Origin of the sequence: Arthrobacter sp. NtRootA1, from assembly GCF_019976975.1 — a bacterium.
Classification (GTDB): domain Bacteria; phylum Actinomycetota; class Actinomycetes; order Actinomycetales; family Micrococcaceae; genus Arthrobacter; species Arthrobacter aromaticivorans.
This window is the reverse complement of record NZ_AP024630.1, coordinates 2,526,910-2,583,421: the sequence shown is the minus strand read 5'-3', so window position 1 is coordinate 2,583,421 and position 56,512 is coordinate 2,526,910. Positions and strand designations below refer to the sequence as shown.

General features: G+C 60.9%; 53 protein-coding genes and 1 pseudogene (2 of these 54 running past the window's edge). 18 read left to right on the top strand and 36 right to left on the bottom strand.

The genetic code is table 11. The annotated features are described in order from the left end of the window. Positions 1 to 210: the end of an SCO1664 family protein gene (locus LDN90_RS11550; RefSeq protein WP_223949162.1), read on the top strand. Its footprint begins 558 nt before the window's first position; the window shows 210 of its 768 coding nt (coding positions 559-768); the start codon falls outside the window, past its left edge; it ends in the stop codon at positions 208 to 210. Positions 211 to 363: 153 nt separating this feature from the next. Here LDN90_RS11550 and LDN90_RS11545 read toward each other — a convergent pair whose 3' ends face one another. Further along, positions 364 to 882, bottom strand: coding sequence for a cupin domain-containing protein (locus LDN90_RS11545; RefSeq protein ID WP_223949161.1), 519 nt, complete (start codon positions 880 to 882; stop codon positions 364 to 366). 192 nt (positions 883 to 1,074) lie between these two features. On the opposite strand from LDN90_RS11545, the gene LDN90_RS11540 reads away from it, so the two are divergent. Next, positions 1,075 to 1,620 (top strand): MarR family transcriptional regulator, encoded by a 546-nt coding sequence (locus tag LDN90_RS11540; protein ID WP_223949160.1) that lies wholly within the window; start codon positions 1,075 to 1,077, stop codon positions 1,618 to 1,620. An 86-nt stretch (positions 1,621 to 1,706) separates the two neighbouring features. Here LDN90_RS11540 and LDN90_RS11535 read toward each other — a convergent pair whose 3' ends face one another. The 12 genes from LDN90_RS11535 to LDN90_RS11480 form a co-directional block, all read right to left on the bottom strand. Next, entirely contained in the window at positions 1,707 to 2,507 is an 801-nt protein-coding gene (locus LDN90_RS11535) for an aspartate dehydrogenase domain-containing protein (protein WP_216923674.1), read from the bottom strand. Positions 2,508 to 2,710: 203 nt separating this feature from the next. Then, positions 2,711 to 3,799, bottom strand: coding sequence for a Rieske 2Fe-2S domain-containing protein (locus tag LDN90_RS11530; RefSeq protein WP_223949159.1), 1,089 nt, complete (start codon positions 3,797 to 3,799; stop codon positions 2,711 to 2,713). Positions 3,800 to 3,802: 3 nt separating this feature from the next. After that, positions 3,803 to 4,021 carry a recombinase-like helix-turn-helix domain-containing protein gene (locus LDN90_RS11525; protein WP_223949158.1) on the bottom strand — a complete coding sequence of 73 codons (219 nt, stop codon included), beginning with the start codon at positions 4,019 to 4,021 and terminating at the stop codon, positions 3,803 to 3,805. Then, complete coding sequence (locus LDN90_RS11520; RefSeq protein ID WP_223949157.1) at positions 4,014 to 4,637, bottom strand: alpha/beta hydrolase; 624 nt, start codon at positions 4,635 to 4,637, stop codon at positions 4,014 to 4,016. Before LDN90_RS11520 ends, LDN90_RS11525 begins: the two co-directional genes overlap by 8 nt. A gap of 15 nt (positions 4,638 to 4,652) precedes the next feature. Continuing rightward, positions 4,653 to 6,299, bottom strand: coding sequence for a thiamine pyrophosphate-binding protein (locus LDN90_RS11515; protein WP_223949156.1), 1,647 nt, complete (start codon positions 6,297 to 6,299; stop codon positions 4,653 to 4,655). A gap of 97 nt (positions 6,300 to 6,396) precedes the next feature. After that, positions 6,397 to 7,185, bottom strand: a complete 789-nt coding sequence (locus tag LDN90_RS11510; protein ID WP_216923669.1) for an SDR family oxidoreductase — start codon at positions 7,183 to 7,185, stop codon at positions 6,397 to 6,399. An 84-nt stretch (positions 7,186 to 7,269) separates the two neighbouring features. Then, positions 7,270 to 8,013, bottom strand: a complete 744-nt coding sequence (locus LDN90_RS11505) for an SDR family oxidoreductase (protein ID WP_223949155.1) — start codon at positions 8,011 to 8,013, stop codon at positions 7,270 to 7,272. Beyond that, complete coding sequence (locus tag LDN90_RS11500; RefSeq protein ID WP_223949154.1) at positions 8,010 to 8,825, bottom strand: alpha/beta hydrolase; 816 nt, start codon at positions 8,823 to 8,825, stop codon at positions 8,010 to 8,012. Before LDN90_RS11500 ends, LDN90_RS11505 begins: the two co-directional genes overlap by 4 nt. Further along, on the bottom strand, positions 8,809 to 9,804 hold the full coding sequence (locus tag LDN90_RS11495) for a VOC family protein (protein ID WP_346347008.1): 996 nt from the start codon (positions 9,802 to 9,804) through the stop codon (positions 8,809 to 8,811). The genes LDN90_RS11500 and LDN90_RS11495 overlap by 17 nt, the downstream gene beginning before the upstream one ends. A 26-nt stretch (positions 9,805 to 9,830) precedes the next feature. Further along, a complete protein-coding gene (locus LDN90_RS11490) occupies positions 9,831 to 10,865 on the bottom strand; it encodes a PDR/VanB family oxidoreductase (protein ID WP_223949152.1) in 1,035 nt (344 codons plus the stop codon). A 3-nt stretch (positions 10,866 to 10,868) separates the two neighbouring features. Further along, positions 10,869 to 11,216: a RidA family protein gene (locus LDN90_RS11485; RefSeq protein WP_223949151.1), complete on the bottom strand. Its 348-nt coding sequence runs from the start codon at positions 11,214 to 11,216 to the stop codon at positions 10,869 to 10,871. A gap of 44 nt (positions 11,217 to 11,260) precedes the next feature. After that, on the bottom strand, positions 11,261 to 12,823 hold the full coding sequence (locus LDN90_RS11480; RefSeq protein ID WP_346347009.1) for an aldehyde dehydrogenase: 1,563 nt from the start codon (positions 12,821 to 12,823) through the stop codon (positions 11,261 to 11,263). A 404-nt stretch (positions 12,824 to 13,227) separates the two neighbouring features. Between LDN90_RS11480 and LDN90_RS11475 the strand changes: the two genes are divergently transcribed. Beyond that, on the top strand, positions 13,228 to 14,511 hold the full coding sequence (locus tag LDN90_RS11475; protein ID WP_223949150.1) for an MFS transporter: 1,284 nt from the start codon (positions 13,228 to 13,230) through the stop codon (positions 14,509 to 14,511). 141 nt (positions 14,512 to 14,652) lie between these two features. On the opposite strand, the gene LDN90_RS11470 is transcribed toward LDN90_RS11475, so the two are convergent. From LDN90_RS11470 to LDN90_RS11440, 7 genes are all read right to left on the bottom strand, one after another. Beyond that, a complete protein-coding gene (locus LDN90_RS11470) occupies positions 14,653 to 15,873 on the bottom strand; it encodes an XdhC family protein (RefSeq protein ID WP_223949149.1) in 1,221 nt (406 codons plus the stop codon). A 17-nt stretch (positions 15,874 to 15,890) separates the two neighbouring features. Next, complete coding sequence (locus tag LDN90_RS11465) at positions 15,891 to 18,221, bottom strand: xanthine dehydrogenase family protein molybdopterin-binding subunit (RefSeq protein WP_223949148.1); 2,331 nt, start codon at positions 18,219 to 18,221, stop codon at positions 15,891 to 15,893. Then, the gene (locus tag LDN90_RS11460) at positions 18,218 to 18,760 is read right to left on the bottom strand and encodes a (2Fe-2S)-binding protein (RefSeq protein WP_223949147.1); all 543 of its coding nucleotides are present in this window, start codon (positions 18,758 to 18,760) and stop codon (positions 18,218 to 18,220) included. Before LDN90_RS11460 ends, LDN90_RS11465 begins: the two co-directional genes overlap by 4 nt. Positions 18,761 to 18,767: 7 nt before the next feature. Then, a complete protein-coding gene (locus LDN90_RS11455) occupies positions 18,768 to 19,634 on the bottom strand; it encodes an FAD binding domain-containing protein (RefSeq protein WP_223949146.1) in 867 nt (288 codons plus the stop codon). 226 nt (positions 19,635 to 19,860) lie between these two features. Then, positions 19,861 to 20,712, bottom strand: a complete 852-nt coding sequence (locus tag LDN90_RS11450) for a TauD/TfdA family dioxygenase (protein WP_223949145.1) — start codon at positions 20,710 to 20,712, stop codon at positions 19,861 to 19,863. A gap of 196 nt (positions 20,713 to 20,908) precedes the next feature. Further along, positions 20,909 to 22,264 carry an MFS transporter gene (locus LDN90_RS11445; RefSeq protein ID WP_216923655.1) on the bottom strand — a complete coding sequence of 452 codons (1,356 nt, stop codon included), beginning with the start codon at positions 22,262 to 22,264 and terminating at the stop codon, positions 20,909 to 20,911. A gap of 549 nt (positions 22,265 to 22,813) precedes the next feature. Then, positions 22,814 to 23,131 carry a DUF6457 domain-containing protein gene (locus LDN90_RS11440; protein WP_216923654.1) on the bottom strand — a complete coding sequence of 106 codons (318 nt, stop codon included), beginning with the start codon at positions 23,129 to 23,131 and terminating at the stop codon, positions 22,814 to 22,816. A gap of 177 nt (positions 23,132 to 23,308) precedes the next feature. Here LDN90_RS11440 and LDN90_RS11435 point away from each other — a divergent pair, with 177 nt between their 5' ends. Beyond that, positions 23,309 to 24,880, top strand: coding sequence for an ATP-dependent DNA ligase (locus LDN90_RS11435; RefSeq protein ID WP_223949144.1), 1,572 nt, complete (start codon positions 23,309 to 23,311; stop codon positions 24,878 to 24,880). Positions 24,881 to 24,911: 31 nt separating this feature from the next. Continuing rightward, positions 24,912 to 25,499, top strand: coding sequence for a TMEM175 family protein (locus tag LDN90_RS11430; protein ID WP_223949143.1), 588 nt, complete (start codon positions 24,912 to 24,914; stop codon positions 25,497 to 25,499). 20 nt (positions 25,500 to 25,519) lie between these two features. On the opposite strand, the gene LDN90_RS11425 is transcribed toward LDN90_RS11430, so the two are convergent. Beyond that, positions 25,520 to 26,131 carry a TetR/AcrR family transcriptional regulator C-terminal domain-containing protein gene (locus tag LDN90_RS11425; RefSeq protein ID WP_223949142.1) on the bottom strand — a complete coding sequence of 204 codons (612 nt, stop codon included), beginning with the start codon at positions 26,129 to 26,131 and terminating at the stop codon, positions 25,520 to 25,522. Between the two features lie 65 nt (positions 26,132 to 26,196). Between LDN90_RS11425 and LDN90_RS11420 the strand changes: the two genes are divergently transcribed. Next, positions 26,197 to 27,426, top strand: a complete 1,230-nt coding sequence (locus LDN90_RS11420; RefSeq protein ID WP_223949141.1) for a beta-ketoacyl-[acyl-carrier-protein] synthase family protein — start codon at positions 26,197 to 26,199, stop codon at positions 27,424 to 27,426. A 9-nt stretch (positions 27,427 to 27,435) separates the two neighbouring features. On the opposite strand, the gene LDN90_RS11415 is transcribed toward LDN90_RS11420, so the two are convergent. From LDN90_RS11415 to LDN90_RS11400, 4 genes and pseudogenes are all read right to left on the bottom strand, one after another. Beyond that, positions 27,436 to 27,594, bottom strand: coding sequence for a hypothetical protein (locus tag LDN90_RS11415; protein WP_216923649.1), 159 nt, complete (start codon positions 27,592 to 27,594; stop codon positions 27,436 to 27,438). A gap of 155 nt (positions 27,595 to 27,749) precedes the next feature. After that, positions 27,750 to 28,304, bottom strand: coding sequence for a hypothetical protein (locus LDN90_RS11410; RefSeq protein WP_223949140.1), 555 nt, complete (start codon positions 28,302 to 28,304; stop codon positions 27,750 to 27,752). 273 nt (positions 28,305 to 28,577) lie between these two features. Then, positions 28,578 to 29,632: pseudogene (locus LDN90_RS11405) on the bottom strand (phenylacetaldoxime dehydratase family protein). Positions 29,633 to 29,665: 33 nt separating this feature from the next. Then, complete coding sequence (locus LDN90_RS11400) at positions 29,666 to 30,700, bottom strand: carbon-nitrogen hydrolase family protein (RefSeq protein ID WP_223949139.1); 1,035 nt, start codon at positions 30,698 to 30,700, stop codon at positions 29,666 to 29,668. 185 nt (positions 30,701 to 30,885) lie between these two features. On the opposite strand from LDN90_RS11400, the gene LDN90_RS11395 reads away from it, so the two are divergent. Continuing rightward, positions 30,886 to 31,845 (top strand): helix-turn-helix domain-containing protein, encoded by a 960-nt coding sequence (locus LDN90_RS11395; RefSeq protein ID WP_223949138.1) that lies wholly within the window; start codon positions 30,886 to 30,888, stop codon positions 31,843 to 31,845. A gap of 176 nt (positions 31,846 to 32,021) precedes the next feature. Here the strand turns inward: LDN90_RS11395 and LDN90_RS11390 are convergent, their stop codons facing one another. Both LDN90_RS11390 and LDN90_RS11385 read right to left on the bottom strand, forming a co-directional pair. Next, positions 32,022 to 32,492 carry a hypothetical protein gene (locus LDN90_RS11390; RefSeq protein WP_223949137.1) on the bottom strand — a complete coding sequence of 157 codons (471 nt, stop codon included), beginning with the start codon at positions 32,490 to 32,492 and terminating at the stop codon, positions 32,022 to 32,024. A 166-nt stretch (positions 32,493 to 32,658) separates the two neighbouring features. Next, a complete protein-coding gene (locus tag LDN90_RS11385) occupies positions 32,659 to 33,114 on the bottom strand; it encodes a DUF1003 domain-containing protein (protein ID WP_216923645.1) in 456 nt (151 codons plus the stop codon). 127 nt (positions 33,115 to 33,241) lie between these two features. Here LDN90_RS11385 and LDN90_RS11380 point away from each other — a divergent pair, with 127 nt between their 5' ends. From LDN90_RS11380 to LDN90_RS11370, 3 genes are all read left to right on the top strand, one after another. Further along, positions 33,242 to 34,012, top strand: a complete 771-nt coding sequence (locus LDN90_RS11380) for an SDR family oxidoreductase (RefSeq protein ID WP_216923644.1) — start codon at positions 33,242 to 33,244, stop codon at positions 34,010 to 34,012. Positions 34,013 to 34,085: 73 nt separating this feature from the next. After that, on the top strand, positions 34,086 to 34,343 hold the full coding sequence (locus LDN90_RS11375; RefSeq protein WP_223949136.1) for an SHOCT domain-containing protein: 258 nt from the start codon (positions 34,086 to 34,088) through the stop codon (positions 34,341 to 34,343). Then, the gene (locus tag LDN90_RS11370) at positions 34,343 to 35,794 is read left to right on the top strand and encodes a multicopper oxidase family protein (protein ID WP_223949135.1); all 1,452 of its coding nucleotides are present in this window, start codon (positions 34,343 to 34,345) and stop codon (positions 35,792 to 35,794) included. Before LDN90_RS11375 ends, LDN90_RS11370 begins: the two co-directional genes overlap by 1 nt. Here LDN90_RS11370 and LDN90_RS11365 read toward each other — a convergent pair. Continuing rightward, positions 35,791 to 38,190 (bottom strand): phosphoketolase family protein, encoded by a 2,400-nt coding sequence (locus tag LDN90_RS11365; RefSeq protein ID WP_223949134.1) that lies wholly within the window; start codon positions 38,188 to 38,190, stop codon positions 35,791 to 35,793. The genes LDN90_RS11370 and LDN90_RS11365 overlap by 4 nt on opposite strands. Before the next feature lie 8 nt (positions 38,191 to 38,198). Beyond that, a complete protein-coding gene (locus LDN90_RS11360) occupies positions 38,199 to 39,371 on the bottom strand; it encodes an acetate/propionate family kinase (protein ID WP_223949133.1) in 1,173 nt (390 codons plus the stop codon). Positions 39,372 to 39,537: 166 nt separating this feature from the next. Here LDN90_RS11360 and LDN90_RS11355 point away from each other — a divergent pair, with 166 nt between their 5' ends. Then, entirely contained in the window at positions 39,538 to 40,350 is an 813-nt protein-coding gene (locus tag LDN90_RS11355; protein ID WP_216923639.1) for a universal stress protein, read from the top strand. Between the two features lie 49 nt (positions 40,351 to 40,399). On the opposite strand, the gene LDN90_RS11350 is transcribed toward LDN90_RS11355, so the two are convergent. Continuing rightward, positions 40,400 to 40,918, bottom strand: a complete 519-nt coding sequence (locus LDN90_RS11350; protein WP_216923638.1) for a pyridoxamine 5'-phosphate oxidase family protein — start codon at positions 40,916 to 40,918, stop codon at positions 40,400 to 40,402. A 136-nt stretch (positions 40,919 to 41,054) separates the two neighbouring features. Here LDN90_RS11350 and LDN90_RS11345 point away from each other — a divergent pair, with 136 nt between their 5' ends. Continuing rightward, the gene (locus LDN90_RS11345; protein ID WP_223949132.1) at positions 41,055 to 43,664 is read left to right on the top strand and encodes a cation-transporting P-type ATPase; all 2,610 of its coding nucleotides are present in this window, start codon (positions 41,055 to 41,057) and stop codon (positions 43,662 to 43,664) included. Between the two features lie 54 nt (positions 43,665 to 43,718). Further along, positions 43,719 to 44,177 carry a universal stress protein gene (locus LDN90_RS11340; RefSeq protein ID WP_216923636.1) on the top strand — a complete coding sequence of 153 codons (459 nt, stop codon included), beginning with the start codon at positions 43,719 to 43,721 and terminating at the stop codon, positions 44,175 to 44,177. Here the strand turns inward: LDN90_RS11340 and pta are convergent. After that, the gene (pta, locus tag LDN90_RS11335) at positions 44,174 to 46,249 is read right to left on the bottom strand and encodes a phosphate acetyltransferase (protein ID WP_223949131.1); all 2,076 of its coding nucleotides are present in this window, start codon (positions 46,247 to 46,249) and stop codon (positions 44,174 to 44,176) included. The genes LDN90_RS11340 and pta overlap by 4 nt on opposite strands. 205 nt (positions 46,250 to 46,454) lie before the next feature. On the opposite strand from pta, the gene LDN90_RS11330 reads away from it, so the two are divergent. Further along, positions 46,455 to 46,877 (top strand): pyridoxamine 5'-phosphate oxidase family protein, encoded by a 423-nt coding sequence (locus LDN90_RS11330; protein ID WP_216923634.1) that lies wholly within the window; start codon positions 46,455 to 46,457, stop codon positions 46,875 to 46,877. Here LDN90_RS11330 and LDN90_RS11325 read toward each other — a convergent pair. The 4 genes from LDN90_RS11325 to LDN90_RS11310 all read right to left on the bottom strand — a co-directional run bounded on the left by LDN90_RS11325 (position 46,816) and on the right by LDN90_RS11310 (position 50,930). Further along, positions 46,816 to 48,684: a heavy metal translocating P-type ATPase gene (locus LDN90_RS11325; RefSeq protein ID WP_223949282.1), complete on the bottom strand. Its 1,869-nt coding sequence runs from the start codon at positions 48,682 to 48,684 to the stop codon at positions 46,816 to 46,818. The genes LDN90_RS11330 and LDN90_RS11325 overlap by 62 nt on opposite strands. A 72-nt stretch (positions 48,685 to 48,756) precedes the next feature. Beyond that, positions 48,757 to 49,824: a zinc-dependent alcohol dehydrogenase family protein gene (locus LDN90_RS11320; protein WP_223949130.1), complete on the bottom strand. Its 1,068-nt coding sequence runs from the start codon at positions 49,822 to 49,824 to the stop codon at positions 48,757 to 48,759. Between the two features lie 84 nt (positions 49,825 to 49,908). Next, complete coding sequence (locus LDN90_RS11315; protein ID WP_223949129.1) at positions 49,909 to 50,373, bottom strand: pyridoxamine 5'-phosphate oxidase family protein; 465 nt, start codon at positions 50,371 to 50,373, stop codon at positions 49,909 to 49,911. A gap of 86 nt (positions 50,374 to 50,459) precedes the next feature. Then, complete coding sequence (locus LDN90_RS11310) at positions 50,460 to 50,930, bottom strand: pyridoxamine 5'-phosphate oxidase family protein (RefSeq protein ID WP_223949128.1); 471 nt, start codon at positions 50,928 to 50,930, stop codon at positions 50,460 to 50,462. Positions 50,931 to 51,082: 152 nt separating this feature from the next. Here LDN90_RS11310 and LDN90_RS11305 point away from each other — a divergent pair, with 152 nt between their 5' ends. Further along, the gene (locus LDN90_RS11305; RefSeq protein WP_216923630.1) at positions 51,083 to 52,792 is read left to right on the top strand and encodes a GAF domain-containing sensor histidine kinase; all 1,710 of its coding nucleotides are present in this window, start codon (positions 51,083 to 51,085) and stop codon (positions 52,790 to 52,792) included. A 21-nt stretch (positions 52,793 to 52,813) separates the two neighbouring features. On the opposite strand, the gene LDN90_RS11300 is transcribed toward LDN90_RS11305, so the two are convergent. Next, positions 52,814 to 53,503, bottom strand: coding sequence for a response regulator transcription factor (locus tag LDN90_RS11300; protein WP_216923629.1), 690 nt, complete (start codon positions 53,501 to 53,503; stop codon positions 52,814 to 52,816). Positions 53,504 to 53,732: 229 nt separating this feature from the next. Between LDN90_RS11300 and LDN90_RS11295 the strand changes: the two genes are divergently transcribed. The 3 genes from LDN90_RS11295 to LDN90_RS11285 all read left to right on the top strand — a co-directional run. Beyond that, positions 53,733 to 54,095: an SPW repeat protein gene (locus LDN90_RS11295; protein WP_216923628.1), complete on the top strand. Its 363-nt coding sequence runs from the start codon at positions 53,733 to 53,735 to the stop codon at positions 54,093 to 54,095. 96 nt (positions 54,096 to 54,191) lie between these two features. Next, positions 54,192 to 55,577 (top strand): MBL fold metallo-hydrolase, encoded by a 1,386-nt coding sequence (locus LDN90_RS11290; protein ID WP_223949127.1) that lies wholly within the window; start codon positions 54,192 to 54,194, stop codon positions 55,575 to 55,577. A 135-nt stretch (positions 55,578 to 55,712) separates the two neighbouring features. Further along, positions 55,713 to 56,512 carry the 5' portion of a universal stress protein gene (locus tag LDN90_RS11285; protein ID WP_216923626.1) on the top strand. It continues 64 nt past the right edge of the window, so the window shows 800 of its 864 coding nt (coding positions 1-800); its start codon is at positions 55,713 to 55,715; the stop codon falls past the right edge of the window.

The window sequence follows — 56,512 nt, the reverse complement described above, 5'->3', positions numbered from 1 at the left end:
TGGCTGGGAGAGCCTCTGACCGCGGAGGAACTCGACGGGGTTGATCGTGTCTCCGAAGGCCTGACGAGCGAGCTGGGCCGGAATCTGGCGGACCTGCTCACCGCCGAAGAAATCGCATCGCTCGCTTCGCGCTGCGGCCGGCTGAGGCTCACGGGACGATTCCCGGCCCCGAGCGGCGGGATGCCTGCGGTCCCCTGGCCGCTGTTCTAAGGGACCTGCGGATGCCGGCTTCAAGACTTTCGGCTACCGGCTTCGCGGGCTGAGTCCTCCAAGCTCGGGATCTGCGAATGCCGGGCAGCTGTAAAGCAAGAAGCGCGCGTATCAACTCCCCAGCTGACACGCGCGCTTCTCGGCAGAACGGTTCTAGCGGGTTACTCCGTGCATTTCGGAAGTCGGCGGGTAAAAAGGGATCTCCGGCTTTTTTGCCCCGATGATTACGCAGATCAGCGCATCTTCTTCGCTGACCGTGCGAAGGCTCCGGGGAACGCCGGCAGGAACACGAATGAGATCCCGGTAGCCCAGAACACGGCTGGCCTTCTTCGTGCCGTCCTGGACATCGTGAACGCTGAACTCCACCCGTCCCTCGAGAACAAAGAACACTTCTTCGACGTCGGGGTGAGTATGTTCCGGCCCAACGCACCCGGCCGGAAGAACCATGTTGGAGAACGTGAAGTGTTCGGCTTGGAGGATGTTGTTATCGTCCGAGTGGTCCCCGGTAGCTCCGGAGCCGATGTAGCGGACCTGGCCACGCCGGAATTTGTCTCCCATTTTGGTCTGGAACTTCAGAGTGTCAAAGTCAACGATCCTGCTCTCACGGGCCGCGATAGACGAATCGATGAGCTCTTCAAGATCTGTCTTGGGTGCACTTACGGTTTCGCTCATTGTTAAACCTCTCGGACGGGGCAATGTACCAACTGATAGCAAAGGCGAGTTGAATTCCCTTAGCTCTAAACATCTCAATACTAAGGGAAGCTAAATCAAGTAACAAGACCCTGAGTGAAACGAGACTCAGTTAATTGATTGACCAAAAGCTCAGTGTTAAGATGCACTAACTAACAGCTAAGGACGAGGGCCATGTCAGACACCACGAAAGATGCCGACGCCATAGACCGCATAGTTGCGGACTGGGAGCGCGAACGGCCCGACTTGGATCCGAGTTCAATTGGCGTCCTCGGGCGGCTCATGAGGCTGGCGAATCAGGTCCGCGCTGTTGAAAGTTCCTACTTTGATGAGAATGGGCTGACATTGGCGTCTTTTGATGTCTTGGCCAACTTGCGCCGCTCCGGGCCACCTCACAGGAAAACTGCCGGAGAACTGGCGACCTCCTCCATGCTGACGACCGGTGGGATCACTTTCCGATTGGACAGGATGGAAGAGCAGAACCTGATTGAGAGGGTTAGGACCCGCGAAGACCGGCGTGTTGTCTACGCCCAACTGACAGCTCATGGCAAGGCCGTAATCGACGAGGCATTCGGAAAGCATCTGGACAACCAACGTCAGATGTTGAACGGTCTAACGGAATCCGAACTCGACCAACTGGCAGCGCTGCTCAAGAAGGCAGAGGCATCAGTTGTCGCATTTGATGCAAAGGCAACGGACGCAGCCGGCCAGGCCTCCTGAGGCATTCCGCCTCCGGTGCATCATGTCTTGGCTGGTCCTTCAGTCATTGACGGCGCCGGCTGGTTCGTTAGCGGTGACTAGTGCCCTCATATCAGTCCACCTTGGGCGCCGATGACGGACTCCAATGATCGCAGAACAGCGAACGGCACTACACCGCTTGTCCTGGGATTGTCCTCGGATGGCTTGTTGCGGATTTCAAATCGATATTCGCCAAGGGTTCCGGAAGCTTCAATAACGTGGCTGGTAAGTTTCGCTGCGGGGTCTGCCCTGACCCTGACTGTCACAACGTCCCAGTCGTTGACAGCGATGGCAACGGCTGCGCCGGCGTTCATAGACTTGGGGAACAACTGGGCGGCTTCAGCAGCAGGTCCTTCATAGATGTCCAGTGGTCCGCGGGCACTGTGGATCTCCTCAATCAAAGCCTCATTCATCCAAGGCTGGATAAGGGACTCTGGCAACTTCGTCGTCGTAATCGTGACTCTGTCATAGCCCTCCACGCGGGCACCCGAGGACAAGAGGTCAAGGCCGCCAACTGCGCCAGCTGTCAGGAACAGCCGGCCCGGCCCTGCGGCGGCGAGCTGCTTAGAGAATTCTCCATCTGCCAGGGCACCAATGGACGTGACCAGCAGATCAACGCCCGCCAGGAGGATAGCCTCGCCATACTCAACCAGCGCTTCCTGCCCTGCACATTCAACCAGTAAGTCGCAGCGTTCCAAGGCTTCGGTCAAGTCCATCCGCTTCGCCGGAGCACCACTTAGGGGGCTGCGGGAAATGATCCCCTCCAGAGCAGCTCCCGGTACCCGTCCAGCTGCAATTTCAGCAACAACGGGCACTCCAATTGCGCCGTAGCCGATTACTCCGACCCGGCAGGTGCGTGATGACTTCATTGTGTCCTTAGAGTCTTGAGAATAGGTAGGTGGTTTCATTCGTCAGGCTGCACCCCGGTCCGCCATCCAGCTCGACGGCGACGCTAGTCAACCGCCGAGCCGAAGGCGAAGCTTGATTATTTGTCACACGCCCTTTGCGACGACCGTGCAACGGTCTGGCGGGCTTCCGGCAGGAAGCCCGCCAGCAACACGGAGTCATCCAGTTACAGGCTTTCCCCTCTTAGGATTGCTGCCTGTTTTTCCGCATCGGCCTCGTAGACGCGCCGGATTCGAGCGACACCTAGATCGTGCTGGTAGAGGTGTTCATCTTTGTCAGCGTCGCCGGCGAGGGCTTCCAGCACTTCGCGGTCCTGTTCCAGAACAACCCAGTGTTTTTCTTCAAGGACGGTCTTGTACATGAACCGCCAGACATCGCGCTCCCAGTCGGAGACGGTGCGGGTGCGCCAGTGGAAAATAGCCGAGTTATTTGCGTCAATCGGCGTAGACATCCCGACGATGCCGAATGTCCCGCCAGGTCCTGCAGACTGGGCATAGGGTATTTCCAGGTCAACGTAATCCATCGCTTCGCGGCAGTATTCCACCCAGTCGAAGTTCACGCCTCGTTGGTCCGTCTTCTCAAAGAAAAAGCCACGCTCAGTTTCGCGGATGCGGAAGCGGGCGCTGGTGTCTCCACCAAACATTGAGTGCGAGTCGCGATGGAGGAAAGCGCCATGCATCGGATCAAGGACGTTGTCCATGTAGAAGCGCCAAGGCCCCTTCCATTCCGCGAAGTTCGAGAACCAGGAAACTTCGGGATTGGCCAGTCGGTCCGGCAGCTTGAACTCCGTTATCTGGGAGTCCGCCGTCAGGGGCATGAACGCGAAAATCGTATCCGCCGCTTCCGCGACTGCCAGGGACGTGGTTACCGTTCGACCTTCGAGGGCACATCCGGGCATCCCGGGTACAGAGATGACGGTGCCGTTTCCGTCGACTTGCACTCCGTGATACTTGCAGGCCACGCGGTCTCCGAGGTGCTGCCCGACTGAGAGCGGGGCGCTGCGGTGGGGGCAGCGGTCCTCGAGCATGCGAATGCGGCCGGTGGCGTCGCGGAACAGTAGCCAATCCACGCCGAGGCGCTTCACCTTGACCATGTCCCCCGGCTTGACGAAGCGGGAGGGATATATGGGGTACCAACGGTCCCGCAAGCCCATGGCCGCCAATTCCTTAGCATCGACTTCGTGGCGGACCCCGACGACGCTTTTCGTGGTGCTCTTGCCGCCGGTGGAGCGTGCGGTCTGTGTTGTTGTTGTCATTGCCTATTCTCCCAGTCGTCGCATTTCGGCGCGGAAACGGGCTATGTCCCACGCGTTGCCATCCGGAGCATTCAGACCGAGGCCATTCAAACCCGCAACTACTCCAGGTAGATCATGTGTGCCGCCGGCGAAGATCTCACTGAGCGCTCCTGCGAGCTTCTTCTCATACGGGGTTGCAGGCACTGTACGGGCCTGATTCGGTTCCAGGTACTGTTCAGGCATGGAATTCCTCCTTGGAATCGGCGAAGGTGTGCAGGCCTTCGGCGATGTTCATAAATGATGTTGCCCATTCGTTGAAAGAATCGGACTTTGTCCGGTGTGCGGGGACGGCGGTATCTTCGATGATCACGAAGACGCCATTGTCGATGCCGCCTGCGATGCTTTGCGGCCCGGCGATGTCGCTGTCTGTCCGCGGAGCAGCAGCGACAACCAGCGAAGGGGCCTGAACCAGCTGCAGCGCAAGGGTATATCCGTCGATGGAGGTGTCGACCTCGGGGTCACCTAAAATCATGCTTTTGACCAGTTCGGGATAGCGGCCCGCAAGCACGATCGTGCCGTAGGCCGCAGAGCCGGAAGCCATCAAGTGCACCGGGGCGGATCCGCCGTCCCGCAGCGCTGCCGCCGCAGCTGAGACCCACTCCTTAAGCTGGCCTTCTGACATGGTGGAGCCGGGCAAAGGATCATCACCGTCTTCCCAGGTTTGGGCATCGTAGGCAGCAACCTGCCACGTGTACCACGCGCCGGCTCCGGTGCCCTTATGGAGACAAACAACGCGGTGCCGGAGTTGCTCTGTGGAAGGTTGGGGATTGTCCAATATCAGTGGTTCTTTCGGTGCCATTTTTCCTCCTCGTCCCTAGTGGTTCCTGCTCGGGATATGCACCGGCGGAACAAACGCTCCCGGCGCCGGCTGGAGCGCCGCGACATCAATCTCGATGACCGCCGGTCCCCGGACCGCCAACGCCTCTGCCAGGGCTTGGTCGAACCGCCCTGGGCCGGCGACCCGCCAGAAGGGCAGCTGCAGCGATCCAGCCAACATTTCAAAGTCCGGTGTATAAAGGTTCACGCCGGCTTCGGCGAAGCCGTTGGCTTTCTGCATGTTCCGTAGAACCCCGTAGCCGTTGTCATTAAAGACCAGGACTACGCACCAGGCAGCGGAACCGCCCAGTGAGGCGAGTTCACCGAGATGGACAGCCAGTCCGCCGTCGCCGACGATCACCGCCGTCGGGATCCCGGGACGGGCGCAGGCGGCCCCGATACCCATGGCAAGACCCTGACCGATGCCGCCTCCAAGCGGGAAGATGTTTGTTTCCCGCGAGTAGATTTCCAGCAGCCGGTTGCCCCATTGGCTTGAAGGAATCGTCACGTCGCGGGCGATCACCGATTCACGGTCCAGCCTGCGGCGAAGACTTTCGCAGATCTCGGCGTAACCGCCGATGTAGTCAGTCAGTGCATCACGGACGCTGCGGCGGGTAGCACGGACGCGTTCGGTCCAGCCGGGCTCGACGCTGGAGGCGGTGAGTTGCCCCAGAATCTCCTCGAGCAGGATACGGGAATCCCCCGCCAGTCCTACGTCCGCAGGATAGACACGGCCCAACGCTGCAGGATCAATATCAAGCTGGATGTGGGGCCGCGGCAAGGTCATGGAGTAGTGCTTTGTTTCGTTGGAGCGGAAATGTGTTCCGACACTAAGCAGCAGGTCCGAGTCCGCAATGAGTGCGGCAGCCTCAGGGGTGGTGGCGAAGTTTCCGAGCACGTGGTCATCGTCCTCCGGCACCACGCCTCTGCCGGAGTTGCTGGTCAACAGCCCGGCGCCCAGACGGTGAACCAGCTCCGTCAGGGCTGACCCTGCACCGGCTGCACCGCCACCTGCCCAGATGAGGGGCCTTTTGGCCTGGGAAAGCAGCTTGACCGCTTCGGTCACAGCATCCTGATCGATGGCAGCACTAGGCTGGCTAGCCATGTCTGCGGGACGCTGATCATCCGGGAGGGCCAGGTACTGCAGATCTATTGGCCATTCGAGGCTGGCCGGCGTGTGCGGGACGGAAAGCAGGTGGGCAATGGCTTCCTCAAGATCCGCTTCGGCATCCTTGGCGTTGAAGATGGTCCGCGCGTAGCCGGAAACTGCATGAAGCATCTGGAGTTGCCTCGGGACTTCATGGATCACGCCGCGATTGCTGCCGAGGTATTCACTGTCAATCTGGCCGGTAATGTGCAAAACCCGGCTACCGGCTGTAAGGGCCTCCACCATTGATCCGGCCGCATTGCCGGCGCCGGTTCCGGTGCTGGTCAAAGCCACCCCAAACCTTCCTGAAGCACGCGCGTAGGCGTCCGCAGCGTTTACTGCGGCGGCCTCATGGCGGACTGCGACAAAGTTCAGTTCCCGGTCCACGGCTTCGATTAGGGGAAGGTTGTGGATGCTGATCACCCCGAACGCGGTGTCAATTCCGTGCCTGCGCATAACCCGGACGAGGATGTCACCACCGGTGGGATTCTGGGGCATATCTGTTCCTGCTTCCATTGACATGTCTTATCTCTTTCTTTGATCAGGGTGGTGACCGCCGGGCCAGCAAGGCGCCCTCTCAGTAGAAGCAGTCGGATTAGACATAGCGGCCCACTCCGCCGCCAACATCGATGGTGGCTCCCGTCGTATAGCCGCTGAGCGGCGATAAGAGGGTGAGGATGTGAAAAGCGACCTCATCGGCTGTGCCGAAGCGGCCCAGTTTTATCCCCCGGTCTTTGGTGATCGTGGCGCTCCAGTCCGCGAAGTCCAGATCGGTTCCGGATTGCTCGAACCGCCGTCGCCACTGGCCGGTGTCTATGAGTCCAAGCAACACCGAGTTGACACGGATACCGTCACCGGCGAGATCCTCGGACAAAGAGTGGCTAAGGTTCAACAACGCCGCACGTGCAGAGGAAGTGGCTGCCAGGCGCAACTCAGGCTGTCGGGACAGGATGGCATTGACGTTCACCACCGAGCCGTGTTCCGACGCCGCAAGTGCTGCACGCGCCGATCGCACGATGTTCAGCACGCCGAATATCTTCAGGTCGAATTCCTCGCGGAACTGATCATCCGTCGTCTCATCCAAGGTGGCCATGAGGGACCGGCCGGCGTTGCAGACCAGCCCATCAACCGTGCCAAAGTTCTCCAGCGTCCCTGCCACGAACGCATCGGTGGCTTTGCGGTCCGTCACATCACAGGAGGCAAGGTAGATGGAATTCTTGTCGGCCCAGCCGAACTCTTCGAAAGCCGCCGCCAGGCGTCCGGCGTCACGGGCGCACGCGGCTACCCTCGCGCCCTCCGCGAGCAGGTAGCGGGCGGCCGCCAAGCCGACGCCGGAACTCGCCCCCGTCACAACAACGGTGCGGTCCTTCAGCTGCAGGTCCATCTGTAGATCTCCTTGGTTGGTAGCCGGCCGCCCGGCATCGTGGGTAATTCTCGGAAAAGGGAAGTTCAAGCCTGCGAAGTCACCTCAGTGCCCCATGACGAAGCCGCCGTCCACAACGACGTTCTGACCCGTGATAAACGCCGAGGCGTCCGAGAGCAGGAACTGAACAACGCCAGAGACATCCTCGGGCACCTGGTCCCGCTCAAGCACCCTGTTCTGCTCATAAAGCCGGTAGCGCGAGGACGGAACGGATTCAGTTGCCTCAACCCTGGTCAGGCCCGGAGAGACTGCATTCACGCGGACCCCGGCTGCCCCCGCATCCCGGGCCATGGTCCGGGTCATCGCAAGAACAGCGCCTTTGGAGCCGACGTAGTGGACCAGGCGCGGAGAACCGTAGAGTGCAGCATCCGACGCGACGTTCACGATGGCGCCCGATCCCTTTTGTGCCAACTGGGGATAGAGGTACTTGCTCACCAGCCACGTACCGAAGGCATTGACTGTCATGACCCTGCGGAAGAAATCCTCATCAAGGTCCCAGAACGTATCCCCACCGACCCCGTCAGCGAGGGCGGCATTGTTGACCAGGCCATCTGCCCCGCCCATTTCCCCGACGGCCGTGGCCAAGTTTGTAACAGACTCCCTGTCCGCGATGTCGGTAATGATGGCCGTGGCATCAAATCCGCGCCCCTGCAGCGTGGTGACGGCCTTCTCGGCGAGTTCGGCGTCCTTCTCGGCGATGACCACCCGATCACCCGCTGCCGCCAGACGCTCTGCGATGTTGAACCCCAATCCGCGGCCGGAGCCAGTGACAACTATCAACCGGGTCATGAAAGCCCCTTCCAGAACTCGAGAATCGACGACGCTATGGCTGCTGGTTTTTCCTGTACGGCGGCATGACCTGCACCGGGAATGATTTCGAACGACGCGTTCGTGATGGACTCAGCGAGAATCCTGGCCTCATCGACGCCCGTGACCACATCGTCTTCACCAACCAGGACGAATGACGGGACCTGCAAGGACGGCAGCAGATCTGTGGTGTCGCTGGCTGCCATCATGGCTGCCGCTGCCGAATATCCGGCCAATCGAACCGCGGCCATCCCGGACCTGACGGCTGCAGCCTGTGAAGCATCAGCCGACGGCGAAACCAACCGTGGAGCCCGCCTGTCAGCAAATGCTGCCGGCCCAAGATCAACCAGTTCCGCGACGCGTGCCAGCATCCGTTCGGCCGCATCCGCGCTGACAGCTGAGCCGCGGGTACTGTCCGCGAGAACCAAAGAGCGGACGGCTTCAGGTGCCTGCGCCGCCGCTTGGGTGGCAATGACGCCGCCCCATGAGGTCCCGATCAGGTGGGCGGGCCCCAAACCGAGAGTCGCCAGAATCTGCAGGACGAGGCCTGGATGGTCCACCGGACCATGTGGATCTGCGGATTCGCCGTAGCCCGGTGCATCCCAGCAAAACGTGCGGTAGCCAGACTTGCTGAGAAGGTGCGCCAAGGCTCCACAGGATGAGGCATTTCCCCCAATTCCGTGCATCAGGAAGACGGGATCCCCGTTGCCGCGGACTTCCAGCGATACTCCGCGGAGGGAGATGCGGCTGCCCGGGTTACTGGTGTCAGAAGCTATGTCAGTGGTTGGCAGCATGATTCGCGACATTTGCCGAGGGAACGGTGAAGTAATCGGAGCTGCCGGGAACCACCAGCGAGCGGTAGCCTTCATCGGGGATTCCAGCCATGGCCGTACGAACATTGACAGTTGGCGGCCCCGCAGTCCCCCACTGGTCAGACAACTCAGGGGTCCGCTTCCATGTCCGGCACAGCCAACTGTCTTCATCAACCTGTGCCACTTCCGAGGTGTACTCGCAAACAAGGCCCGAGGGGTCAGTGAAGTAGGAGAAGGTGTTGTCGCCGGGGCCGTGGCGGCCGGGGCCCCACTGCGGGGCAATCCCGTGGGTCTTGAGGGACCCAATGCCCCGCATGAAATGGTCGATGCTCTGCATTTCGTAGGCCACGTGGTTGACAGCCGTCCACGGGGCCTGATTGAAGGCGATGACGTGGTGCTCTGTATTGCAGCGCAGGAAGGACATCTGATGCTCCGACCAGTCCGAGACCCGCATGCCGAGGACTTGGGTGTAGAACGCTGTAGCCCGGTCAATGTCAACGGTGTTCAGTACGACGTGGGCAATCTTGCGCGGAATTGCACGCCGCCCGCCGGGTTCTTGGCTGACGACGGCATGAACGTCCGCGGAGAGCTCGATGAGCCTGCCCTCCGGGTCCACCAGCTGAAGCCCGTATCCCCCTGCAGCATCATCCAATGGGCCCGGTTCACGGAAGAGGGGAATACCTAAAGCGGCCAGCTTAACCGCGGCTTGGTCCACTTCCTGGGGCGTGGCGAGGGCGAAGGCCACGCCACCGAGGGCGTTCTGCTGGCCCTTTTCCAACTTCAGGATGTGGTGCTCCGAACCAGTTCCGCGGAGCCAGAAACGATCGCTGTCCTCCTCGACGGTGGAAAGGCCCCAGACCTCGTGGTAGAAATCTTTGGCTCGCGCCGTTTCGGGTACTTTCAAGGACACCGACCGAAGAGATCGCAACTTACAGACAGGCTCGGCTGCAAAGAAATTCATGAGCTACCTTCTTACATTTCGAGGATTTAGAGATCTAGGACCAGTTCGGCCGAACGACAACGCGAAACGCACACGAACATGCTTTTATTCGCCGCCTGCTCAGCCTTGCTGAGGAGAAAATCACGGTGCTCCACGTCGCCGCTGATGACGCGTGTTTCGCAGGTTCCGCAGATTCCTTCCGCGCAGGAGCTGGGAACGTCGATACCGGCGTTATTGAGGGCATCAAGCACAGACACATCTGGGGCCACGGGTATCCGTTGGCCGGTGCTGTTGCACACCACGTCAAACGCCGACTCGCTCTGCGCCGGGACGGCAACTTTTTCTGGTGCCTTGAACCGCTCGATCCGAAGCTGCGTTTCGTCCTTCATGGCGCCGGCAACAGCCTTCAGCAGCGGTTCCGGTCCGCACGCATAGACCAGCGCATCCGTGCTCAGGTCTCCTACAGCGGCCGCCAAGTCAGGGTAGCGGCCGTTGGCTTCGTCGTCGGCGTGGATGGTAATCCGGTCCTGGGCCAGGGCCACGATCTCGGGAAGAAAGGCCATCGTGGCGCGGGACCGGCCGGTGTAGAGCAGCGACCAGTCTGCGCCTGCTGCGTGGAGTTGGCGCGCCATGGAGATGATCGGGGTGATGCCGATCCCGCCCGCGACGAGCACGTAGCGTCCGGCGTCTTCGAGCGCGAAGTTGTTACGCGGGCCTTCAACCTTGAGGAGTGCTCCCACCGGTAGACCCTCATGGACGTGTTGGCTGCCTCCGCGTGAATCTGGGGTCCGGAGCACAGCTACCGTCCAGCTGTTCGAGTCCAGTGGATCCGAGCAAAGCGAGTACTCGCGTATGAGCCCATTGGGCAGGTGAAGACTCAGGTGGGAACCAGGTTGCCATTGGGGCAGCTGCGCTCCGGTCGGGTCAGCGAAGGTCACGCTGGTTACCCCGTCCGATTCCCACGTCTTTTGCTGGACCCTTAGGGTTCGTGCGGTGGGCTCCCCCTCCCCTGCCCGGTCAGTAATCGGATTCTGCTGGGGTGACTCTTCCGGTCCCCGTGTGTGCAAAGTGACGGTAGTCATGGTTCACTCCTGGCCTCGGTGGGCGATGGCTTCGATTTCCACCGTGGCACCGTACGGCAGAGCAGAAACCTCCACGAAGGTCCTTGCCGGGCGGGGAGCGCTGAAGAACTGCTCATAGTGACTGTTCGCTTCTTCGCGCAAGGTCAGGTCCGTGACGAAGTACGTGGTCTTGACGATGTCCTGCATAGACATGCCGATGGTCGCCAACCGTTCGGCGAGCCTGGTTGCGGCGGCCTCGATGGCCTCGGCTCGGCCACTTACGGGAATATAGTTCTCGTCAACAGACAACGCCCCGGATACAAAGCCGAAACCTCCGGCCTGATATGCCGGACTATAGGGATGAGCGCTCACTGACTTGCCTTTCATCGGAGTTTGTTTGGAATATGCCGGGGATTTCATGCGCTGGCCCATGGCAACGGGGCACCGGAAAGATCCACATAGATACTCTTTTGGCGCATGTAGGACCGGATACCGTCACGACCCTTTTCTGTGCCGAGTCCGCTTTCCTTGATCCCGCTAAAAGGGGTGGCAATGCTGAACTGTTTGTACGTGTTGATCCAGACAGTTCCGGCAGCAACGGCACGCGCAACGCGCCAAGCCCGCCGGTAGTCCGCCGTCCAGATGCCGCAAGCCAGGCCAAAAACGCTGTCGTTGGCTTGCGCAAGCAGATCGGCTTCGTCCTCAAAGGGAAGAACGACGGCCACTGGACCGAAGATCTCCTCCTGGCAGATCAGGTCTGAGTTGGCGACACCGGCAATGATGGTGGGTAGGTAGTACGCGCCCTGCTGCAGTTCCAGCTCTAGCGGCCGTGCTCCGCCACACAGGATGTCTGCACCGGCCCTGCGTGCGTCGTCAACCATCTTTTCGACGGAGTCTCTATGGGCGTGGGCAACAAGCGGTGCAACCTGAGTTCCGGCGTCGGTTCCCGGACCCAACCGCAGCGCTTTTGCCCCTTCGACCAGGCGTGCCAGGACTGCGTCATAGATGTCGCGCTGGATAAATACCCGGGATCCGGCGATGCAGCTCTGGCCGCTGGAGGAAAAGATCCCGTACAGCACACCGGCAACGGCTTGATCGAGGTCCGCATCCGAAAAAACGATGGTTGGAGATTTTCCTCCAAGTTCCAGCGTGATCGGCATGATTTTATCGGCCGCGATGCGACCCAACTGCCGGCCCGTCGAGGTGCCACCGGTGAAGGAGACCTTGCCGACATCCCTGTGGCGTGCCAGCGCATCCCCCACAGTCCGTCCCGGGCCCGGGAGCACCGATAGCAGACCCGCAGGCAATCCTGCCTCGTTACAGATCCTCGCCAGCAGCAGTGACACCCACGGAGCCCAGACCGGCGGTTTGATCACGACGGCGTTCCCGGCGGCAAGTGCCGGGGCAACCTTTTGCGCGTCGCTGGCAATCGGTGAATTCCATGGCGTTATCGCAGCCACCACGCCGATAGGTTCGTATGTGGAGATGCTCAGATAGTCACCCCGCGGCGGGGTTAGCGTGTCCTCCATCGTTTCAAGGGCTGACGCGGTGAATCGGAAGGTGGCAGCAGCGCTCATCGCCAAAGCACGTGTTTCCTTCAGGGTCTTACCGGTGTCCTGGGTCTGAAGAGTCGCGATGCGGTCGGCATTGGCTTCGATTGTGGCGCCAATCCTATACAGAACAGCGGCGCGTTCGTGCGGTAGTTTACGTGCCCAGCCAGACTCTTCTATGGCCGCCAGTCCGGCGGCGACCGCCACGTCTACATCCTCAACGGTGGCACCATGCAGTGTCGCGAAGACCTCAGAGGTTGCCGGATTGACTGACTCGATCAGCGCACCAGCGCCTTGGGCCCAGACCCCACCGACACAGATCTCATCGAGCGTGTCCACGCCCACGGCAAAGGCGTGGGAGGAGGCGAAACCCTCGGAATCCGCCCCTACGGGCAGGAGCAAATTGTCCGCATCGGCCTGTGTTGTCATGCTCACGGTCCACCAATCTTTATAGTCACTCAGGTTGCCGTCGGCGTGACGAGCGGCTTGCCCCGAGGTCGTGGGAGCGACCTGGAATGTGAACTAGGTCATGCCAAAATAATATCAGTACTAAGATACTTTGTGTCAAGGCACTCAGGGCTTGACCTTTAAGTGCTAAGGAGATAGAACTAACGCTGTGCCATGATCTTCACCACATTCAGGCACTCGGTCACCGCACGAAAGCGCGGCCAACGGCGAGCCAGCCCACGACCTGCGGTCAATGAAGAAGCAGCATGAACCTCGCCGACGACGCGTACGCCTCGTCCGAGGCCTGGGCCGGCAAGCCGCAAATGACGGTGGCGTGCCCCCGTATCAGGACTGAATTCGAAGCCCTCACAACCTAAGGATGTTCGATGGAGACGATGAGTGAACCCAAGAAGCAGGAAGAGACCAGAACGCATTGGTGGGTACTCTGTCTCGCATGCGCCGCTGTAGTGCTCGACGGCTACGACACGGTCGCGTTGGGCGTATCAATACCGGCGATAGCCAAGGATTGGGCTGTTGCACCCTCGAGCTTCACCCCTGCCTTATCACTAACCAGCGCTGGAGTGGCCTTGGGGTATCTCGCGGTCGGGCGCCTTGTGGCCAGGCTGGGAACGCGAAACGTCATTTTCGCAGCGGTCGTGGTGTTCACCGTCGGTTCGCTGTTGACAGCATGGTCGACTTCGATTGTTGAACTGACGATCCTGCGTTTCGTGACCGGCCTGGGACTGGGTGCCGTGCTGCCAGCCGCCGTGTCGCATGCAACCGCTGTCAATCCTGTTCGTTTGCGTCAGTCGATTGCAGTGGCCGTGATGACGGGCATCTCGCTCGGAGCCCTTATCGCAGGGTTGTCCGGTAGCAGTATCGTGGGATCCCTCGGATGGGAATGGGTGTTCATTATCGGCGCTATCGCGTCAGCTGTTCTTCTGCCGTTCCTTTGGTTCGGGCTGTCCAACCGCCAAGTCCCGGGAATGCCCATCGACGCTGCTGAGGCCAAGCACCACGCTTCCGTAGCGCGCCTTTTCGATGCGTCCGTACGAAGCAGAACGCTTCTCCTGTGGGCCTTTTCGTTCCTTATCTTTGCCGTCTACTACGTGTTCTCATCATGGTTGCCTACCCTGCTCACCAGCTACGGCTTCAGCACGGGCCTGGCACCGCTGGGGTCCGCGGCACTGGGGATTGGAAGCATCATCGGTGCCTGTCTTCTCATTCTCGGATCGCGTCGATACCGGATGACGTCAGTCCTGGCCGGAACCTCGGCAGCGGCGATCGTGTTCCTTGTTATCTCTGCATTCCTGGGCCCGGACAAAGCACTGCTGCTGCTGGTCTTCGGCGGCGTTGGCCTCGGCCTTCAGGCGGGCATGATCGGCCAAGCCGCGGTGGCAGTGTCGCTGTACCCGGAAGCAACAGTGACTGCCGGCGTCGGCTGGGCGGCTTCACTGGGCCGACTCGGATCGGTGATCGGACCTATCTTCGGCGGCGTCCTCATCGGACTCGGCGTGGATACGAGCATCATCGTTCTCTCTGTGTGCGTGCCCGTGATCATCGCCTTGGTGTTGGTGCTGGCTCTAGGGCGGATTACAGCTGCAAAATCCCGGACGCAAATGTCAGCACCTTCGACAAAAATGTCTCTCCCCACGCCGCCTCGGACCTAGCGCTAGCTGCCCGGCCACTGCCCCTCTCACCGAGCCAAGGGCAGTGGCCGGCGTCGTCGGAAGGGCTCGCCGACCTTGGACTGCTTAGGTGCAGTCACGTCCTCCATGCCCGGGTTCCTTCACTGTTGCAGGCAGTGTTATTCAAGGACACATGCCGTCCGCACCCAGGACACTCAGCCAGGCAGTCGGCCGAGCGTCAGGTTCCGCTGGGCCGTCCGGTTGCGATTGGTACTCTCCGTCAAGAGTCGGAGCACCTTTGTGTATTGGCTGGTTGGTTTGGCTGAGAGGTAAGCCAGACGCCCGGTTCTTACTTGCGATAATCTCCGCCATGATGGAGACCGCCGTTTCTGCCGAGGTAGCAGCGGAAAGGTCTAAACCGATTGGCGAACGGAGCGGCGCCAGAGTCTCCTCTGTGTGGCCCGCAAGGATTAGCCTGTCCCGGCGATCACGTGCCGTTCGGCGGGATCCCATTGCACCGATATAAGCAAAGCCGTGCCTGAGCGCTTCATCAAGGACCGGAACGTCGAACTTGGCATCATGGGTCAGAACGCATATCGCGGAGTCCCGTGCGATCCTTCCCAGTGCAATTTCCCGCCGAAGGTAGCGCCCTGGCTGATCAACGACGATTTCGTGGGCAGCAGGGATTCGCTCGGCTGTCGCGAAAACGGCCCGTGCGTCGCAGACAGTGACGCGAAATCCAAGAAATGCCCCAAGCTCCGCCAGCGAAGCGGAGAAATCGATGGCACCGACGATCAGCAACCTGCGCGGCGGGCGGTAGACATCGATCAGCAACGACAACGGCAATCCTGCACCAACCACCGCCGGGAGAGTGAATGGCATCGTTATTCCGGAGGCCATAGCATCCTGGATGGCGACCGCAGCCGCGCTGACTAGATCGGGCGGAAGTTCTCCTGCGCCGAACAGCTCTCTGAATTCTCCGCCTTCAAGCACCAGTTCCGAGTTGCCTACAAGCTCAGGAGGTCCGTCGAAGATGGTTACCATGGCGCACGGTAGATTCTCCCGAAGTGCCAGCCGCAGGGCAGCATAATGAGGGCACGAATCCGGCGTGAATGGTTGGATGAAAATCTCGATGGTACCGCCACAAGTCAGTCCTATGGCGAAACTGTCATCGTCAGAGATGCCAAAGCGGTGCAGCTCTGGTTTTCCGGTGGCCAGGACATCACGCGCGGCTTCGAGCACGCTTGCCTCTACGCAACCGCCGGAAACGGAGCCGAAGAGTGCTCCATCGTCACTTACCACCATTGACGTTCCAACCACCCGGGGCGCGGAGCCTTCAGTGCGCACCACTGTCGCCAGTGCGACCCTCCGGCCGCGTCGCGACGCCTGTTCCAGTACCTCCATGACCTCGCGCATCCTCGTCAGCCCCGCCCCTTGGTCGCTTGCGCATCACGGATGGCGTTGTAGACGCGTTGTGGGGTCATGGGTAACGAAGTTAACTGAGCCCCGGTGGCGTCGGCAATCGCTTGGGCAATCGCGGGAGCAATCGGCAGCATGCCTCCTTCGCCCATCCCTTTTGCTCCGAAAGGACCAGCGCCATGGCCCTGCTCCTGGGTTATGGACCAAAATCGGCGCGGGATGTCTTCCGCCAGAGGCACACGATAGAGAAGGGCCTCCGCATTAAGCAGTTCGCCGTTGTCATAGCGAAGTTCCTCGAAGAGCGCCTGCGCCAGTCCGAAGACTGCGGCTCCCTCATCCTGACCGCGGCAACCGAGCTTGTTGACAACCTTGCCAGCGTCGCCGCTTACCACTAGCTGAAGCAGTTCCACCTTGCCGGTTTCCGGATCAACGGCCACTTCGGCAGCTGCCCAGCCAATCTCCCAGAAAATACAGGGGGCCTCCAACGGTGCCCGCCGCGACGAACGGGCCTTGTAGAAGCCATCGCCGGTGAACTCGAAGCCCGTTCCGCCAAAACCATTCATGATCAGGGGCGCAAGTTCATAGGAACTGCCTTCAGCGTCAATCACTTGCCAGTTCGCCAGGCTTATCGATTCGCGCTCAAGTTCCAGATGTTCGGCCGCGAAATCCAGCACAGCGGACCTCACACGTTCGGCGGCTTGAAGGACGGCCCGACCCATGACTGCGATGCCTGAGGACGCATTGGTTCCCTGATCAAAAGGGTTGGAGTCAGTGTCAACCCGAGCAAACTTGACCCGTTGCGGGTCACAGGCAAGCACCTCCGCGACAATCTGGCAGAGGGCTGAGTGCCCACCCTGGCCCATTTCGATAAGGGCACAGTTGAGAAAGACATCCCCGCTCGTAGTCACCTTCACGCGGGCCTGGGCGGGCTTATTGACACCGCCACCGTCTTTCAGGCCGATTGCAACACCCATGCCCCGGTTACCGGAACGATTACGGTCACGATACCCAATAGCGTCCGCCACAAGGTTCAGCCCGTGTTTTAAGTCTGAATCGATAGGGGTTTCCCCGGGAACGAAGTCCTCGCCAAGGTCCTTCATGTTCTTCAGCCGAAGATCAAAGGGATCCAATCCCAGCCGTTCTGCGATGAGGTCCACCTGACGCTCACTTGCCCAAGTCGCTTGGGTCGCACCGAAGCCGCGGAAGGCGCCGGCTGGCACGGTGTTGGTGATTACGGCCTGGCAGACCGAATCGATGCGTTTCCATCGGTAGGCTCCGGGCATCCGGTATCCGGCCTTTTCGGCAACAAGCGGGCTGGCATCGGCGTAGGCGCCACCATTTAACAGAACCCGTGACTGGCGCGCGACAAACTCCCCATCAGCCTTGAGCCCGGATTTCACTGTGAGAACGGCATCATGCTGGCTCAGTGTCAGGAAAACTTCCTCAGTGGTCATGCAGTAGCGAACCGGCCGGCCGGCCGAAAGCTGTGAGAGTCGGATGGCTATGGTTTCGGTCTTTGGTCCGTTCTTAGCCCCGAAGGCGCCACCCAGAAGCGGGACATTGACCCGGATCCGGTTTTCCGGCAACCCAAAGACGTAGGCCAGTTCTTTGCGCATTGGGAACGGACTTTGCGTGGAAGTCCACACTTCTATTTCGTCCGCCGTTGCCTCGGCGACGGTTACAAACGGCTCAAGATGCATGTGGTTCATGCGGGAAAATGCGAAGGTGTCCTCGAAGACGTGGTCGCATTCGTCCCACGCGTCTTCAGGGCCCGTCTGATATCGGAATTCGTAGCTCACATTGTGCGCGCTCCGGGCATTCCCTGAGGCACCATCCCCGTATTCGGGAAACGCTGCGAAAGGTTCTGCGGGGAAAATCAAGGGAGCGGAGGGGTCCAACGCTGCTTCCGGGTCGAAGACGGCTTCGAGCTGTTCGTATTCGACGGTGATCAAATCCAATGCCGCAAAAGCGGTGTGCTCATCTATGGCCGCCACAGCGGCCACAACGTCACCAACGTAACGGACTAAATCAGTGGCTACGATTGGCTGATCTTTGACGTAAGTGCCATAGCAGTTCAGGCCCTTGATTTCGTCGCGGGTTAGAACAGCGGTGACTCCTTCCAAGCGTCGGGCGGCTTCGGCGTCGATACTTAGGACCCTGGCATGGGCATAGGGACTGCGCAGCACCTTGGCGTGCAGCATTCCGGGCCTGTCGATATCCACGGTGTAAACGGCGCGGCCCGTGACTTTTGCGGTGGCGTCGAGCCGAGGGAGGTTGCGGCCGACGATCGGCGCATCCTGCGCGGCTGTGAAGGGGCTGGGAGTTTTTGTCACTGGGGCTCCCCATTCGCCTGCGGGGTACGCCCCAGTTGGGCGGCACGTTCCACGGATTCCAGAATCATCTCGTAACCCGTGCAGCGGCACGTGTTCGAACTAATCCATTCCCGGATTTCCTCCCGGTCTGGCTCTGGATTTTCCCGTAGCAAGGCGGTTGTCATCATCAGCATGCCGGACGTACAGAAGCCACATTGAAAGCCCCCGCACTCCCTGAACGCCTGCTGCTGAGCGCTCAAGGTACCGTCTTTGGCAGCCAAACCCTCCACCGTTTCAACACGGGTGCCATCGATTTCGAAGGCAAACGTGGAGCAGGCAGCCACAGGAACGTCATCAATGAGCACCGTGCAGGCGCCGCAAACACTGCGCTCACATGAACCGCGGACGCCCCGTTTACCGCAGTTGTTTCGAAGCAGGTCCAGGACCGTCGTGCTGGTCGGAACGCTGTGCCTTTCCGGGCTTCCGTTCAGGTCAAATTCAAGATCCACAGTGAGCTTTTCATCCCCGACTGATGGGGAATCTTGTGCGTCGGGAGTCACCCGGTCCTCATTTCTGCTGGTAGCCGGCGGCGCGGGCAAGAAGTCGGCTGGAGAGTACGCCCACCAGATGGCGGCGATATTCGGCTGTTCCGGTGAAGTCGCCAGCTGCGTCCGGAAGCTGCGAGGCCAGGACGGCGCCCACTGCCACCGGGTCCAAATCGCTGATGGCAGTTGCGGCCGCAGTGTGTGAAAGAACGAAAGGTTGTCGGTATTCGCTGCCGCAGACGGCTGTAACGGTAATGCCGGCACCTGCCTGCCTGCGCACAGCGAGAGCCACAGTACTCACGGGGCGCATGGAGCGCTCGTAGCCGTACCACAGCAAAGAGCCGGTCTCGACAGTCACCCCGGTGAGAATGCCTGGACTCCTGGCGTCCCGGTCCCAAAGGGAAGACACGGGCAGGGTGGTGACGTCGCTGGCCTGAAAATGCATTTGCCCATTCAGGGCTGAGAGGATGACCGGAAGTTCGTACCGGAATCGCCGCGCCATAAGGTTGCCGCCGAGCGTACCGCGATAGCGGATTCGTACGGTCGCAATCGATCCCCAGGCCGTAGCCAGAGCGGGCATGAACGCACGAATGTCGGGACTGGTGCTGCCAGCATGGTGAGTCACCATGGAGCCAATACTTAAGACTCCGTCTTCGTGGGAAATGGAGCGCAATTCATTGACGTGTTGTAAGGAAATCACAACCTCGGGCTCGTATCCCTCGCGAATTTGCGCTACAAGGTCTGAACAACCCGCGGCCATCACGGCCTCCGGATGCTGTTCATTGAGGTCCACGGCCTCGGGCAGCGATGTTGGACGGTACAGGATGAACGGCGGCAGGGCTGACTGGTTCTGGGCTATCAGCCCTGCCCCTAACTTTTGGCCACGCAATGGTCCGACTTCCTTCGCTTTGGCTGGAGAGGGCTGCCCGCGACACGGCGGCCAATGCCAGCCACTCTTCCCTACTGAAAATGTGCAGTTTAGATCAAGACCAATTGTCTGAATACTCGTGAGTATTCAGCAATGGCTGGCTCCCACCTGAACGTGCGTTGACGTGATGGAACACCGGAAGGATGCTGGGCGGCCCTCAAACAGGGGCCGCCCAGCGTCGAAGGCGCTAGGCCGGGCGATCTCCCTTGAGAGTTACCCGGTGCATTAGCCTGTAGTGCGGGTGGTAGTCACCAACTGCGTAGTGCTGTGTAGACCGGTTGTCCCAAATGACAACGGAGTTTGGCTCCCAGCGGAATCGGACCTGGTATTCCGGGGTCTTGGCCAGGCCGGTGAGCATGGTTCGAAGCGAGTCGCCCAGTTGAGTGGGGACCCCCGAAATGCGGGTGGTGAACAACTCGTTCACGTAGACAAGCTTGCGGCCGGTTTCTGGATGCTTACGCACCACAGGGTGGGTCATTGGCGGAAATTTCCGACGGGTTTCTTCATAACGGGCTTCACCATTCTCGCCCTGGCGGACAACACCCGTCAGCTCCTTTTCCCAGTCATGCACTGCTTCGAGGCCGTCGATGAGCTCCTTCATTGTTTCAGGCAGGGCGTCATATGCGGCAGTCATGCTGGCCCAGAGAGTATCGCCGCCACAGGGTGGGATTTGCTGAGCATGGAGGCAGGTAGCGGAATTAGGATTCCCCTGCCAGGTCAAGTCCGAATGCCAGACGTCGGTTCCGGCGGCGCGCCCGCGAGACTCCAGGACCTCTATGAAGGGGTTGCCAGGGAGCGAGGGAAAGAAGGCACTGACTTCCTGGGGGTCACCGAAAATCTTCGCGAACCTAATCTGATCGTCAGGGCCGATCTGCTGGTCGCGGAGAAACAGTACCTCGTGCTTGAGGAAAGCGCTGCGCAGCTCGTCCTGGCATTCCGGGCTGATCTCTTCGCGCAGATCCAGTCCGTGGATAAAGGCGCCGATGGTAGGTGTTGCCCGTTCCAGGGTGAATGTCTTGAACTCAGGTTCGTTGGTCATGGTAATTCCTTTCTTGTAAGCGAGAAATCTAGAGCTTGTTTGTCAGGATTGGATTCCCCGGCCTGTGGCCGGCCACTGGCCGAACCATTCGGATTCGCGTTCGAAGTGGAGAACTCCGTGGTCTTGGGGATGTCCGGGTCGGGACCAGCCTTCAGCTCGATGGCTCTGCACCGATACCGGCACTCGCAGCCGCACATCACTCTGAAAAGGTTGGAGTAGGGAGACCGTCAACCCCGGCCGATTCGTTCCTGATACCGCCCGCCTGCGCTTTCCTCCGATTCGACCGCCCGAGCACAATGGCGCACGCGAACGATATGGCTCCGGCGACGAAAACATACAGCGAAGTGGAGAGAGAGGAGTTCGTTGCGCTGAGTAATGTTCCAGCGACGAGGGGGGCGATGGCGCTGCCGAAGAGGTTGCCCAGCGTGGTGGCCAGGGAAAGACCGCTATAGCGGACTCTCGCATCAAAGGCATCGGAGAAGTATGCGGGCTGAAGTGCCCACGGGGTGTATACGGCTACTGTTGCAGCGACATATCCCACGGCTATAAAGCCGTACATGCCCGCGTCCAGCGCCCAGTAAAGCGGGAAGGCCACAACACTAATGAGCGCAAGCCCCAGAAGGTAGATCCGTTGGCGACCGAATTTGTCGGAGAGTGCGCCCGCCATCGGAGTCACCACGAATCCAACCGCTGAAGTGGCAATGACCAAAATCAGCATGGAGCTTTCGCTCAAGCCCCCGGAGTTTTGGGTGTACACAAAGTTGTAGACGGTGATCAGGTAGAAGAAGATGCCCGGCGAGAGACTAGCCCCTGCGACCAGCAGCACCTGCTTCGGATGCGTGCGAAGAACCTCGATGATGGGAAGGCGCACCACAGCGTGCGCTTCCTTGACACGATCGAACTCCGGACTCTCGGCGACCCGCTTTCGAATGACCAATCCAGTGATGACAAGCACCAAGCTGAGCAGGAACGGAAGACGCCATCCCCAGGCCATGAATTCGTCCGTTGCCATTGCATCCAGGGGCAGGTAGACAGTCATAGCCAGGATCAGGCCAATAGCCACCCCAGCCTGCGGCCAGCTACTGAAGAATCCCCGCCGCCCCTCTGGCGAATGTTCCGTTGCCATGAGTACGGCACCGCCCCATTCCCCGCCAAGTGCGAATCCTTGCGTCAATCGCAGGATCACCAGCAGAACAGGTGCAAGGGCGCCGATCGCGGCATACGTCGGCAATAGCCCAATAGATACAGTGGCGACGCCCATGATCAGGATCGTGATGACCATCATTGGCTTTCGTCCCAATCTGTCCCCGAAGTGACCGAACACGATTGCCCCGATGGGACGGGCGACGAAGCCTGCGGCGAAGGTGGAGAAGGCAAGCAAGGTTCCGGTAGCGGGGTCGAAACCGGGGAAGAAATGATGATTGAAGACAAGCACAGCGGCGGTGCTGTAAATGAAGAAGTCGTACCATTCGATGGTTGTGCCGATCATGCTCGCAATAGCGACCTTTTTCGGCGAACCAGCGCCCGCTTGTTGGGCGACCGGAACTTTCATATTGTGCCTCCCGGCAATTGGCAAACAAGGGCCACGCGGTGCGCGACCTTGGCGAAGCGGGTGCTCTTGGGACACGCCGCTTTCTGGGAAAGTGCTGCAATCTGGAGGTCTGAAGTACTTCAGTAGTCATTATCTTACGACTGAGATGTTATGTGTGCAAGATCTCATTTTTAGATTTACGGAACTTGGTTGGACCCCCAGCACCAAGCCCTTCCCAGGGCATGGACCCAGCTGTCCTTGGAGTCTGAATGGGATTTGGGACAGTCACCGACGGCCCGACTTTTCACTTCGCGGGAGGCTCACCCGAAGGAGGCGGCCGAAGAGGAAACAGACTTCACCCGTGGGCACGCCTTGCCTATAAATTCCCGGGACATGGCGATACCCATGCGCAGCTATCGTCCGGTCATCATGCTCGCGACAGTTGCCGTAGGTCCCGTGCTGACCGGCTGTATGACGATCGACCCAGGCATGGGTCAGCGCGACTCAACAGCTCAGACCGGTCATCGAAGCTTTGGCGCGGCGGTGCACCTGAAAGAGGAGTCCTCGACTTTACGACTGATTTGTCGGCTCCGAGCCCTTTCCTTCCGCCCTCTCAGAACAAAGCTTGAAGGCGACGTCTGCCGCCCTGTTGGTCGCCACGGCAGGTGAAACGTCCGAACCCTGGCTTCCTTTCCCGGCTTCAAGGCCGGCGGCATAGCCGACCATGAAAGCCGTCACCGGCGCTGCTGCATGGATCACGGAGTCCGCAGATTTCCTGGCCAGATCAAGGACCAGTTCCTGGTCCACGTCGAGATCCAGGATTTGCAGCGCCCTCGCCAGTTCCTCACTCCATTGGGACAGAACCTGTGCTTCGTCGTCGCTGGGCATGATTTCTCCTTGCCGAAACTCTCGAGTGGTCGGAGGTGGTGCCACGAGAATACAAGGCATTCCCCCACAAGTCAGTGGGTTAACGGCAAATTGGCTGGCCCTGATCATTCCCACGAGCCGTTTCTGGAACGGGGCCTAATCGCTGTCCACGGACAGCAGGCGTGACAGACTGGTGCCATGCTGCTCGATGAGCTGGTGAAGACCTCGGAAGCCGTAGCGGCAACCCGCTCGCGGGTCGCCAAGATCAATGAACTGGCAGACCTGCTGCTCCGGCTCGACCCCGCGGACATCCCGACGGCGATCGGCTTGCTCACCGCCAAGCCTCGCCAGGGCCGAGTCGGCATCGGCTGGAGCGGCATCAGGGCTGCCAAGGGCGAGCCCGCTCCGGAGCCAAATCTCACTATCGCCCGCCTCGACGCAGCGTTGGACCGGCTACTGGCAGCCGGTGGCGCTGGCTCGAGCGTGGAGCGCGCCGCCACCCTTCGGTCGCTGATGACCGAAGCCACCGAACGAGAGCAGGCCTTCATCGCCGGCGTACTGCTCGGCGAACTTCGTACCGGTGCTCTTGAGGGCGTACTGACGGATGCGGTAGCTCGAGCTGCCGGTCGGCCGGTCGAGGCCGTACGCCGCGCAGCGATGCTCTCCGGCGATCTGGGCGCGACCGCACTGCTGGCGCTCACAGGCACCGCAGCCCAGCTTGACGCAGTCGGCCTCGTCGTCGGACGTCCCGTGCAGCCCATGCTCGCCGCAACCGCGGCGGGTACCGGCGAGGCGCTGGAAGCGACAGGGGAAGCGTCCGTGGAATACAAGCTCGACGGCGCTCGCATCCAGGTGCACCGTGCCGGCGCCGACGTGCACATCTACACCCGCACCCTGGCCGAAGTGACCCATCGGCTGCCCGAGGTGGTGGAGGTGGTGCGCGGACTGCCCGTGCACGATGTGATCCTCGATGGCGAGACCCTAGCTCTGGACGAGGACGGTGGGCCCCGGCCGTTCCAGGAGACCATGTCCCGGTTCGGGGCGAACGCGGCGCGTACCACGCTGCTGCATCCCTGGTTTTTCGACGTGCTGCACGTCGACGGGCGCGACCTCCTCGACGAACCGCTGGCCACACGCATCGACGTGCTCGAACGGATCGCCCCCGGTCACCGCATCCCGGGGAAAATCACTGCGGATGCGGCTGTTGCCGAGAGTGTGTCCCGCGATGCGCTGGATGCAGGCCATGAGGGTGTAGTGGTGAAGGCGCTGGGCTCGGCCTACGCCGCAGGGCGGCGGGGTTCGAACTGGATCAAGGTGAAGCCGGTGCTCACCTACGACCTGGTGGTGCTCGCATGCGAATGGGGGTCAGGACGGAGGGCCGGGCTGTTGTCGAACCTGCATCTCGGAGCCCTGGACCCTGTTGGCGAGTTCGGCGAACCCGGCGGTTACGTGATGGTCGGCAAGACCTTCAAAGGCCTCACCGACGCTCTGCTGCGGTGGCAGACTGAAAAGTTCCAGGAGTTGGAGGTGCGGCGTACGGCGGGCACGGTGTGGACTGAGCCGGTGACCGTCGTCGAGATCGCCATCGACGGCGTTCAGCAATCCCCCCGCTATCCGGGCGGAATCGCCCTTCGGTTCGCACGCGTCAAACGCTACCGTGATGACAAGACTGCCGCGGAGGCTGACACCATCCAGACGTTGCGCGCTCTGCTCCGTCCATCAGGCAGGACAAAGGTATCGCCCGCGCCAGCGGAGCCGGATTCGGAATGACTAGGATGTTGGTTTTCATGGAGGGAGGCCGGTGAACAAGAACCGTCTGGAAGCGTTCAGTGATGGTGTGCTTGCCATCATCATCACAATCATGGTGCTGGAACTCCATGTGCCGGACGAACCGACCTGGCTTGGCTTGAGGTCCGTCCTGCCTACGGTCCTCAGCTATCTGCTCAGCTTCGTCTACGTTGGAATTTACTGGAATAATCACCACCACATGATCCATCTGGCAAGCAGGGTCAACGGCGCGATCCTCTGGGCCAACCTGCACTTGTTGTTCTGGCTTTCACTGGTCCCGTTCACCACGCGCTGGATGGATGAGTCCGGCTTCGTGCAGATCCCGGTGCTGACGTACGGGATCAACTTGCTGTGCGCCGCGATCGCCTACTTCATCCTGGAACGGGCACTGATCCGCCAACAGGGCCGGGATGGCCCCCTTGCGCAGGCAATCGGCTGGGACTGGAAAGGCAAAACGTCGCCGCTGATTTACCTCGCTGGCCTTGGACTCACCGCCGTCCAGCCCCTGCTTGGAGTTGCGGCCTACACCATCGTGGCCCTGATCTGGCTAATTCCTGACCGCCGGGTTGAGCACTTCGTCACCCGGGCTCACCAGAACTGACCGCCCAGGACTGCCTATAGTCATTGGCTCCCATCTCGAACCGTCAACGTGCCGGACAGGTCCACGTCGCTCCCCGATCCCATAGCACCGGCCTGCGACAGGAGGCTGGCTCCGAAGGCTGCGCTCCAGAACGTCCTGGTTTCCACCGGCATGGGACGTTGCACTTCCCAGCACCGTCGCTTCACAAGACGGGCAAGATAGCGTTCGGACTGGCGGAACAGCAGATTCAGATGCTGATCCACCACGGCGGCGAGGGCGGGCCGGGATGTTCCCACTGCCAAGGCGCGCACCACCAACGGCATGGACGGGAGCATCAGGACCGTTCGGGCCATGTTCCTTCGAAACGACTCGGGACTCGCTGCACTGTCGCCGATCGCCTCAACGCGTTCCGCATCGTGGAGCAATGCCAGAAAGGCAGCATGGATGAAGAGCGAGTCTTTGGAACCGAAGTAGTAGGTCACCTGGTTGGGAAACACGGCGGCATCGGCAGCGATCGCTGCCACGCTCACCTCACCCGAGGTGTTCGCCAGGTAAAGTTTCACCGCGCTGTCCAGGATTCGGCCCCTGGTCGAGTGACCACGAGCCTGCGAGGGACCACCCGGTAGACGTTTCCCCTTGCGTTGTGTGCCCATGCAGAAAATTGTACTTCATACAATTATCCGTATATCTTGTATGTCATACAAGAAAAGGAGTTGCCATGAGGGCACGAGACATTGCTGTGACAGGAATAGGCGCCACAACGCCTTTGGGTGGCACGGTCGATACGACCTGGGCCGGCCTCCTTGAGGGCTGTTCAGGCGTGCGGGATGTCGGGCCGGATATGTTGCAGGGCAGCGGACTGTCCGTAACCATCGCCGCATCCATGGCCACCGACCCAGCGACCAGACTTGACGCCGTCGAAGCCAAAAGACTGGACCGGGTTCAGCAAGCCGCCCTGGTTGCCGCGGCAGAAGCTTGGGCAGATGCCGGTTCGCCCGAGGTTGACGGCACCCGCCTGGCTGTGGCGGTGGGAACAGGCGTGGGCGGAATCGGCACGCTCCTCCGGGAAGACGACACCTTGGAGAACCGCGGCCAGCGCCGTATCTCCCCCCGGGCAGTACCAATGCTCATGGCCAACGGACCCGCCGCGGCTGTCAGCATCCGCTACGGTGCCAAGGCGGGTTCATACACTCCCGTCTCGGCGTGCTCGTCGGGAGCCGAAGCGATTGTGATGGCCGCCAGATTGATCCGTTCCGGCGAAGCTGACGTAGTCATTGCCGGCGGTGCCGAAGCCGCGATAACCCCCTTCACCGTCGCTGCCTTCTTGCAAACGAGGGCTCTCTCAACACTTATAGCGGACCCCGCCTCCGCGTCGCGCCCCTTTGCCTCAGACCGCGACGGCTTCGTCCTAGGCGAAGGCGCAGGCATCTTGGTGCTGGAAAGTGCCGAGCACGCCATGACCCGCGGCGCAACCGTCCACGCAGTCCTGCGCGGCGTGGGCATTGCCTCCGATGCCTTCCACATGACGGCACCAGCGGACGACGGCCAAGGCCAGATCACCGCCATCACCAAGGCCCTCAACGACGCCGGCATGAGCCCAGCGGAGGTGGGCCACGTCAACGCCCACGCGACCGGCACCTCCTTGGGGGACCTGGCGGAAGCAAAAGCCATCAAGGCCATCTTTGGCGACACCATTCCGGTGACGGCACCCAAGGCCTCCCTGGGACATCTCTTCGGGGCCGCCGGCGCAGTTGAAGCCATCGTCGCAGTCCGGAGCGTCGCACAGGAAGTCATCCCTCCCACCCGCAATCTTCACCAAGGAAACGTGGACCCGGAACTCGGGCTGGACATTGTCACCGCAAAACGCCGCGGAACATCTCCCGCAGCACTCTCCAATTCGTTCGGATTTGGCGGCCAGAACGTCAGCCTGATTTTCAGCAAGGGCTAAACAGCAATATCAGCCGTCCTGGGCCCGCGCTGCCCTCTTCAGCTCAGCGATCCTTAGCCGTAAGAAGATGACGACCAGGACCAGGGCGTATACGGCCAGGACGGCCACCGCGATCATGAAGACCGCGTAAAGGATCCCGATAATTCCGAAGGCTGGACTTAAATTCATTGCTACCCCCAATAGTCGTTGAGCCCCCATGCTACGCAAACCACCAGCGATTCCCCGGGACGGGCGAAGGCGCGCCCCGTTTCGCTGACGAGTGTTCCACCCGGTGAAGGATGCACCCGAGGCCAGCCCTTCAAGGATCCTCGATCGTGCCGTTCTCAGTCCTCGACGACTGACATCGGCAGCGCGCCGCCGTGCTCGGACGGGGCGATGCTATCTAGCTGCCAAGTGCCCGCGGACGCCCGGAATAGAGCGGTCTGCGGGAGCGAGTAGACCGTGGGGACGCTGCTCGGCCCGTTCGCAGCCGAGCTTTGGTACTCCTCAGTCAATTCCTTGAAGTGGACACTCACCTCCGCACCGCTCACTTCGAGCGACTGCACCGTCACCGTCGTCGAAAAGGACGTATACCAAAATCCGCTCGACTTGAACGCTGCCTTCGACCGGGCCACCACCGAGAGGTCCCGCTCGCGCTTCGCCCGGTAGGCCGCCGTCGTCTGCCCGTTGTCGAGGCGTTCGGCCGGTGGAACATCGAGGGCTGTGCCGTTGCGATCCTCGATAGCCGTCTGGACGATAGCCGCCAGTTCGGACGACGACGGGCTTGGCACCGATGCGGCGGATACCACCGTTACCGGCCCGACCGCTGGCTGGCACCCGGTAAGGGCAGGCACGAGCAGTGCCGCGATAGTCGCCGCGTTGCGTGAGTATTTCATCATGGTCCCCCTGGCCTGAATGTCTTCACAGCCTGCCTTGCAGGTCATGGCCGGTCGACAGGCTTGCTGATGCGGGTTAAAGTCCCTGCCGTGTATCCAGTTGTCGAGTTCAGCTCTGGCGGTTCGACTAACGCGATGGGTACCTCGTGCCTCTGCCGGATCAGCGGAATCGCGGAATGCTGGACCGGTCGTTGACCCTACGCCACTGATTCGTGAACCGTGAAGGCGGGCGGACAGTTCGAATTGGCCGCCCGCCTTGCTGATCTTGTCCGTGTGTCAGGCGTGACTGACCCCCAAGGGCCTGCATGCGCCGAGCATGCCTGTTGTGACATGGCAATTGTTGTACTCGTAGTATTGCTGCTCGCGTGAGACTGTCGCGACTTCATGGCTGAGGCGAAGCCTGGCGCCCGCGTTTGCCTGCAGGAATTTCATGGCGGCCATGAAGATGGCGACATGGGTGGGGTGGGACTCCGCCCATCTCTCCATGTCCTCCAGGCTGTGCCAGAAGCTCAGGCCGAAGCTCTGTTCAAGGGCAGAACCGTCGCCGTCGCTGCTGGTCATGTACCTGTTCGCGTAACAGCCGATCCTTCGCCGTCCAACGTCAGGAAGTCCATCCCTGCTTTCAATTGGGGTTCCACGTCGCCGAAATAGGAGGCACGTTCTGCATCTTCACAGAGGCTCCAGTCTTGGCCGGAACGGATAATTGCCAGGTTATCGTGGGGCTCCACCCGGACGATGCCGGAGTTCTCGGCGGCGTACGGGCGTCCGGCAGGCTCCAGGGCCTCTGTTTGTGCAATCGGGAGACGGTCACGCATGCTCCCCCAGTACCCGTGTTCCTGGATTTCCCCGCTGTATCCCCCCGTGGCAACCCTTGCAGCCCCTTCCGGGAAGGTGTTGGACGAGTACAGGGTCTCGAAGCCACGTGCTTCCGGACTGAACGCTTCGATCCAGCGGCCGTGATCTGCAAGTTCCAGTCCAGCGCCAATCAATGCATTCCTGTGCTTTTGAAACCAGCGCCCATAAGCGTCCGCGTCGTCCCAGTAGGCGATGATGACCTGGTTATCGAAGCCTTGTTCGTCCGTGTGGACGGCGTACTCACGGGACATCGGTCCGTCTTCTTGTGCGCATAGTTCCCACATTCCAGCAGAGGCTACCTTGGCCTCGCTGGAGAGCGGATGCTTGCTTTGGACGCCGAAGAAGGCGCAGACAAGCTGGCTGACGCCTTCCGCGAAGCGCACGGAGTATGACGGGTAGGGCGGGGCATAGTTGTCCCCCACACGTTTGGACCGCGTCCGTTCGACCCGGAGGTGCGCCGCGATTGAGGATTCCATTGCTGGTTCCTGCTCGTCGCTGCCCCGTGCCATCTAGAGTTCGGCCATTGCTGGAAGGGCCGGCTCGTCCGCGCCGTGTGTCCTTTCAACGGCTGGCGCGGGGTCCGAAGGCGGAGCGGTATCGACCACGGCACGTCGAGGAGCCTTGTTGTGGATTAGCTGTGTGACATCGGGGCGGGAGTAATGGCCTGCGGGGTCCCCGACGGCCTTCGACACTGAAATCAGGCCCAGATCGATCTCAGCGTAGATGAGGCCTTCCTCGCCTGCCGGAAGGGACTCGTGAAGTTGCTGACCGTCGGGCCCGAAGATGCGGGCGTATCCGCCGCCGGTCTTGAGAAGTGCCTTTTGCAAGTCCGTGGTGCACATTTCGTCCACCATATCCTGGGATACGGTGGCACACGGAGCCAGGACGAAACACTGGCCCTCCACCGCATAGATCCGCGAAGCGGAGGTGTTGACTTCGGGGCCAAGGGCGTAAGCGCCAGCCTCATAGAGGGAAAAGCTCGGCCATGCAGCAACGTGTACCTGCTCGTTCTGGGCGTACATTGCGTATTTTGACAGCGGCTGCAGGTGCTCCCAGCAGCACAGTCCGCCGACTCGGCCCAGCCTGGTGTCCCAGACAGCGAGATCGCTTCCGTCGCCTTCGCCAAAAATTGTGCGCTCCACGTGGGTCGGCTTCAGCTTTCGGCGCTGGGCGATGGTCTGCCCATCGCGGTCGATGAACCATTGAGAGATATACAGGCTGCCCCCGTTTCGTTCACTGAGGCCCATGCTCACGACAATGTTGTTGTCCTTGGCGGCCTTCGAGATCCGTTCGGCCCGGGGCGTGCCGTATTCCAGCGAATTATCGAAGTAGCGCTGGGTGTACTGCGGCAGCCACATCGCCGGGGCATCAAGCCAAGCGTACCACGGGTATCCCGGGAGCCAGGTTTCAGGGAAGGCAATCAGCTCCGCACCGTTCCGGGCCGCGTCCTCCATCAGGGCGATCGTTTTATCGATGGTCTTGTCCAAGTCAAGGAATACAGGTGCTGCCTGAACGGCCGCTGCTTTGAATTTGGGGTGATTCATTGCGATCTCCTAAGGGATGTGATGCTACTCACAAGAGTGGATGTGTGTCCACGCTACGACCCAATGTCGAGGGATTCTTGATCGAGAATCGCAGGAGCATTGACTGCGAATGTCACGTTTGCCCGCACCACATCTGCCTAACGAACCAGCCGACGGGTGGGCGCAGCGTGGCAGTAAGATTAGGCATGGCCAAGGTTGTGAGCACAGCGGCGGTGCCTCCCCGAAACAGGGTTTCGTTCTGGACGGAGACCGTTTCTGATACTTTCGTTGAGCTCGACTGCAGGGCCGGCAACGGCCGCGAGTCCATAGACGGTGAAATAGCTGTCCAGTCTTTGGCGTCCCTTGACTTGGCCCGAGTTCGCGCCTCTGCGCAATCCGTCCACCGCACGCCAGCTGCCATCGATGCTTCCTCCGACGACTATTATCTGGTGGGCATGCAAACCGAAGGCTCATGCTTGGTGACCCAGGATGGGCGCGCGGCCGCCATCCACAACGGCGGGTTCGCCCTCTATGACACCAGCCGACCGTATTCACTCCTGCTGACCGATCACTTTGAGCAACTCGTGATCCGGCTTCCGAGAACTGCTTTGGAGCGACACCTGCCCGAAGCCGCAAGACTCACTGCACTGGCAGTGAACGCCGATCCGGGGGCTGCGCGTCTGCTGGTCAATACAGTGCAGTTCCTAGCCAACGATATTGACGCCCTCTCGCCGGATGTCGCCTTATCGGTCTCCCAAGGCGTGGAACATCTGATTGTTGCTGGCCTGGGCGGCCTAACCCGGGGTGTCGCGGACGCGGACCGCTTCTCGCGCCGCAAGCTCGTGCAAACCCATATCCTCGAAAACCTGGGCGACGAGTCCCTGAGTATCAAATCCATCGCAAGAGAGCTTCACTTGTCTCCGAGCAGCGTCCACCGCGCCTTCGCAGCGGACGGTGAAACAGTGATGGGCTGGGTCTGGCAGCAACGTCTGCACCGGATCCGGGAGACCTTGTTGACCGGAAAATATGGCGGCACACTGACTGACTTGTTCCTAACCTGGGGCTTCTCAGACCCTGCGCACTTCAGCCGGGCCTTCCGCCAGCGGTACGGACATGCGCCCTCGGAATTGCTGCGGCCAACAACAGAAGCGCCTTCAACCGACTAAGACCGCTCGCTCGGAGCACGTCATCTGCTAGCTCCCAAAACTTCTCGCTGCAGGCAACACACGGTGTTGAAACCTGGGCCGACGTCCGACGGCGCGCACTCAGTACCGCTGAAACCGGTTGATCCGGGATGCTCCCGTGGGAACTACGCAGCCGTCCTGGTGGGCTCCGGTGAGATTCACATACCCGCCGTTGGCTTCACCAGCAACAGCCTGATCGTTTGAACGCAGATGGCCACATTCAGGAACACCATGAAGAGACTCGGGATCCTGCCGCTGGTTGTCGCAAAGTCAAGCACGTTGATAACCGTGAACGTCAGCGCGAGGCACGACAAAACAAGTGCGGCAATGGGCGGCAGCTTGGATGTGCTGCGCCGGGCAGCGATGTTCCAAATACCAACCACCACCAACGCCAGGAAGTAGAAGATGTTGAGTGTAACGAAGACCGCTTGTTCTGATCTGTCGCTATCACTGAGGGTGGCCAGCCCTGCCCCGTACAGCGAATAAAGCCAAATCATTGCCGCCGCGCTGATCACGGCGACAGTAATGAGGCCGATGCCAATGGAAGTACGGGCCTTGCGGTTCTTCTTCGGGTCGTCGTCAGCTGTCGCTACGGGAATATCGCCAGGGCGCGGAATCTGAATGCTCATACGGGAACTCATCGGACGTGCAGGAAGCACCCTATGCACCCCCATCGGAAACAATGTAGCAGTGAGCGCAGCCACACGTAGAGGCATGCCAACAAACGCTTCCTTGAGCCTGGTACGCCGCCGGGTCCTCCCACCTTGGACGGTTTGGCGAGAATCCAAGGCCTGACTACTCGCCAAACTCCTCGCGGCCCATATCCACTTCCGTGCCCGTTGGGCTTGGCCTGAGCAGGAGGGCCCTGAGTTCTTCCAGCAGTTCCAGTTGCTGGTTGTTTACCGCCATGAGCCGATCGATTTCTGCCTTTGCCTGCACATCTGTTTCGAAGTCATGGAGGGCCATGGCGGCAGCTATGGCATCCTGCCGTTTCGCGGCAATGAGCAGTATGGCGCCTTGGAGGCCCGCCAGCATGGATAGGAAGAGGTTCAGCAGGATGAATGGATAAGGGTCCCAGGCCTGCGTAGCAAATAGATAGGTATTGATGGCGGCCCAGGCAGCCATGAACGCGACGAAGGCCCCAACGAAAGTCCAGCTGCCCATGCCATTCCGCAATACATCGGCTGCGCGCTCACCTCGGCTCAACCCAGCCTTGTGCTGTCCATGCCACGTTCTCACTCGCTCACTCATGAGCACAGCGTAGGGCCTGGGAGGCAGCATAGGGACTTTCAGCACTTGTTGAGCGTTGCGAGGCCGCCGCACGCTGTTGATGAAGAGATTGTGCGTCCCTCCCCGGACTGAAGAAAAGGAGAACCCGATGCCCGAATGGCAGGAAGTTGTCACACCCGCCCGCTTCGACGGCCAGACGGTGATTGTCACCGGCGCTGCGTCCGGCATTGGCCGGGCAACGGCGTTGCGCGTCGCGCGCGAGGGCGGTCGTGTCATTGCCAGTGACCTCAGCCTGGACGGTCTGGACCGGTTTGTTGCCGAGCATCCGGAGCTTAGCCTTGTGCCGGTGGCTGGTGACATCAGCACGGAAGATGCCGTGCGTCGCGTTGTCGCCGCTGCGAATGGACGGGTGGACGCATTGGCGAACGTTGCCGGCATCATGGACAGTTTCCAGCCGGTTCATGAGCTGGACGATGAGACGTGGAACCGGGTGCTGGACGTCAACCTTACATCGATGATGCGGCTTATGCGCGCGGTAGTCCCCCTCATGCTTGATGCCGGATCCGGATCAATAGTAAATGTCTCGTCAGAGGCAGGGCTTCGTGGCTCGGCGGCGGGTGCGGCGTACACCGTATCGAAGCATGCAGTCATCGGACTTACCCGCAGTTCGGCGGTAATGTACGGGCGCAGGGGTATCCGTGTGAATGCTGTCTGCCCTGGCGGCACGCGGACCAACATCCACGCCGAGTTCAAGTCCCAACTTGCGGTGGAAGTTCTTGGGCCCTTAATGCAAGCCAATGTGCCACCAATTGCCGAGGCCGATGAACTCGCCGCATCGATCTCATTCCTGCTGAGCCGGGACGGTTCAAACATCAATGGGTGCGTGCTCCCTTCCGACAACGGTTGGTCCGCCACCTAAGGCCCAATATGCGCGCCGACCGCGGCGTCAGCTAGTTCGAATTAACGATTCCCTGTGGGAAGGGGTGCTTGTCATGATGTGGGGATATGGGATGGGCAACGGCTGGATGTGGCTGTGGGGGCTGCTCATGCTCATCGGCCTGGCAATACTCGTGCTTCTGGTGGTGAGGATGTTTGGCGGCTTGAATGGACCAGGACCACGCCACTTCACGAACGGAACACCCCAAGGAAGAAGTACGGCCCGCCGGATCCTGGATGAGCGTCTGGCGAGGGGAGAACTGACCGCGGAAGAGTACCGCGACCGGGTCAAGGTCCTCGGCGAGGACCTGTGATGCGGCCGCTCAGCCGGCGCTCGGCGCTGCTGCTGGGCGGCTTGGGTTTGGCGGGTACGGTGACCGGCGGAACCGGCCTTGCCCTGACGCTGGCATCACAACGCTCCGTTCCCACTGCGGGGGCGGACTTGCAATATCCGTCTGTTCTTCAGAGTTCGGATGGCTCGCTGAACGTCCAGCTTGAGGCCGGTGGTACCTCCCTGCTGTTAGCTGGACGCCAGGCATCAGCGCTTGCATACAACAAAGAAATACCTGGACCTACACTTCGTATCCGGCCAGGAGACGTTCTGAAAATCCGTCTCATCAACAACTTGAGTGAACCGACCAACCTGCACATGCATGGGCTGCATGTTTCACCCCAAGGCAACGGTGACAATCCTTTCATCAGAGTTGATCCGGGCACCGCCGTCGATTATGAATACCGGCTCCCGAGGGATCACCCGCCGGGCGTCTACTGGTACCACCCCCATCATCATGGCGGTGTGGCTGACCAGGTCTTTGCCGGCCTCTACGGCGCAATCATCGTAGAGGACCCCGAGGCCACGAACGCAGGCCTGGAACGTATCCTGCTGGTTTCCGACACGACCCTGGATCCTCTTGGCAATATCCATCCGGCGTCCCCGATGGAACGGATGTTGGGCCGGGAAGGCGAACTGCTTCTCGTCAACGGCCAGCTCAATCCCCAACTGACGGCACCCCCAGGGGATACCGAACGGTGGCGAGTCATTAATGCGTGCGCTTCCCGGCACCTTCGCCTTAGGCTTGACGGCCAGCACGTCCGCCTGATTGGGACCGACTCAGGACGTCTCCCGCTGCCCGTTGATACAGACGAACTGTTTCTGGCTCCCGGCAACCGGGCAGACATACTGGTTGAGACGGTAACTGGCGAATCAGTCCTCCTGGCCGCCCCTTACGATCGGGGCAGTGTGCGGGGAATGGCCGGTCCTGGTGGATCCGCCGGCGTGCCTCCAGCGGCTGCTACGCCTTTGGCTCTCCTGCGAGTATCGGGCGCGCGGAAAACGTCTGGAACGGCAGTACCCGCGGCCAGCGAGGCACTCGATCTAAGGCTCTCCGGGGTTGCCGCCCATCGCCAGCTGACATTCGGGACCCAAATGGGTATGGGAATGATGGGATTCACCTTGAACGGCAAGCGTTTCGACCCCACTAGAACGGATATCACAGCCTCCGCGGACACAGTGGAAGAGTGGACGTTGCTCAATGACAGCCCGATGGAACACCCCTTCCACCTTCACATCTGGCCCATGCAAGTCACCGAGGTGAATGACCGGATGGTGAAGGGAGTGCGGCTCCAGGACGTGGTGAACGTTCCGGCGAACGGTCGTGTGAAGGTGCGGGTGTCTTTCGCTGACTTCACGGGCCGTTCCGTTTACCACTGCCATATCCTTGACCACGAGGACCTAGGCATGATGGGCGTGATCGAAGTCCGCTAGGAACCTGGCTCCGTCCACACCCAGTCTCTGACCTCCGGCAAGTCTTCAAAGTGCTCCCTGATGTAGGAGGCGTGTGCCTCAAGCTGACCCTGGCAGTGCCTCACAAGTTCTTCCGAACCTGAGAAGTGCCCGCGGGTCCGGTGAAGCGCCTCCATGGCAAGGTGATAGCGACTGACCTTGTTCAACACCACCATGTCGAACGGTGTTGTGGTGGTCCCTTGCTCGTTGTAGCCACGCACATGGAATCTTTCCGGACGGGGGCGGCCATGCAGCAATTGATGCAGAGCCCGCGCATACCCATGCCAGGCCACCACCACATCGACGTCAGCCGTGAAGAGTTCCTCGAACTTTTCATCCGGAAGTCCGTGGGGATGCGTCCCGGGAGGCGGCAGGACCATGGCATCCATGACGTTAACGACCCTGACGGCGAGCCCTGGGATATAGCGCTGGAGAAGCCAGGACGCGGCCAGGGTTTCCTGGGTTGGAACGTCCCCCGCACATGCCAGGATAATATCCGGACGATCGGACATGCTTGGCCTTTCGTTTCCTGCCCAACCCCATGTAGAAGCTCCTACTGCTGCGTGCTTCCGGGCTTCGTCAAGCGTCAGGTACTGGGGGTGCTCCTGCTTGTCGATGACGGCAAGGTTCACATAGTCCTTGCTGCTGAGCATGTGTTCGGCGGTGACCAACAGAGTATTGGCGTCCGGTGGAAGATAAACCCGAATGACGTTGCCGGACAGCGACAAGACGGTGTCGATGAGACCCGGACCCTGATGGCTGAAGCCGTTATGGTCGTTCCGCCAACAGGTAGACGTCAACAGGATGTTCAAGCTCGGGACAGGCGGCCGCCAATCCAGCTCGCGGGAATGTTGCAGCCATTTGGCGTGCTGGATAGTCATCGAGGCACTCACCATCGCGAACGCCTCGTAGCTTGCGAACAACCCGTGCCTGCCCGTCAGCACGTATCCCTCCAACCATCCTTGGCACAGGTGCTCCGAGAGGACTTCCATCACGCGCCCGTTGGCGGAAACATGATCATCGGCAGCGGCCGGGTTCGCGGGCGGCTCCAGCAAGCACCTGTCTGTGGCCTCAAAGACCGCGCTGAGCCTGTTGCTGTTGGTCTCGTCCGGACAGAACAAGCGAAACCTCGGGTCATCGGCAGTATCAAGGTAGATGTCCCGGAGCATCTCCCCCAGCGGTTTGGTGCTCTGATGCATTACTTGCCCCCGGGGCAGGGTTTCGACGGCGTACCGGGCAAGGTCCGGAATCAGCAGGCCCTTGCCACCGACGCCCCGTCCCGCAGCCGACGCTCCCATGCAAAGACCGCCGTCGGGAGCAAGCCCGGCAAGTTCGGCGATCAGCCGCCCCTCGGCGTCGAAAAGTTCCTCCGGCCGGTAGGACCGCATCCAGGCCTCCAGCTGTGCCAGGTGTTCGGGCTTCTCCCGCACTCCAGACAAGGGAACTTGATGCGACCGGCTGGTTCCCTCGACTGGTAGACCATCCACCACGTGTGGTCCCGTCCAGCCTTTGGGCGTGCGCAGGATGATGGCGGGCCACCGGGAGGGACGGTCGACGCCTTGGTGACGCGCGTGTGACTGTATGGCACGAATGGAGGCGTACGCCGAATCCATGGCGGACGCCAGCGCCGGATGAACAATTCCCGGATCCTTGCCGGACACGACCACTGGATCCCAACCATGCGCTTCGAGCAGCGCGGCCACCTCCAAGTCCGACCGCCTGCCAAGCACAGTAGGCCCGGAAATCTTATGCCCGTTGAGATGGAGAATCGGAAGAACGGCCCCATCCCTGAGCGGATTGATGAAAGAAGGCGCCTTCCACGAGCCTTCCAACGGCCCTGTCTCCGCCTCCCCGTCGCCAACAACGCAGGCAACGATGAGATCAGGATTGTCCATGGCCGCGCCGGTGGCATGCATCAATGAATACCCCAGTTCACCGCCTTCGTGGATGGAACCAGGTGTGGCAGGGCCGACATGGCTGCCTACACCACCCGGCGTCGAGAACTGCCGGACCAGGCGTCGGAGTCCCTCCAAATCCCGCCCCACCGCCGGGTAAACCTCCGAATAACTGCCTTCCAGATACGTATTCGCAACGATGGCCGGTCCCCCGTGACCGGGGCCCGTCACCAACAGGACCTCCGCGCCCGTGCGACGGATGAGGCGGTTGAGATGGGCATAGATCAACGACAACCCTGGGCTGGTCCCCCAATGACCCAGAAGCCGCGGTTTGATGTGCTGAGGTTGCAAAGGCTCGCGCAGGAGAGGATTCTCCTGCAGGTATATCTGTGCCACGGTAAGGTAATTCGCGGCGGCCCAATACCGGTTGAGGAGTTCGAAATCTTCGGACTCACTGTGGGAACCAGAGGTGTTGCTTTCCATGCCAGAACTCATCTTCTCCGTCCCCTTCTATCCTTGGTGTCTTCCTCGAGCAGCGAAGCAGTTGCTTCCGCTATGGCCCGTTCCTCATCGCTGGGAACCACGAGGACGGGAAATGACGAACCATCTGCACTCACCACGCGGATTCCTTGACGCGGGGACAGGTTCCTGTCCTGATCCATGGCAAGCCCCAAGGGCATAAGCCATGAAAGGACCTTCGTTCTGAAGGCCACGGAATTCTCGCCCACGCCACCTGTGAAGAGGAGGGCATCAGGCCGGCCAACCACCATTGAGTAGGCAGCAATGTACTTGGCAAGACGATAGGCGTAGATATCGAGGGCCAGGCTTGCCTTGGGCTCGCCGCGTTCGACGGCCGCACCAACGTCCCGCATGTCTGCGGTACCAGCCAAGGCCAGCATGCCCGAGCGGTGATTAAGAATCTCATCAACCTCGTCCGGCGTTGCCCCCTCTCGCTGCATCAAAAGGACAATCGAGGGGTCGATATCCCCGGAGCGCGTGCCCATCACAAGGCCTTCCAGCGGTGTCATTCCCATGGACGTATCCACGCTCATACCACCCCTGACGGCTGTAACCGAGGCCCCGTTGCCGACGTGGGCAACAACAGAATTGAGCGAGGAACCTGGTACCCCCAAAAAACCAGCTGCGTCACGGCAAGCCATCTCCACTGAGATCCCATGGAACCCATAGCGCCTGACTCTATGCGCTTTGTAGACGTCTTCGGGGATGGCGTAACGTGCCGCATACTCCGGTATCGAGGCATGGAAAGCAGTATCAAATACGGCAACTTGGGGAACGTCCGGCCACCGGATGCCCGCAGTCCGCATGCAGGCCGCGCTCGCGGGGTTATGCAGTGGCGCCAAAGCACCAAGTCTTTCCACGGCCGCAACCACATCCGCTGTGACCCGTGTCGGCCTTCTGAACTGGTCGCCACCGTGCACCACGCGATGGCCGATTGCCTCAATATGGCCCGCTTCGGTGCTTTTGGCCAAACCGGCATTTATCACGTTGAAAACTTCGTCCAGACGGGATGGGTCTGAGCGAACCTGAGGCGCCCAGTTCACTTGCCCGGAGGCCTGCACGCTTGCTTCAGCTTCAGGTACCGAGGTGTCCCGCACGTGGTACTTGAGCGATGAAGAACCGGGATTCAGCACGAGAACATGCACGCGATTTCCTCCCCGGCGAGGTCGATGAAAAGGTGATTCCTTCTCTCTCGAGGACCCTAACGCACTCGGGCAGCTGGCGGAAAGGCCTTCCGGCCCTTGCGGTGGCAACCTCTCCCGCAGATAGTGGAAACGATCACTGTTGGGATATGCGAGGGGACGCCGTTACGTGAAGAAGCAGATCGTGGCAGCCCTTGATGGTTCCAAGGCTGGCCGGAACGTCGCAGACTGGGCAGCCGCACATGCTGATGCCTTTGGCTTGGCGCTCAACCTTGTGCACGTGGTGCCGCCGGACTGGGCGTTTCCCGCGCGCAGCGAACGCAAATTAGCCATCGAACGGGCAGAGGACCTGCTGGGGAGCGAATCCGGGCGGATTGCGCAGGCCTATCCCGGTTTGGAAGTCTCATCCACGCAACTGTCAGGAGAACCCGCGGAAACTCTCGCCGGCCTGTCCTCGGAAGCGGACATGCTCGTGGCTGGAACCGACCGCGGGCCGGGGACGGAGGGCCAGGGATACGGTTCCGTCAGTTTCCAGATCGCAGTGACAAGCAACTGCCCGGTTGCTGTGGTTCCGGAGATGGCATCCGGAGTTCGCAAAGGCGTGGTGGTCGGAGTCGACGGATCCTCCGACTCGCTAGTTGCCTTGGACCTTGCAGCGAGTGAGGCACAGCGCATGGATGAAGACCTGGTCATCGTTCATGCTTCGGGTCCGGATCCCCGCCCTTCCAGCGTTTCCGGCGATAGCGATGTTCTGGCTGACGCCGTCCGTAACGTGAAAGAACGCCACCCCGGAGTATCCGTGCGGGAAAGGCTGGACACCAGCCGCGGCCCCGGAGAGGCGCTGGTGGCTGCTGCCAGGGATGCCCGGCTGCTGGTCATGGGTTGTCGGGGGCGGGGCGGCCTTCGGGTGCTGCTAGGCTCCGTGGCGCAGCACGTGCTCCTGAATGTCCAGTGCCCCACCATCCTGACGCGGCCCTCCTGAGACCGGGCCGCAAAACAAACCGGCCACAGGACAAGCCGGGCCATGCCACCTACTGGTTTCCGGCGTCGTCCCCTTCCGCTGCCACGTCGTCGTCAGACGCGGCAGGGTCCAAGGGCGGCCACCACTTCGAGGGCGGCGTGATGACAAACCGCCGGCCGCTGATATGCGTTGGCGTCACCCGCACCAGAATGTCCTTGGGTCCGGGTTGCCACGGGGACAAACCTGCATCCACCGCTTCCTGGATTTCTTCGGGATGGGTCACGAACTCGGGACGTCCTTTGATGATGACGCTCCAGGCGATGGTCCCGTAGCGGTTGAACCCGTCGGCTTCCATTGCTATCACTGCCCCTTCGCGGAGGGCCTTGTGTTTGGTTCCCTGCCCTGTCCTGAACAGCAGGGTTCCAAAATTGGGGATGTAGTTGACCGGGAAGATTTCCGGAACGTCTCCGTTGATGAGTGCCACCCTGCACGTGGATGTGGACTGCAGATACTTCCAACAGTCGTGGACACTAAGTTCTTTGGTTTCCTGGTCCGGTGATGTGGTTTGGTCCCGTGATGTGTTCTCCATGGCGCCGAGCCTAACGCTTAGGGCGAGGCCCGTGTAGGGCAGAAGGTCCTTTCCCAACCGTGCCCTTTGGCCCTAGACGTGCCCGGGTCACACGTGGAGCCTTACATCGAACAGGCGTCCCGTTTTTGGAGAAATAATGGCCCTAGGGAACAAACCCCCCGCACCGCCGCCTGCGGTCACCGGAACCGACGGCCTGAGTTCCCGCATGGCTGCGCAGTTGTTGGCAGAAGCGGGACCCAACATATTGCCGCAAGCCAAGAGGGTGCCTCAGTGGCGAAAGCTGCTGGGCGAGTTGACACACTTCTTCGCGTTGATGTTGTGGGTCGCAGCGGTATTGGCATACGTCGGTGGCATGCCGCAGCTGTGCGTGGCAATCATCGTTGTTGTCATCGTCAACGGGGTCTTCGCCCACATCCAGCAAGAACGTGCCCAGCACGCAGCCGAACGGCTTCAGGGCCTCCTCCCGGCCGAAGTAAATGTGCGGCGTGATGGCAGGATCCAAAGCGTCCATGCCAGTGAGCTGGTCCCCGGAGACCTCGTCATTATGGCAGCTGGGGACAGGCTTCCCGCCGACATCGTTTTTGTCTCGGCATCAAACTGCACGGCAGATGAATCCATGCTGACGGGTGAGAGCGCAGCAGTGCCGAAAGGAACCAATGACCCGGCGTGGGGCGGAACGTTCCTTGTCAACGGCGAAGCAGAAGGCATTGTCACCGCCACAGGCAGCAACACCAAGCTTGCCGCGATTGCCGCCCTCACGAGCGGCACCAAACCGCCACCCACTCCCTTGACCATGGAACTCCGAAGGATCGTCCGGCTCGTAGCATTCGTCGCCTTGAGCGTGGCAGGCGTCTTCTTCGTCGTTTCCCTCTTGGTTGGAATCGTCTGGCGCGACTCGTTTCTGTTTGCCATCGGTGTGGCCGTTGCGCTGATTCCGGAGGGTCTGTTGCCCACCGTCACTTTGTCACTGGCTATGGGAGCACAGCGCATGGCTGAACGACAAGCGCTGGTCCGCAACCTGGAGGCAGTAGAAACACTTGGTTCCACAACCTTTATCTGCACGGACAAAACGGGAACCTTGACGCAAAACCGGATGAACGCCGTCGAGGTCTTCACTGCCGACGGTCCGGTGAAGATCGTGGGCGAGGGCTACGGGCCTGAAGCACGGATCGAAGGGCAGGCACGAAGCATGGCTTTGCTGGCCGCCTTGGGCGCACGGGTAGCGTCGCAGGGACGGGCGGTGCACCACGAAGGCGGCTGGACGGCCAGCGGCGACCCCATGGAAGCGGCGATTGATTCCCTTGCGCGTCGGCTGTTGGGACGTGAGCCTGAAACGGTCAAAATCATCCGACGCTTTGCCTTTGACGCCGACAGGCGCCGGGAGTCCGTGATTGCCGGGACCACACTGTACGTCAAGGGGGCACCGGAATCCGTTTTGCCACTGTGCACGGACACCTCAGGCGTTTTGGCTGGTGCCGTGGAGGCGATGGCTTCCCGCGGGTTGCGTGTGATAGCAGTGGCAAGCAGGGAATTGCCAGGAACGGCTTCGGACTGGCTGGACCGATCGGCAGAGGACGCCGAACGCAACCTTGCACCTCTGGGGCTCATCGGACTTCATGATCCGCCAAGGCCGGACGTGGGTGACGTGATCAAGGCAGCACGAGGGGCCGGAATCCGGATAGCAATGATCACTGGCGACCACCCATCAACGGCCGGGGCAATCGCCAGGGAGATTGGCCTGATGGGTCCGGACAACCTCGTTGTCCAAGGCGCGGACCTCCCCGGAGATGAGCAAATCCTAGGTGCCCTCCTGGACCGCGATGGAGTAGTGGTCAGCAGAGTCTCCCCGGAGCAAAAGCTTCGAGTGGCGAAGGCGCTGCAGGCACGGGGCCATGTGGTAGCGATGACGGGAGACGGCGTCAACGACGGTCCCGCGCTTCGCCAGGCCGATATCGGAGTAGCCATGGGCCTCAGCGGCACGGATGTTGCCCGCGAAGCTTCGGACCTGGTTCTCCTGGACGATCATTTCGCCACGATCGTGGCCGCAATCGAGCAAGGGCGGGCAACGTACTCGAACATTCACCGCTTCCTCACTTACCACCTCACCGACAACGTAGCGGAATTGGCACCTTTCGTTATCTGGGCCCTGTCAGGCGGCCAGTTTCCCCTTGCGCTTGGTGTCCTTCAGATTTTGGCGCTGGACATTGGAACAGATCTGCTGCCTGCCTTGGCTCTCGGGGCCGAGGCTCCGGGAAAGCGGGTATTGAAGAGGCCCCCCGAAAAACGGCACCTCCTGGACCGTCACCTCATGCTGCGGGTGTTTGCCGTGATGGGGCCCACGGAAGCCTTGATCGCAATGGCGGCGTTTTCAACGGTCCTGTTCGGCAGCGGCTGGGTTCGGGGTCAATCATGGGATCCCGGTGTACTGATGTCAGCGTCCGGGGCTGCGTTTGCCGCCGTCGTGCTGGGCCAACTGGCTACCGCTTTCGCCTGCAGGAGCGCAACGGCTCCCCCGTGGAAGCAGGGTTGGTTTACCAACCGCCTCCTGCTGTGGGCGGTATCCGCTGAATTGGCGGCGCTGGCCGTGTTCCTGTTCGTTCCCCCTCTTGCCGGAATCCTTGGACAAGCGCCGCCTACCGCTGCGGGCTGGACTGTAGCTGTCCTTGCTATTCCTGGCGTTCTCGGCGTCGATTGGCTCTACAAACGGCTACGTCACAGGCACAGCGAAACCTCTTCGTCTGCCTGAAAAACATGTCCTTCGGCCCTATCGTTGCATCATGCCCAGCGTCAAGCTGGTCCCATGAACTCACAATCACGGCCGAATCGAATCGTCGTCGGCGTCGATGGCTCCGAATACTCCTCGAAGACCCTCGAAATGGCAGGCCGGATGGCATCCACACTGGGTGGGCCGATCGACGTCATCACGTGCATCGGAATGTCGGATTTCTACATGGCATCCCGCTTCGAACATGAGCTGACCCGCTTCACGTCACAGCTTGAGGACACGGCCAGGCGACTGGTGGATGAGGCACTTGAGCGCGCTTTCGGCGAATCCCGCCCCGAGGGCCTGACCGTCACCGTGAAATTTGGCGAACCTGCGAAGGTATTGGTCGAGGAAAGCCGCGGATCCCAACTGCTCATTGTAGGCAGGCACGGCGCGGGGGGCTTCCTTAACCAGCCCATTGGCTCGGTCAGCAAGGCCTGCGCAGCCCATGCCCACTGCCCGGTTCTTGTGGTGGCTACGGAGGAAGAAGCCTAGCTTGGCTCCTGTGCCTGGACGGCAGTGATGGCAACCGTGTTGATGATGTCCTCCACGGTTGAGCCCCTGGACAGATCGTTGATGGGCTTACGAAGTCCTTGAAGGATAGGCCCGACGGCGACAGCACCGGAGGACTGCTCCACCGCCTTATAGGTGTTGTTGCCGGTGTTGAGGTCGGGAAAGATGAAAACAGTGGCCTTTCCTGCCACTGCGGACGACGGCAACTTGGAGCTCGCGATGGTTGCATCCACCGCCGCGTCGTACTGGATAGGCCCGTCCACCGGGAGCCCAGGACGCGCCGCCCTGACCAGTTCCGTGGCCAGACGCACCTTGTCTACGGCAGTTCCTGATCCAGAGCCTCCTGTCGAGTAGGAAAGCATGGCCACCCTCGGCTCCACACCGAAACGGGAAGCAGTGTCAGCCGAGGCGATGGCGATTTCCGCGAGTTGATCGGCGTTCGGTTCAGGAACCACGGCGCAGTCTCCATAGACAAACACCCGGTCCGGAAACAACATGAAGAAGACAGAGGACACCAGGCCCTCCCCCTTCCGGCCTTTCACGAACTCCAAGGCCGGCCGAATGGTATTGGCGGTAGTGTGGGCGGCGCCGGAAACCATGCCGTCCGCTTCACCGAGTTGGACCATCATGGTGCCGAAGTATGCCCCATCAAGCATGATTTCCCGGGCACGCTCCATGATCATTCCTTTGTGCGCCCTCAAGCGGCAATACTCGGCAGCAAAGCGCTCCCTGAGGGGTGAGCCGGCCGGATCAAGGATCTGGAGGCCACTTACGTCGATGCCATGGGCTTCAGCGAGCTCCCTGACCCCAGCTACGTTGCCCAGCACCGTCACCTTGCAAACGTCCCGGCGTCGAAGGATCTCCGCCGCACGCAGAACGCGCAGTTCTTCGCCCTCGGCGAGGACAATCCTTCGCTCCTGCTTCCGGGCCTTTTCGATCAGCTCATTGAGGAAGCGGAGCGGCGTCATCGTCGCAGGATGGGGCAGGGCCAAACGATCGAGCATTTCGGTTTCGTCGATGGAGCGGGACCAAACGCCCAGAGCCGCCGCCAGCTTGCGGTTCTCCCCAGTGTGGATTTCACTGCGCACTCCTGCCACCTCTTGTGCCGTGGCATACGTATCCTTCGAGTCCACGAAGACGGGGAACGGTGCACGGTCCAACAAGGGCAATACCTGAGCACCTGGCAGCAAACCGTCCGCCAGGATAATGCCCGCGGGCGTAGGGAGATCGGGCGCCAAAGCAGAGGCCAGGCAAGCCATCATGACGTCGGATCGGTCGCCGGCAGCGATGACCAGGTCGCCTGCACGAAAGGTCCGAAGAAAGTTGTCCACGTTCATCCCCGCCACCTTGATCTTGCCCACGTCACGGTCCAGTTCCGTGCTGCCCGATAGACGGGTGAGGCCCAGGGAAGATACGACGTCGGCCACAGTCGGGGTGGAAATCCCGGGCACTTCCGGTATCACATAGGAAGGGACCTCCCCTACAGAAGCCCTGACGGCTTTGTAGACCTCGTCCATCACGCCGGGATCGACACGGTTCACCACCAACGCCAGAACCGGGCAATGCGCCGCCTTGAACTGCCTGATGCCTGCCTCCGCGGCGCCAACTGTCTGTTCCGCCGGGAGCCCCTGTGCGCCAACCACAGCCAGGACGGGCAGACCAAGGTTGTTCGCCAGCCGAATGTTGAGGTCCAATTCCTTGTCGGAGTCGCTTCCGCGGAGGTCCGAGCCATCAACCACCACCGCATCGCACCCGTGCGCGATCTCCGTGTATTCCCTGAGCATCAACGACAACAGTTCGTCCTGAAGGCCTGCGGCGACGTCGGCCCTTGCTGCAGTCAAGGGCATACCGCTCCGGCAACGTGACGGTCCCAGTTCGTAGAGTCGCCGAAGCATCAAGATGACCGGGTCCTGTTGAGCTTCGGCTTGGTTGACGAACGGCCGGAAAAATCCCAGACGACCCGTCCTGCGATGCAGGGCATCGGCCAGCCCCAAAGCCACCAGCGACTTGCCGGAGCCCGGGGCAACGGAAGCGACATAAACGCCCTGGACCATGCATCTCCCTCCAGACCTGAACCGGCTGCTTCATAGCTTCTCCCGAACAGGGCCTGGACGCCAGAGACTTAGGTCATGGTGCCCCGCCGGCCAACAGGACCTTTGACCCTGTTGTGGTCAACGCAGCCAGCCGTAGGATCGCGGACATCAGCTGTCAGAGGCCATCCAGCCCTGCGGCCCCTACGTCAGGTGCAGGAGAAAGACCGTGGAAAATGACGAGCGACCAGGCACTGTCCTGTCGGAAGCCGACTCATGGAAAGTCCTCGAACGGAACCAGCATGGTCGTTTGGCCGTCAGCGTCCTGGGCGAACCGGACATCTACCCCTTGAACTTCATCGCCCACGAGCGGCGCTTGCTCCTCAGGACGAATCCGGGAACCAAACTGGCCGAGTTGACCGTCAACGAGAAGGTTGCCTTCGAAGTGGAGGAGATCGTTGACGCGGAAGCCTGGAGCGTGGTCCTCAAAGGCACGGCACGCGTGATCGAGTCGCAGTCGGAAATCGACGAGGCAGATAAGTTGCCTCTCAAACCATGGATCCCGACCCGCAAATACACTTACGTGGAGATCACTCCAACGCGGGTCCAGGGCCGTCACTTTGAACTTGGGGACGAACCCGAGCGCTACTGACTGCTGGGGCCTGGGCCGTGGGGCGCCTGTTTCCCGGCCGCCGGCCGAGCGCCCTGAGCGCATTCAGGATGGTCGCCAGATCCACGAATTCCTGAAGCAGCGCACCGGCCACAGCGGGGATCACGCCCAACGTTGCCACGGCCATCAGGCCAAAGCTCAGGAGGATTCCTGTCCAGATACTCAAGCGGGCGATGCGCATGGTGTATTGGCCGATGTCAACCGCAAGCGCGGCTCTTGAGAGGTCGTCGAGCATGATGACCACGTCCGCCGATTCGCTCGCTGCAGTGGCGCCTTTGGCGCCCATGGCGATGCCGACGTCGGCCGCAGCCAAGACGGGGGCATCGTTAACGCCGTCACCAACCATCATGACCGGTCGCACAGGGATGGCCGCAACGGCGGCGACCTTGTCGGAAGGCAGACATTCTGCCTGGACATTACCGATCCCCGCGGAGTCAGCAATGTGCTGGGCGGTGGACGAGGTATCGCCGGTCAGGAGCATGGTTTGCGTGACCCCGAGCCTGCGGAGTTCCGCGAGTGTCTCCACAGCATTGGCCCGTAAAGGGTCACTCATGATGAGCGTGCCGGCAAACTTTTCCCCAACACCCACGTAGACCGCAAGTTGCCCTCCTTCCAAGGGCGTTCTTTCAAAGCCTGTCGTATTTTCTTTGATAAACCCCGGCTTTCCCACCAAGACTCTCCGCGATCCGACATGAGCGCCTACACCATTGGTGGCGTGTTCGTTGGCGCCCGTCGCCGGCAGCAACGGTAAGCCCCGCTCGCGGGCTGCCGCAATGACCGACGCCGCGAAGATGTGGGACGAGTACTGCTCAGCCGATGCTGCAAGCTGTAACAGATCGTCCTGTGACAGCACTGCCCCGGCAGCGAGGCGAATTCCGGTCAGGACAGGTCTGCCCTGGGTGAGCGTGCCTGTCTTATCGAACACAGCAGTCTTCACGCGGCTGAGCTGCTCCAACGTGCCTGCATCCTTGATAATGACTCCGGCTTTGGCAGCGCGGCTGGTGCCAGCGAGGAAGGCGACGGGCGCGGCAATCAGCAAGGGGCATGGTGTTGCAACCACGAGCACCTGCACAAACCGGACCGGATCCTGGCTGAGCCACCACGCCGCCCCGGCAAGGACAAAGGCAATCAGGGTGAACGGCACGGCGTATCTGTCAGCCAGTCGCACCGTGGGAGCACGACTCGCTGCGGCCTCCCTCACCAGGGCAACAACCTGGCTGTACTGGGAGTCACTGGCAGAGGATGTGGCCACCATCCGGATGGCGTCGGCGCCGTTCACGGAGCCACTGAGCAGCAAGTCACCCGCCAGTCTCTCGGCAGGGAGGCTTTCCCCTGTCAACGCGGACTCGTCAAAGGTCCCGGCGTCGGACAACAGCCTGCCGTCCACGGGGACCGTTTCAGCCGGTTTCACCAAGAGGATGTCACCGGGACCAACGATGTCGACTCCGACCTCTTCCACAACTCCACCGGCCTCCTCCCGGTGGGCGATACGCGGCGTGCGCTCCAGCAGGGATCGGAGCTCCCTGGTGGCGCGGCCGTGGGCAAAATCCTCCAACGCTTCGCCACCGGTCAGCATGAGAACAATAACCAAGGACGCGATGTACTCCCCCACAACCGCCGTGGAACAAATAGCCGTTACGGCCAGAAGGTCAATGCCCCACCGCCCTTGAAAGAGGCCCTTGACCATGCTCCCGGCGCGGTAGAGCGCCACCGAGAGCGCGTAAATGGTGGCCGTCCCCTGCGCGGCAGCATTATTGCCGCTGATAGCCAGCGCTGCCACGCCGAGCATAGCCAACACCGTGCAGGCCACCAGCGGGAAACGCACAGCCAGCGACACCAGGCGATTTCTCACGGCGAACGTTCAGTCATGGGGATTCCTACTGAGCACCACTTTCAGTGCCTCCGTTTCGGCGGCCCGTGAAAAGGTGTCGTAGGCATCCATGATCCGGTCGAGGGGAAAGTGATGCGTGGCGAACTTTTCAGCGGACAGCTTGTGCTGGGCAACCAGGCGCAGCAGCATCGGGGTAGTGTTCGTATTGACCAGGCCCATGCTGATATTGATGTTGCGGATCCACAAGTCTTGCAGGGGCAGTTCCACAGGCTTCCCGTGAACGCCGATGTTGGCCACGTTGCCTCCTGGACGCACCAGCCGCAATGCCATCTCGAAAGTCTCCGGAAGCCCTACCGCTTCCATGGCAACGTCCACGCCGGCACCGTCTGTGAGGGCCAGGACGTCGCTGATCCAATCCGGGCTCTCCGGATTGACGGTGTGCGTAGCCCCGAAATCGGAAGCCCTTTCAAGGCGGCTTTCGTTGGAGTCGATGGCGATAATCGTCGACGCTCCGCAGAGTCCCGCCGTCGACATGACCGCCAAGCCAATGGGTCCGGCACCCACGACGGCGATTATGTCGCCTGGGGCTACGCGGCCGTCCAGCACGCCGATTTCGAAGGCCGTGGGAAGGATATCCGACAGCATGACGGCCTGATCGTCGCTGACGCCGTGCGGGATCTTGTGGAGTGAGTTGTCCGCATAGGGAACGCGAACGAACTCCGCCTGGGTGCCGTCAATGAGATGACCAAAGATCCAGCCCGTACCCACTTGCCCTTCGTCTCCGAGGCAATGCGAAAACAGCCCCTTGCGGCAATTTACGCAGTGTCCACAGGACTTGATGCAAGAAATGATCACACGGTCTCCTGCCCTGATGCCGCTGACGGAACTGCCAACCTCAGTGACCGTACCCACGCCTTCATGGCCAAGGATCCGTCCAGGCTCCACCGCTGGTACGTCACCCTTGAGGATGTGCAGATCAGTGCCGCAGATCGTGGTCGTATCGATGCGCACAACCGCATCAGTGGGTTCGACGATGCCCGGATCCGGAACGTCCTTCCATGCTTTGGTGCCTGGACCGCCGTAAACGAGGGCTTTCATAGTGTTGGTCCGTTCTTTGTATGGCCTCTGTATAGCCTCAGAGGCGTTTCATCCGGCGAGCGCGCAGGGCAGTTTGGAAGTGGGTTAGTGGAAAGTAGCGGTACGGGCGTCGTTCAGGGGGGTTCCCCAAAGGTCCGGTCGTTTGGTCGTGAAGCGGCGGCCAGTGACGGCTTCCGGAATCAGGCGCAGGTAAAAGTCCTTGCTGCCTGGTTGCCAAGGATCCAGTCCCAGCGCGTCTACGCCGGCTCTTTCCTGATGGTCCAGGATCAGGTTCGTCCGGCCTCGAACCACCACACTCCAGGCCTTTCCGCTGTCAGCCCGGTAGCCGTCGATTTCCACGGCGCAAGGCGTGGTCATTGTGCTCCAGAATTTCGTACCCACTCCCGTACGGAAGACGATGCTGTCTCTGTCCAGGACGTAGTTCACTGGAAAGATGTCAGGGTGTCCATCCACCAAGACCGCCAGGCGGCCAACGTTGGTCTGCTCCAACAGGGTCCAGCATTCGTCTGGAGCAAGGCGTTCTACGACGGGATCAGGTTTGGCGTTCATGCCCTCGACGCTAACGCCGGCAGGTCGCCGTCGTTAGGGCCGTTGGTCCCGGGCCATAGGGGTACCGGACGCTGCGGTACCCGAAACTATTCCAAACCTGCGAGGGTTGCATCGTCCAAGGGGCTCCACCACGTCAGGGGCGGCGTCACTTTGAAGCGCCGCCCGGTCATGGAAGTTGGGACGATACGGACAAAATGGTCCTTGCGTCCAGCCTGCCAAGGGAAGAGCAATAGGCCCACGGTGTCCAGCACATCCTGAGTCAGCTTGATGCTCTCTGTTGTCCCCTTGACCACCACGCTCCAGGCAATGCCGGAACTGGCGTCCACACCATCCGCTTCAAGGGCCACAGGCGTTCCCCCAAGGGACGCATGGAGCTTTGTGCCCTCGCCTGTGCGGAAGACCAAGGTTCCGTGGTCAACCTTGTAGTTAATGGGGAAGATATCGGGGTGGTCGTCCGCCCAGACGGCCAGGCGCCCCACCGACACACTGCGGAGGAGTTCCCAGCATTGTTTGATATCCAGGTTCTCTGGCTCGGGGATTGCTGGTTTGTTCGTCATGCGACGACACTAGACCGGCGCACAGCATTGGGACAGGGCACAAAGCCCCTGACCCAGCCCACTGGTGGATGGCTGAATTGACCCGGAGTAGGCTGGCACCGTAGACGGCTGCGACGCCTTCAGGTGTTGCCGGTCCTGGTCGAAAGGTGACAATGAACGGCTCTCCGGACTTACCACGCAACGAGCCCACAAGCCCTCCTGCAGCCCAGTTGGAAGACCTCCTAAAAGACTTCATGGCCCGCGCTGGAGAACTTCTCCAAGCACAGGAGCGAACTCGGGGGCTCCTGGAAGCTGTGGTGGGCGTGGCCGAAGACCTGAGCCTGGAATCGGTGCTGGAGCGGGTTGTCAGATCCGCCTGCGATCTTCTGCGGGCGCGGTATGGCGCCTTGGGTGTCATAGGAGAGGACAACGCGCTCAGTCACTTCATCACGGTCGGCATTGACGATGACTTGGCCACCCGGATCGGGCCGCTTCCCACAGGGCACGGAGTCCTGGGTCTTCTGATCACAGAGCCCGCACCGCTGCGGCTCCATGATCTGAGGCAGCATCCCAAAGCGTATGGTTTCCCCCGGCATCATCCCCCTATGAAGTCCTTCCTCGGTGTCCCGGTCCGCGTCCGGGACACGGTCTTCGGGAACCTCTATTTGACGGAAAAGCACGGGGGTGAGGACTTCACGCCGGAAGATGAGGATCTTGCGGTTGCTTTGGCAGCCGCAGCCGGAGTGGCCATTGAGAATGCCCGCCTTTACGAGGACGCCCGACGCCGGACTTCGTGGCTTGAAGCCTGTATGGACGTTACCGGAAGGATGCTTGAGGACGGCCAGCCAGAACGCACCTCCCTGGACCTCATTGCGGGAAGGGCCTTGCTGGAATCCGAGGCCCGGCTGGCATTGGTCCTGATACCTTCGCCCGAGCAGGATGGCGACTACACCGTGGAAGGCTCCGCCGGCGCGCACGGTGAGACGCTTAGGGGCCGTGTGCTCGCGATGGGGTCCATCGATAACCGCGCCGGCATCTTCGATGGAGCTGCGTCCACTCTCGAGGATCCCTGGCGCCTCGTGGACGGCACTGGTGAGGGCCCGCCGGGTAAATTGCTCATGGTGGACCTCAACGCCCAGGACAGTCACCAAGGGTTTCTGGTACTTGGCCGTCCGGCCGGCACCGGCGCCTTTTCGGCGACCGATGTTGAAATGGCTTCCGTCTACGGCTCCCATGTTGCGCTGGCTTTGGCCCTTGACCGTATCCACCGCTCGCGTGAGCAACTGGTGGTGTTCACGGACCGGGACAGGATCGCCCGGGACCTTCATGATCTGGTCATCCAACGGTTGTTCGCCGCGGGACTGAGCATCCAAAGCCTACGGCGCTACACCTCAACAGGGTCAGCTGCCGGGCGCATTGATGCCATAACGGACGAGCTCGACACCACCATCCGCGATCTTCGGAACACCATCTACTCCTTGCGGGCCAACACCCGTGAAAGTGAACTCCTGAGCAGCCGGATCCTTCGCACCATACAATCCGGCGCAAAAGCGCTGTCGCATGCGCCCCATCTGACACTGACAGGTGCGGTCGACGCCCTGGAAGACGAGGTTGTCGTCGAGAACCTGCTGGCAGTCATTACAGAAAGCCTGAGCAACGCCGTGCGCCATTCCGGGGCAGAAAGAATTACCGTCTCAGTGGCCGTGGAAGACAACGCGCTGATCATGGAACTGGCGGATGATGGCCGCGGGTTCAAGGAGCCTGGTTCCGGCCATGGACTGGGGAATATGGTCCGCCGGGCCGCTGAACTGAATGGTTCATGCACCATCACCAGTACTCCCGGTAAAGGTACTTTGCTCACATGGACCGTTCCGTTGGGCTGAGATGGTCGCCCCGTGCCCCCCCTAACGAACGCTACCTGCATCCTCCTCGGGCGCGTGAGCCATGAAAACCGCAGCCTGGGTCCTGCGCTCGAAACCAAGTTTCGCCAGCAAGGACGAAACATAGTTTTTGACAGTCTTCTCTGCGAGCAGCATCTCCTCGCCAATTTGGCGGTTGGTCATGCCTTGGCCCACGTACTCCAGGACACGCCGCTCCTGCGGTGTCAGGGACGCTACCCGCGGATCCAGCCTCTTTGGCTCCGTGAGTCCCTTGATAATGCGCGTCTTGACTGCCTCATCGAACAATGACTCGCCGCGGGCTGCCCGTCGTAGGGCACCCAGAAGATCCGTACCGCCGATCTCCTTGAGAATGTAGCCAGCCGCCCCTGCCAGTACTGCACCCCGTAGCGCCTGCTCGTCGTCGTAGCTTGTAAGAATAAGACAGTTCAAGCGGGGGTCAACGGAACGGACGTCGCGGCAAACTTCGATCCCTGTCCCGTCCGGAAGCCGTCCATCCAGAACCGAGACGTCCGGGTGCAGCGCTGGTATCCGGCGTGTCGCTTCCTCCGCGGACCCTGACATCCCAACCACTTCGAAACCTTCGCTTTCCAGCAGCTCCTGCAGACCCCTTCGCACCAATTCGTGGTCGTCGAGGATGAACACACGGAGGGGCCGCGACTGCGTGCCCTGGCCGGGTTCCTGTTCGCGATTCATGGGTTTCCTCTCAGGCGCAGGGCGCACGGCACATGCCGATCTTTCAACTCCTCCAAATTGTTGCCGACCTCCTCAGCCGGTCACAAGGGCCCAAGGACCCTGCCAAAGCATTATGACTTTCGGCACTGTTCTGCCACAGGGCTTTGGGCGGACTCTGGGAGTACGGGAGACCGAAAGCTGCCCTGCAGAAGCAGGCGGTGTTTCCACATAATGAAGGAGCAAGATCACCATGAAGAAATGGACGCGATGGCAGGACTGGACGGTTGTCGCAGCCGGCGCCTATGCGGCCCTCTCAGTGCTATGGACCACGCAAATGGGTTCTTCGACGGCGGTAATGGTCACGCTGGGCATACTCCTTGCCATCGGCGGGGTTGTTAACCTTGCCGCGCCGGGGATGCCCGCCGCGGAGTGGGCTCAGGCTGTCATTGCTGTGGCCCTGTTGCTGGCGCCGTGGGTAGCCGGTTTCACGTCAGCCACGGGCGCGGCTTGGACCGCATGGATTGCCGGCGCCGTTGCCTTGGTGGTTACCGCGCTGGCAATAAAGCCCAGTACAGAGGAATACCGGCATCACCACGTCATGCCGTCGTCCTAGGGAGGGCAGATATCTGGCGCCGGAGCACCGCTCGGCGCCAGATGCTTCCCCGGAATCCCCCCAACATAGTCCGCCGGCCAAAGTGGATAGGTTCCCATGCATGACAAACACTCCCCCAAGCTCCGATTTCTCGGCGCAACGGATACGGTAACGGGTTCGCGTTACCTCCTTGGGTTCCAAGGCTCACGGATACTCGTGGACTGCGGACTCTTTCAAGGCTACAAACGGCTGCGGGAACGCAATCGGAGACCCTTCCCGGTTGCACCCTCCTCCATCGACGCCGTACTTCTGACGCATGCCCACTTGGACCATACCGGTTACGTCCCTGCCCTGGTGCGCGACGGTTTTCGCGGGCCCGTCTACGCGACACATGGAACCAGCCAGCTATGCAAACTCTTGTTGCCCGACAGCGGGCATCTGCAGGAAGAGGAAGCCCGCTACGCAGGCCATACCGGCTCTTCGGTCCACGTGCCCGCCCTTCCGCTCTACACCGCCGCGGACGCCGTCAAATCACTGAACAGCTTCAGACCCGTGGATTTCAACGCGACCATCGAAGTCGCCCCCGCCATAGACGCAACATTCGTCCCGGCAGGCCACATCCTGGGGGCGGCCCAAATCCTTCTCCAATTGGGCGGCCACACCGTCCACTTCACAGGAGACTTGGGTCGGGCGGATGATCCCTTCATGTACCCGCCCCGTGATCTTGAGGAAACTGACGTCCTGGTAACTGAGTCCACGTACGGCAACCGGGCACACCCCTTGGGCAGTTCTGAAAATGAACTCGAAGAAGTCGTCAACCGGGTTACCAAGCGCGGCGGTGTAATCCTTATCGCGGCGTTTGCAGTGGGCCGTGCCGAAACTTTGATGCTGCAGTTGGCGCGTCTGCGCCGAAAAGGAAGTATTCCGGACATACCGGTCTACCTCAACAGTCCCATGGCCATCGATGCCTCCTACATGTACCAGCAGCACCCGGAGGAGCATCGCTTACGTCCCGAGGAGTTCAAGGGCATGTACGCGCTTGCCACCATGACCAGGAGCGCGGATGACTCGAAGCTCCTCAACCTGCGTGGCGGTCCGATGATCATCATTTCAGCCAGCGGAATGTTGACCGGCGGGAGGATCCTGCACCATATACAGGCGTACGGGTCCGATCCGAAGAATGCCCTAGTGCTGAGCGGCTACCAGGCCGCCGGAACCCGCGGTGCGGCACTGGCGGGCGGTGCCCGCGAACTCCGGATTTATGGACAGGATGTTCCGATACGAGCAGAAGTTGTCCAACTTGAGGGCTTCAGTGCACACGCCGACGCCGACGCGATCATCCGTTGGATGCGTTCGGCTCCGCGGGCGCCACGGATGACGTATGTCACCCATGGTGAACCAGACGCTTCAGATGCGTTACGTCTCCGGATCAAACGCGAATTGGGCTGGAATGCGAGGGTTCCGGAGTACCTGGAGACCGTCTCACTTCAGGCTCCGGACTAATGGCGCAGTTTGCATCCATCCGAAACTTCGTGGGACTTCCGACCCTAACTCTTAGGAAAGGGAAGACGGAAACTGGACTCACAAAGCCCCGGGCTCAACCCTCCGGGGAACCATCCAAGAAGAATGGGACCCGTCATGAAGGAAGCAATTGTCGTTGGTGTCAGTGATTCGCCCAGCAGCGATGCCGCAACACGTTGGGCGATGCAGAGGGCGGCCGCCCTGAAGCTACCAGTGCAGCTTGTTCACGCCGTGGATGATCGTTGGGCATATGACGCCATTGGATATAACGAATGGATCAGGGAGTCGGGCGACAAATTCCTTGCTACGGCCAAGGACCGGGCCAGCAAACTTGAACCAACTGTAGAGGTAACCACCGATCTGGTCTCAGGAGGGGCCGGATACGCGCTGCGCAAGAAGTCAAAGAAGGCCTCGATGGTGGTTATCGGATCCGGGCACAGCTGGGTTGGAGGGTCACTGACTGACCGTGCACTGCAGGTTGCCGCCGTGGCACAGTGCCCTGTGGCCGTCATCGGAGAGCACGACATGGCGAACCGGCACGGCGTCCTGGTCGGCACGGACGGCTCGGAAGAGTCCACCCAGGCCGTTGCGTTTGCTGCAGCCGAAGCCGACAGGGAAGGGCAGGAACTCACCGTGCTTCACGCCTTCCACCTGCCCGAGCCCGTGGTTAGCCGCGGCATGCCCCCAGGAAACTTCTCCGAAATCGTCGCGGAGGAAGAACGCGTGGTGTTGGCCGAAACGGTAGCTGGGCTGGCAGACAAGTACCCTGACCTCAAGGTGCATCAGGTTCTGGAGACCCACATGCGGCCGGCCGAGGCACTGCTCGCCGCTGCCGCAACTGCCCGCTTACTGGTTGTCGGCAGTAAAGGGCGTGGGGGTTTCAAGCGCCTTCTGTTGGGATCCACAGCACACTCAGT

Coding starts and splice junctions, on each gene's coding strand:
- LDN90_RS11545 (WP_223949161.1), bottom strand. CDS start 882: ATGAGCGAAACCGTAAGTGCACCCAAGACAGATCTTGAAGAGCTCATC.
- LDN90_RS11540 (WP_223949160.1), top strand. CDS start 1,075: ATGTCAGACACCACGAAAGATGCCGACGCCATAGACCGCATAGTTGCG.
- LDN90_RS11535 (WP_216923674.1), bottom strand. CDS start 2,507: ATGAAGTCATCACGCACCTGCCGGGTCGGAGTAATCGGCTACGGCGCA.
- LDN90_RS11530 (WP_223949159.1), bottom strand. CDS start 3,799: ATGACAACAACAACACAGACCGCACGCTCCACCGGCGGCAAGAGCACC.
- LDN90_RS11525 (WP_223949158.1), bottom strand. CDS start 4,021: ATGCCTGAACAGTACCTGGAACCGAATCAGGCCCGTACAGTGCCTGCA.
- LDN90_RS11520 (WP_223949157.1), bottom strand. CDS start 4,637: ATGGCACCGAAAGAACCACTGATATTGGACAATCCCCAACCTTCCACA.
- LDN90_RS11515 (WP_223949156.1), bottom strand. CDS start 6,299: ATGCCCCAGAATCCCACCGGTGGTGACATCCTCGTCCGGGTTATGCGC.
- LDN90_RS11510 (WP_216923669.1), bottom strand. CDS start 7,185: ATGGACCTGCAGCTGAAGGACCGCACCGTTGTTGTGACGGGGGCGAGT.
- LDN90_RS11505 (WP_223949155.1), bottom strand. CDS start 8,013: ATGACCCGGTTGATAGTTGTCACTGGCTCCGGCCGCGGATTGGGGTTC.
- LDN90_RS11500 (WP_223949154.1), bottom strand. CDS start 8,825: ATGCTGCCAACCACTGACATAGCTTCTGACACCAGTAACCCGGGCAGC.
- LDN90_RS11495 (WP_346347008.1), bottom strand. CDS start 9,804: ATGAATTTCTTTGCAGCCGAGCCTGTCTGTAAGTTGCGATCTCTTCGG.
- LDN90_RS11490 (WP_223949152.1), bottom strand. CDS start 10,865: ATGACTACCGTCACTTTGCACACACGGGGACCGGAAGAGTCACCCCAG.
- LDN90_RS11480 (WP_346347009.1), bottom strand. CDS start 12,823: ATGACAACACAGGCCGATGCGGACAATTTGCTCCTGCCCGTAGGGGCG.
- LDN90_RS11475 (WP_223949150.1), top strand. CDS start 13,228: ATGGAGACGATGAGTGAACCCAAGAAGCAGGAAGAGACCAGAACGCAT.
- LDN90_RS11470 (WP_223949149.1), bottom strand. CDS start 15,873: ATGGAGGTACTGGAACAGGCGTCGCGACGCGGCCGGAGGGTCGCACTG.
- LDN90_RS11450 (WP_223949145.1), bottom strand. CDS start 20,712: ATGACCAACGAACCTGAGTTCAAGACATTCACCCTGGAACGGGCAACA.
- LDN90_RS11445 (WP_216923655.1), bottom strand. CDS start 22,264: ATGAAAGTTCCGGTCGCCCAACAAGCGGGCGCTGGTTCGCCGAAAAAG.
- LDN90_RS11440 (WP_216923654.1), bottom strand. CDS start 23,131: ATGCCCAGCGACGACGAAGCACAGGTTCTGTCCCAATGGAGTGAGGAA.
- LDN90_RS11435 (WP_223949144.1), top strand. CDS start 23,309: ATGCTGCTCGATGAGCTGGTGAAGACCTCGGAAGCCGTAGCGGCAACC.
- LDN90_RS11425 (WP_223949142.1), bottom strand. CDS start 26,131: ATGGGCACACAACGCAAGGGGAAACGTCTACCGGGTGGTCCCTCGCAG.
- LDN90_RS11420 (WP_223949141.1), top strand. CDS start 26,197: ATGAGGGCACGAGACATTGCTGTGACAGGAATAGGCGCCACAACGCCT.
- LDN90_RS11415 (WP_216923649.1), bottom strand. CDS start 27,594: ATGAATTTAAGTCCAGCCTTCGGAATTATCGGGATCCTTTACGCGGTC.
- LDN90_RS11410 (WP_223949140.1), bottom strand. CDS start 28,304: ATGATGAAATACTCACGCAACGCGGCGACTATCGCGGCACTGCTCGTG.
- LDN90_RS11400 (WP_223949139.1), bottom strand. CDS start 30,700: ATGAATCACCCCAAATTCAAAGCAGCGGCCGTTCAGGCAGCACCTGTA.
- LDN90_RS11395 (WP_223949138.1), top strand. CDS start 30,886: ATGGCCAAGGTTGTGAGCACAGCGGCGGTGCCTCCCCGAAACAGGGTT.
- LDN90_RS11390 (WP_223949137.1), bottom strand. CDS start 32,492: ATGAGCATTCAGATTCCGCGCCCTGGCGATATTCCCGTAGCGACAGCT.
- LDN90_RS11385 (WP_216923645.1), bottom strand. CDS start 33,114: ATGAGTGAGCGAGTGAGAACGTGGCATGGACAGCACAAGGCTGGGTTG.
- LDN90_RS11380 (WP_216923644.1), top strand. CDS start 33,242: ATGCCCGAATGGCAGGAAGTTGTCACACCCGCCCGCTTCGACGGCCAG.
- LDN90_RS11375 (WP_223949136.1), top strand. CDS start 34,086: ATGATGTGGGGATATGGGATGGGCAACGGCTGGATGTGGCTGTGGGGG.
- LDN90_RS11370 (WP_223949135.1), top strand. CDS start 34,343: ATGCGGCCGCTCAGCCGGCGCTCGGCGCTGCTGCTGGGCGGCTTGGGT.
- LDN90_RS11365 (WP_223949134.1), bottom strand. CDS start 38,190: ATGGAAAGCAACACCTCTGGTTCCCACAGTGAGTCCGAAGATTTCGAA.
- LDN90_RS11350 (WP_216923638.1), bottom strand. CDS start 40,918: ATGGAGAACACATCACGGGACCAAACCACATCACCGGACCAGGAAACC.
- LDN90_RS11345 (WP_223949132.1), top strand. CDS start 41,055: ATGGCCCTAGGGAACAAACCCCCCGCACCGCCGCCTGCGGTCACCGGA.
- LDN90_RS11340 (WP_216923636.1), top strand. CDS start 43,719: ATGAACTCACAATCACGGCCGAATCGAATCGTCGTCGGCGTCGATGGC.
- pta (WP_223949131.1), bottom strand. CDS start 46,249: ATGGTCCAGGGCGTTTATGTCGCTTCCGTTGCCCCGGGCTCCGGCAAG.
- LDN90_RS11325 (WP_223949282.1), bottom strand. CDS start 48,684: ATGCTCGGCGTGGCAGCGCTGGCTATCAGCGGCAATAATGCTGCCGCG.
- LDN90_RS11320 (WP_223949130.1), bottom strand. CDS start 49,824: ATGAAAGCCCTCGTTTACGGCGGTCCAGGCACCAAAGCATGGAAGGAC.
- LDN90_RS11315 (WP_223949129.1), bottom strand. CDS start 50,373: ATGAACGCCAAACCTGATCCCGTCGTAGAACGCCTTGCTCCAGACGAA.
- LDN90_RS11310 (WP_223949128.1), bottom strand. CDS start 50,930: ATGACGAACAAACCAGCAATCCCCGAGCCAGAGAACCTGGATATCAAA.
- LDN90_RS11305 (WP_216923630.1), top strand. CDS start 51,083: ATGAACGGCTCTCCGGACTTACCACGCAACGAGCCCACAAGCCCTCCT.
- LDN90_RS11300 (WP_216923629.1), bottom strand. CDS start 53,503: ATGAATCGCGAACAGGAACCCGGCCAGGGCACGCAGTCGCGGCCCCTC.
- LDN90_RS11295 (WP_216923628.1), top strand. CDS start 53,733: ATGAAGAAATGGACGCGATGGCAGGACTGGACGGTTGTCGCAGCCGGC.
- LDN90_RS11290 (WP_223949127.1), top strand. CDS start 54,192: ATGCATGACAAACACTCCCCCAAGCTCCGATTTCTCGGCGCAACGGAT.